The 57,355-nt window shown below is 67.2% G+C and carries 44 protein-coding genes and 10 pseudogenes (2 of these 54 only partly in view); 20 read left to right on the forward strand and 34 right to left on the reverse strand.

The features are described from left to right. Positions 1-545, reverse strand: partial view of a GntR family transcriptional regulator gene (locus G205_RS02770; protein WP_009356631.1) — the 5' portion only. It extends 154 nt beyond the left edge of the window; 545 of the gene's 699 nt are visible here — the first part of the coding sequence; the start codon lies at positions 543-545; the stop codon falls past the left edge of the window. A gap of 266 nt (positions 546-811) precedes the next feature. Here G205_RS02770 and G205_RS02775 point away from each other — a divergent pair, with 266 nt between their 5' ends. Further along, the gene (locus G205_RS02775; RefSeq protein WP_235046752.1) at positions 812-2,005 is read left to right on the forward strand and encodes an MFS transporter; all 1,194 of its coding nucleotides are present in this window, start codon (positions 812-814) and stop codon (positions 2,003-2,005) included. An 11-nt stretch (positions 2,006-2,016) separates the two neighbouring features. Then, the gene (locus G205_RS23380) at positions 2,017-2,142 is read left to right on the forward strand and encodes a hypothetical protein (protein ID WP_268743656.1); all 126 of its coding nucleotides are present in this window, start codon (positions 2,017-2,019) and stop codon (positions 2,140-2,142) included. Positions 2,143-2,261: 119 nt separating this feature from the next. Here the strand turns inward: G205_RS23380 and pta are convergent. Continuing rightward, positions 2,262-4,363, reverse strand: a pseudogene (pta, locus tag G205_RS02780) (phosphate acetyltransferase). Positions 4,364-4,529: 166 nt separating this feature from the next. Between pta and G205_RS02785 the strand changes: the two are divergent. From G205_RS02785 to G205_RS02805, 5 genes and pseudogenes are all read left to right on the forward strand, one after another. Next, the gene (locus G205_RS02785) at positions 4,530-4,997 is read left to right on the forward strand and encodes a hotdog fold thioesterase (protein WP_009356632.1); all 468 of its coding nucleotides are present in this window, start codon (positions 4,530-4,532) and stop codon (positions 4,995-4,997) included. A 6-nt stretch (positions 4,998-5,003) separates the two neighbouring features. Then, positions 5,004-6,364 (forward strand): annotated as a pseudogene (gene paaK, locus G205_RS02790) (phenylacetate--CoA ligase PaaK). Positions 6,365-6,439: 75 nt separating this feature from the next. Beyond that, the gene (locus G205_RS02795; RefSeq protein ID WP_009356633.1) at positions 6,440-7,072 is read left to right on the forward strand and encodes a TetR/AcrR family transcriptional regulator; all 633 of its coding nucleotides are present in this window, start codon (positions 6,440-6,442) and stop codon (positions 7,070-7,072) included. 112 nt (positions 7,073-7,184) lie between these two features. Further along, positions 7,185-8,318, forward strand: a complete 1,134-nt coding sequence (locus tag G205_RS02800) for a S1C family serine protease (protein WP_009356634.1) — start codon at positions 7,185-7,187, stop codon at positions 8,316-8,318. Between the two features lie 12 nt (positions 8,319-8,330). Then, positions 8,331-8,636, forward strand: coding sequence for a hypothetical protein (locus tag G205_RS02805; protein WP_009356635.1), 306 nt, complete (start codon positions 8,331-8,333; stop codon positions 8,634-8,636). Positions 8,637-8,711: 75 nt separating this feature from the next. Here G205_RS02805 and G205_RS02810 read toward each other — a convergent pair whose 3' ends face one another. Continuing rightward, complete coding sequence (locus tag G205_RS02810) at positions 8,712-9,119, reverse strand: VOC family protein (RefSeq protein ID WP_052014008.1); 408 nt, start codon at positions 9,117-9,119, stop codon at positions 8,712-8,714. Positions 9,120-9,239: 120 nt separating this feature from the next. Then, entirely contained in the window at positions 9,240-11,351 is a 2,112-nt protein-coding gene (paaZ, locus tag G205_RS02815) for a phenylacetic acid degradation bifunctional protein PaaZ (RefSeq protein ID WP_009356637.1), read from the reverse strand. A 118-nt stretch (positions 11,352-11,469) separates the two neighbouring features. On the opposite strand from paaZ, the gene G205_RS02820 reads away from it, so the two are divergent. Together G205_RS02820 and G205_RS02825 are read left to right on the forward strand one after the other, a co-directional pair. Next, a complete protein-coding gene (locus tag G205_RS02820) occupies positions 11,470-11,922 on the forward strand; it encodes a PaaI family thioesterase (RefSeq protein WP_009356638.1) in 453 nt (150 codons plus the stop codon). A 104-nt stretch (positions 11,923-12,026) separates the two neighbouring features. Further along, positions 12,027-12,722 carry a DUF4397 domain-containing protein gene (locus G205_RS02825; protein ID WP_009356639.1) on the forward strand — a complete coding sequence of 232 codons (696 nt, stop codon included), beginning with the start codon at positions 12,027-12,029 and terminating at the stop codon, positions 12,720-12,722. On the opposite strand, the gene G205_RS02830 is transcribed toward G205_RS02825, so the two are convergent. Beyond that, a complete protein-coding gene (locus tag G205_RS02830; protein WP_009356640.1) occupies positions 12,719-14,872 on the reverse strand; it encodes a S1 family peptidase in 2,154 nt (717 codons plus the stop codon). The genes G205_RS02825 and G205_RS02830 overlap by 4 nt on opposite strands. After that, positions 14,869-15,567 (reverse strand): tyrosine-protein phosphatase, encoded by a 699-nt coding sequence (locus G205_RS02835; RefSeq protein WP_009356641.1) that lies wholly within the window; start codon positions 15,565-15,567, stop codon positions 14,869-14,871. Before G205_RS02835 ends, G205_RS02830 begins: the two co-directional genes overlap by 4 nt. A 174-nt stretch (positions 15,568-15,741) precedes the next feature. On the opposite strand from G205_RS02835, the gene G205_RS02840 reads away from it, so the two are divergent. Beyond that, positions 15,742-16,647, forward strand: coding sequence for an SGNH/GDSL hydrolase family protein (locus G205_RS02840; RefSeq protein WP_009356642.1), 906 nt, complete (start codon positions 15,742-15,744; stop codon positions 16,645-16,647). A 55-nt stretch (positions 16,648-16,702) separates the two neighbouring features. Here the strand turns inward: G205_RS02840 and G205_RS22410 are convergent. The 4 genes and pseudogenes from G205_RS22410 to G205_RS02860 all read right to left on the reverse strand — a co-directional run bounded on the left by G205_RS22410 (position 16,703) and on the right by G205_RS02860 (position 22,602). Beyond that, positions 16,703-17,735: pseudogene (locus G205_RS22410) on the reverse strand (formylglycine-generating enzyme family protein). Between the two features lie 72 nt (positions 17,736-17,807). Further along, positions 17,808-20,432, reverse strand: a complete 2,625-nt coding sequence (locus tag G205_RS20895) for a sulfatase-like hydrolase/transferase (RefSeq protein WP_009356643.1) — start codon at positions 20,430-20,432, stop codon at positions 17,808-17,810. A gap of 1 nt (position 20,433) precedes the next feature. Further along, positions 20,434-21,852 (reverse strand): MFS transporter, encoded by a 1,419-nt coding sequence (locus G205_RS02855; protein ID WP_009356644.1) that lies wholly within the window; start codon positions 21,850-21,852, stop codon positions 20,434-20,436. A gap of 141 nt (positions 21,853-21,993) precedes the next feature. Beyond that, positions 21,994-22,602 carry a GNAT family N-acetyltransferase gene (locus tag G205_RS02860; protein ID WP_009356645.1) on the reverse strand — a complete coding sequence of 203 codons (609 nt, stop codon included), beginning with the start codon at positions 22,600-22,602 and terminating at the stop codon, positions 21,994-21,996. A 74-nt stretch (positions 22,603-22,676) separates the two neighbouring features. On the opposite strand from G205_RS02860, the gene G205_RS02865 reads away from it, so the two are divergent. Then, positions 22,677-22,910 carry a DUF6480 family protein gene (locus tag G205_RS02865; protein WP_009356646.1) on the forward strand — a complete coding sequence of 78 codons (234 nt, stop codon included), beginning with the start codon at positions 22,677-22,679 and terminating at the stop codon, positions 22,908-22,910. 21 nt (positions 22,911-22,931) lie between these two features. Here the strand turns inward: G205_RS02865 and G205_RS02870 are convergent. The 5 genes and pseudogenes from G205_RS02870 to G205_RS02890 form a co-directional block, all read right to left on the reverse strand. Further along, a pseudogene (locus tag G205_RS02870) lies at positions 22,932-23,803 on the reverse strand (3-hydroxyacyl-CoA dehydrogenase family protein). After that, positions 23,800-24,627 carry an enoyl-CoA hydratase/isomerase family protein gene (locus G205_RS02875; protein ID WP_009356647.1) on the reverse strand — a complete coding sequence of 276 codons (828 nt, stop codon included), beginning with the start codon at positions 24,625-24,627 and terminating at the stop codon, positions 23,800-23,802. Before G205_RS02875 ends, G205_RS02870 begins: the two are co-directional and overlap by 4 nt. Next, positions 24,627-25,853 (reverse strand): thiolase family protein, encoded by a 1,227-nt coding sequence (locus tag G205_RS02880; RefSeq protein WP_035751888.1) that lies wholly within the window; start codon positions 25,851-25,853, stop codon positions 24,627-24,629. Before G205_RS02880 ends, G205_RS02875 begins: the two co-directional genes overlap by 1 nt. Positions 25,854-26,037: 184 nt before the next feature. Beyond that, a complete protein-coding gene (locus G205_RS02885; protein WP_009356649.1) occupies positions 26,038-26,724 on the reverse strand; it encodes a pentapeptide repeat-containing protein in 687 nt (228 codons plus the stop codon). Beyond that, positions 26,724-27,182: an SRPBCC family protein gene (locus tag G205_RS02890; RefSeq protein WP_009356650.1), complete on the reverse strand. Its 459-nt coding sequence runs from the start codon at positions 27,180-27,182 to the stop codon at positions 26,724-26,726. Before G205_RS02890 ends, G205_RS02885 begins: the two co-directional genes overlap by 1 nt. Before the next feature lie 131 nt (positions 27,183-27,313). On the opposite strand from G205_RS02890, the gene G205_RS02895 reads away from it, so the two are divergent. Continuing rightward, a complete protein-coding gene (locus tag G205_RS02895; protein WP_009356651.1) occupies positions 27,314-27,490 on the forward strand; it encodes a CsbD family protein in 177 nt (58 codons plus the stop codon). A gap of 106 nt (positions 27,491-27,596) precedes the next feature. On the opposite strand, the pseudogene G205_RS02900 reads toward G205_RS02895, so the two are convergent. The 8 genes and pseudogenes from G205_RS02900 to G205_RS02935 all read right to left on the reverse strand — a co-directional run bounded on the left by G205_RS02900 (position 27,597) and on the right by G205_RS02935 (position 36,516). Further along, a pseudogene (locus G205_RS02900) lies at positions 27,597-28,666 on the reverse strand (DNA polymerase IV). A gap of 123 nt (positions 28,667-28,789) precedes the next feature. Beyond that, positions 28,790-30,250, reverse strand: coding sequence for an amino acid permease (locus G205_RS02905; protein WP_009356653.1), 1,461 nt, complete (start codon positions 30,248-30,250; stop codon positions 28,790-28,792). Between the two features lie 173 nt (positions 30,251-30,423). Then, the gene (locus G205_RS02910; protein ID WP_009356654.1) at positions 30,424-30,753 is read right to left on the reverse strand and encodes a Rieske (2Fe-2S) protein; all 330 of its coding nucleotides are present in this window, start codon (positions 30,751-30,753) and stop codon (positions 30,424-30,426) included. Beyond that, a pseudogene (nirB, locus tag G205_RS02915) lies at positions 30,750-33,184 on the reverse strand (nitrite reductase large subunit NirB). The gene G205_RS02910 and the pseudogene nirB overlap by 4 nt, the downstream one beginning before the upstream one ends. 121 nt (positions 33,185-33,305) lie before the next feature. Continuing rightward, complete coding sequence (locus G205_RS02920) at positions 33,306-33,611, reverse strand: hypothetical protein (protein WP_009356655.1); 306 nt, start codon at positions 33,609-33,611, stop codon at positions 33,306-33,308. Between the two features lie 293 nt (positions 33,612-33,904). Further along, entirely contained in the window at positions 33,905-34,771 is an 867-nt protein-coding gene (locus G205_RS02925; protein WP_009356656.1) for a metal ABC transporter permease, read from the reverse strand. Beyond that, complete coding sequence (locus G205_RS02930) at positions 34,771-35,547, reverse strand: metal ABC transporter ATP-binding protein (protein ID WP_009356657.1); 777 nt, start codon at positions 35,545-35,547, stop codon at positions 34,771-34,773. Before G205_RS02930 ends, G205_RS02925 begins: the two co-directional genes overlap by 1 nt. Next, positions 35,544-36,516: pseudogene (locus G205_RS02935) on the reverse strand (metal ABC transporter substrate-binding protein). The gene G205_RS02930 and the pseudogene G205_RS02935 overlap by 4 nt, the downstream one beginning before the upstream one ends. A 71-nt stretch (positions 36,517-36,587) precedes the next feature. Between G205_RS02935 and G205_RS02940 the strand changes: the two are divergent. The 4 genes and pseudogenes from G205_RS02940 (at position 36,588) to G205_RS02955 (ending at position 40,553) form a co-directional block, all read left to right on the forward strand. Then, positions 36,588-37,352: a CPBP family intramembrane glutamic endopeptidase gene (locus G205_RS02940; protein WP_009356658.1), complete on the forward strand. Its 765-nt coding sequence runs from the start codon at positions 36,588-36,590 to the stop codon at positions 37,350-37,352. A gap of 102 nt (positions 37,353-37,454) precedes the next feature. Further along, positions 37,455-38,407, forward strand: a pseudogene (locus tag G205_RS02945) (1,4-dihydroxy-2-naphthoyl-CoA synthase). Between the two features lie 14 nt (positions 38,408-38,421). Next, a complete protein-coding gene (locus tag G205_RS02950; protein WP_009356661.1) occupies positions 38,422-39,597 on the forward strand; it encodes an AMP-binding protein in 1,176 nt (391 codons plus the stop codon). Positions 39,598-39,672: 75 nt separating this feature from the next. Then, positions 39,673-40,553 (forward strand): annotated as a pseudogene (locus G205_RS02955) (1,4-dihydroxy-2-naphthoate polyprenyltransferase). On the opposite strand, the gene G205_RS02960 reads toward G205_RS02955, so the two are convergent. Continuing rightward, the gene (locus G205_RS02960; protein WP_009356662.1) at positions 40,550-40,870 is read right to left on the reverse strand and encodes a DUF4229 domain-containing protein; all 321 of its coding nucleotides are present in this window, start codon (positions 40,868-40,870) and stop codon (positions 40,550-40,552) included. The pseudogene G205_RS02955 and the gene G205_RS02960 sit on opposite strands and share 4 nt — an antisense overlap. Positions 40,871-40,931: 61 nt before the next feature. On the opposite strand from G205_RS02960, the gene G205_RS02965 reads away from it, so the two are divergent. Both G205_RS02965 and G205_RS22425 read left to right on the forward strand, forming a co-directional pair. Further along, complete coding sequence (locus G205_RS02965; protein ID WP_009356663.1) at positions 40,932-41,321, forward strand: PLD nuclease N-terminal domain-containing protein; 390 nt, start codon at positions 40,932-40,934, stop codon at positions 41,319-41,321. Positions 41,322-41,326: 5 nt separating this feature from the next. Beyond that, positions 41,327-42,112 (forward strand): hypothetical protein, encoded by a 786-nt coding sequence (locus G205_RS22425; RefSeq protein ID WP_235046755.1) that lies wholly within the window; start codon positions 41,327-41,329, stop codon positions 42,110-42,112. On the opposite strand, the gene G205_RS02975 is transcribed toward G205_RS22425, so the two are convergent. From G205_RS02975 to G205_RS03020, 10 genes and pseudogenes are all read right to left on the reverse strand, one after another. Next, the gene (locus G205_RS02975; protein WP_009356665.1) at positions 42,039-43,538 is read right to left on the reverse strand and encodes a dynamin family protein; all 1,500 of its coding nucleotides are present in this window, start codon (positions 43,536-43,538) and stop codon (positions 42,039-42,041) included. The two genes, G205_RS22425 and G205_RS02975, sit on opposite strands and share 74 nt — an antisense overlap. Beyond that, positions 43,535-45,420, reverse strand: a pseudogene (locus G205_RS02980) (dynamin family protein). The gene G205_RS02975 and the pseudogene G205_RS02980 overlap by 4 nt, the downstream one beginning before the upstream one ends. A gap of 118 nt (positions 45,421-45,538) precedes the next feature. After that, positions 45,539-46,726, reverse strand: a complete 1,188-nt coding sequence (locus G205_RS02985; RefSeq protein ID WP_009356667.1) for an IniB N-terminal domain-containing protein — start codon at positions 46,724-46,726, stop codon at positions 45,539-45,541. A gap of 164 nt (positions 46,727-46,890) precedes the next feature. Continuing rightward, complete coding sequence (locus tag G205_RS02990) at positions 46,891-48,960, reverse strand: LuxR C-terminal-related transcriptional regulator (protein ID WP_009356668.1); 2,070 nt, start codon at positions 48,958-48,960, stop codon at positions 46,891-46,893. 1 nt (position 48,961) lies between these two features. After that, positions 48,962-51,001 carry an Hsp70 family protein gene (locus G205_RS02995; protein ID WP_009356669.1) on the reverse strand — a complete coding sequence of 680 codons (2,040 nt, stop codon included), beginning with the start codon at positions 50,999-51,001 and terminating at the stop codon, positions 48,962-48,964. A gap of 153 nt (positions 51,002-51,154) precedes the next feature. Beyond that, positions 51,155-52,252, reverse strand: coding sequence for a c-type cytochrome biogenesis protein CcsB (ccsB, locus tag G205_RS03000; protein ID WP_009356670.1), 1,098 nt, complete (start codon positions 52,250-52,252; stop codon positions 51,155-51,157). Beyond that, entirely contained in the window at positions 52,252-53,973 is a 1,722-nt protein-coding gene (resB, locus tag G205_RS03005) for a cytochrome c biogenesis protein ResB (RefSeq protein ID WP_009356671.1), read from the reverse strand. The genes ccsB and resB overlap by 1 nt, the downstream gene beginning before the upstream one ends. Beyond that, the gene (locus G205_RS03010; protein ID WP_009356672.1) at positions 53,973-54,728 is read right to left on the reverse strand and encodes a cytochrome c biogenesis CcdA family protein; all 756 of its coding nucleotides are present in this window, start codon (positions 54,726-54,728) and stop codon (positions 53,973-53,975) included. Before G205_RS03010 ends, resB begins: the two co-directional genes overlap by 1 nt. A 7-nt stretch (positions 54,729-54,735) precedes the next feature. Next, positions 54,736-55,377, reverse strand: a complete 642-nt coding sequence (locus G205_RS03015) for a TlpA family protein disulfide reductase (protein ID WP_009356673.1) — start codon at positions 55,375-55,377, stop codon at positions 54,736-54,738. Between the two features lie 2 nt (positions 55,378-55,379). Continuing rightward, positions 55,380-56,060 (reverse strand): histidine phosphatase family protein, encoded by a 681-nt coding sequence (locus G205_RS03020; protein ID WP_035751897.1) that lies wholly within the window; start codon positions 56,058-56,060, stop codon positions 55,380-55,382. 215 nt (positions 56,061-56,275) lie between these two features. Between G205_RS03020 and G205_RS03025 the strand changes: the two genes are divergently transcribed. Further along, positions 56,276-56,824: a YceI family protein gene (locus G205_RS03025; protein ID WP_009356675.1), complete on the forward strand. Its 549-nt coding sequence runs from the start codon at positions 56,276-56,278 to the stop codon at positions 56,822-56,824. A gap of 172 nt (positions 56,825-56,996) precedes the next feature. After that, on the forward strand, positions 56,997-57,355 hold the 5' portion of the coding sequence (locus G205_RS03030; protein ID WP_009356676.1) for a hypothetical protein. The gene runs 109 nt beyond the window's last position; 359 of the gene's 468 nt are visible here — the first part of the coding sequence; the start codon lies at positions 56,997-56,999; its stop codon lies off the right edge, out of view.

Consider the following 57,355-nt stretch of genomic DNA (forward strand, 5'->3'; position numbering starts at 1 on the left):
ACGGCCGTGTGTTCGGCTACCGTGATGGCGCCGTCCACATCGGCGGGGTACAGGCGGAAGGTGTGCAGGTGGCAATGGGTCTGGGCGAAGGCATGCCGGACCACGGGATTTCCGGACGCGGCGAGGATGGTGTCATGGAACCGGGTGTCATGGGCCACCAGGTCCTGGCGCAGGTCCCCGCTGGATTCCATGACATCCCGGAAAGCCTCAAGCTCCTTCTTCAGGGCAGGAGCCGGATTGGCCAGCCTGTCCACCGCAGCAGCCCGGGCCGCCCAGGGCTCGACGAGGAGTCGGAACTCAAACAGCGAGCGCAATTCGGGCAGATCCAGCAGGGGCGTGGTGCTGTATCCCCGCCCGGGGTTGTAGACCACCAGGTTGTCGCCCTCCAGTCGCTGCAGGACCTCGCGGACCGGAGTCTGGGACACTCCCAGGCTGCGCGCCACGGCGTCGATGTTGATGCGCGCCCCCGGGGCGAGGTCGCCTTCCAGGATGGAGGCCCGCATGGCCGAGTAGACGTCGGAGACGGCAGCCTTGCCGCGGGGCATGTCGGACGCTGGACGTGGGGGCACGCAATTACCTCTTGAATTCGCTGTGGACTTGGCACCCGGACGGGCGGGAGCCACTTGGGGAATCATAAGCCACGCGCCGGGGCGGACCGGCGCGAAGAACAAATTCCCATCAGGACTTGATCCCCATCACAATTTCTATATGATTAACCAGATTCCTATACGATTTCGCTGAGCAGATCGGCACCCTCCCCATCCCCCTGTGCGTAATGCACCGAAGCCATGTATACGTCGAAGGAGACCGCATGACTACGCTCGGAAGTAAATCGTCCATCAACACCTCCACACCCCCCTCCCGCCTGATGACCCGGAAGCGCTGGGCCATCATCTGGCTTGCCTTCGTGGGCCTCAGCATCAACTACCTGGATCGCTCCAGCCTCAGCGTCGCCCTGCCTTTCATGGGCGAGGACTTCGAACTCACCGCCACCCAGCAGGGCCTGATCTTCGCCGCGTTCTTCTGGGCCTACGACTTCTGCCAGCTTGCTGCCGGCTGGTACGTGGACAAGGTGGGACCGCGCCGGTCCTTCTCGCTGGCCGCGCTGTGGTGGTCCGTCTTCACCATGGTGACCGCCGCCGCCTCCAACTTCTGGTCCCTCTTCGCCGCCCGTTTCCTGCTGGGCGTGGGCGAAAGCCCCGCCCCCAGCACTGCAGCGAAGGTAGTTGCCACCTGGTTCCCCGTCCGCGAACGCGCCTTCGCCACCAGCATCTGGGACTCGGGCTCACGCGTGGGTGCCGTCATTGCCCTGCCAATCGTCACCCTCATCGTTGCCTTCACCTCATGGCACGCGGTGTTCATCATCATCGGCCTTGCGGGAATCATCTGGGCCGCGGTGTGGTGGAAGGTCTACCGCAGCCCGGAGGAGCACCCGGGCGCAAACGCTGCCGAGGTCAGCTACATCCAGGAAGGCGGCGCCCGCGGTGCGGCCAGCGATGACGAAGGTGCAGCCAAGCTCCCGTGGCGCTCCCTGTTCAAGTACCGCACTATCCTGAGCATGATGTTCGGCTTCTTCTGCCTGAACAGCGCCATCTACTTCTTCATCACGTTCTTCCCGAGCTACCTGGTGAAGGAACGCGGCTTCGACCTCCTCAAGCTGGGCTTCTTTGGCGCCATTCCTGGCATTTGCGCTGTCCTGTTCGGCTGGCTGGGCGGCTACCTGGCAGACCGTGCCGTCCGGGCCGGAGCCCCGGTCAGCAAGGTCCGCAAGATCGCCATCGCCGGAGGCTCGCCGGCGGCTCGGTCATCATGTTCGCCGCCCTGGTGCCGGAGGCCTGGATGGCCCTGGCACTGCTGTCCCTCGCCTACTCCAGCCTCACCGTCGCCGCCACCGGCATCTGGTCGCTGCCGGCCGACGTCGCGCCAAGCTCGCGCCACGTCGGTTCCATCGGCGGGCTGCAAAACTTTGCGTCCAACCTCGCCGGCATCTTCACCCCGATCCTGATCGGCGTCCTGGTGGACCAGACCGGATCCTTCGTGGCACCGCTGGCAGTGATCGGCTTCGTCTCGCTGATTGGTGCAGCGAACTACCTGTTCGTCATCGGCAAGATCGAGCCCCTGAAGGTCAAGGCCGAGGCCTAGCCCCTCACTCAGACTGCGACGGCGGCACCCACCCGGGTGCCGCCGTCGTCCGTCATCGCGGGGTCACTGCACGCCCAATCCAGGGGCCGGAAGAGGCCGAAAGTGACCCCGCGTTGCTGTCAATGGCTGTTGCTGACGGGGTCCTGGGCAAGCGGCGCCTGCGCCTGGATGGCGGTGATGGCCACCGTGTTCACGATGTCCTCCACGGTGCAGCCGCGGGAGAGGTCGTTGACCGGCTTCCGCAGCCCCTGCAGGACCGGCCCGACGGCGACGGCCCCGGAGCTCTGCTGCACCGCCTTGTACGTGTTGTTGCCGGTGTTGAGGTCCGGGAAAATGAACACGGTAGCCTGCCCGGCCACGGAGGAGCCAGGCATCTTGGACTCGGCGATCGAGGCGTCCACGGCGGCGTCGTACTGGATGGGCCCCTCGACGGCGAGGTCCGGCCTGCGCTGGCGCACCAGTTCGGTGGCCTGCCGCACCTCGTCCACCGCCTCGCCGGAGCCCGATCCGCCGGTGGAGTAGGAGAGCATCGCCACCCGGGGCTCCACCCCGAACTGCGCCGCGGTTTCCGCCGAGGCCAGCGCTATGTCCGCCAGCTGCTCCACGTTGGGGTCCGGGTTCACGGCACAGTCGCCGTACACCAGCACGCGGTCCGGCATGAGCATCAGGAACACCGAGGACACGATCTTCACACCGGGGCGCGTCTTCACGAACTCCAGCGCCGGCCGGATGGTGTGTGCCGTGGTGTGCGCCGCGCCGGACACCATGCCGTCCACCACGCCCAGCTGGACCATCATGGTGCCGAAGTAGCTCACGTCCTGCATGATCTCCAGGGCCTTGGCAAGGTCCACGCCCTTATGCGCACGGAGCTCGGCGTACTTTTCGGCGAACTTCTGGCGCAGGTCCGAGGTTGCCGGGTCCACCACGCTGATCCCTGAAAGGTCGATGCCCCGGGCCGCGGCCAGCTCACGGACGTCCGACTCCGGGCCCAGGACGGTCAGGTCGCAGACGTCGCGGCGGTGCAGGATCTCGGCGGCGCGCAGGATCCGCACATCCGTGCCCTCCGGCAGCACCACGTGCCGGCGCTGCGAACGGGCCCGCTCGATGAGGTCATGCAGGAACCGCAGCGGGGTCATCCGTTCAGGCCGCGGCAGGTGCAGGCGCTCCACCAGTTCGGTCTCGTCCACCCGGCGCGACCACAGGCCCACGGCCGAGGCCACCTTGCGCCGGTGCCCGGACCAGATCTCGCTCCGGACCTCAGAGACCCGCTTCGCGGTGGTGTAGGTGTCCTCCCGGGAGGCGAACACCGGGAAGGGCGCCTGCGCCAGGAGCGGATAGATGTTGGCATCCGGTGCCAGGCCGCCGGTGAGGATCAACGCGGATGCCACCGGGAATTCTGGCGAGAAGGACGAAGCCAGGCATGCCACCATCACGTCCGCCCGGTCCCCCGGCACGATCACCAGGGCGCCTCATCCAGGACGTTGAGGAAGTTGCCCACGTTCATGGCCGCCACCTTGATGTCCTTAACGTCACGCTCCATGTCCGGGCGGCCGGCGATCTGGCGCACTCCGAGCGCCGTGGCCACTTCGCCGGTGGTGGGCCGCGCGATCTGCTCCAGCTCTGGCAGGACGTACACGGGACGGCCGGACGCGCCCACCTTCACCTCCGCGGCAATGGCGTCCACCAGGTCCGGGTCCGCGCGGTTCACCAGGATGGCCAGCAGCGCGCACTTTTCCGCGGACAGCTCCTTCCGGGCAACCTCGACGGCGGCCGCCGCCTCCGCCACGGTCCGCCCCTTGGCGCCCACCACGGCCACCACCGGGGCGGCAAGGTTGTTGGCCAGGCGGGCGTTGAGGTCGAACTCGACGGCGGCGTCCTGGCCTGTGAGGTCCGTTCCCTCCACGATCACCACGTCGCAGTGCCGCGAGATGTCGGCGAAGATCTCCACGCACCGTGAGTCGATCTCCTCGCGGTTGCCCTCAGCCAGCAGGCTGCGGACTTCCTGGAACGTCAGGCCGCCGCGGCAGCGCTCGTCCTCCAGCGCGAACCGGGACTTCATCAGGGCCACCATGGGATCGTCCGCGGCGGAAGGGCCGGTGACCACGGGCTTGAAGAAACCGATCCTGTCCGCGTGCCGGTGCAGGGTGTCCGCCAGGCCCAGGGCCACGAGGGACTTGCCCGATCCTGGAGTGGTTGCGCTGACGTAGATGCCTTTGGCCATGGTCCGCCCTTTGCTGGTCTGCTTCTGCCGGTCCCTCCATCCTTGCACCTCGCGGCCACGCACAGGGCACCCCGGCCCGCCGTCGTCCGCTCCCGCCCTTGACACCGGACCCCCTCATGGGATTACCTAATGAACATTCGGTAAATAAAGCTGGAGGCAATGACGCATGGCTGAAACAACACTTTCCGGGCCACCCCACCCCATCCTGGAAAACGACTATGCCTCCGAGTGGATGGGCATCGAGGTCCTCTCGCTCAGCGACGGCCACGCCACCATCCGGATGACCCTCCGGCAGGAAATGCTCAACGGCTTCGGCATGGCCCACGGCGGAATGATCTTCGCCTTCGGTGACACCGCCTTCGCGCTCGCCTGCAACCCGATCAACCCGGCGCCCGGCGAGGAGAACACCATTACCGTGGCCTCCGGCGTGGACATCAATTTCCTCAAGCCCGCGTTCCGCGGCCAGGTGCTGACCGCCGTCGCGGACCGCCGTTCCAGCGCCGGCCGCAGCGGCCTGTACGACATCCAGATCTTCGCCGCCGACGCGGACCAGCCCGAATCCCCCACCTCCGGCACCCCCGGCGAGCTCGTTGCAGAGTTCCGCGGACGCAGCCGCACCATCCCCAAGAAGTAGGAAACAATGACCCTGCATGCCCCCGAAACGCCCGCCGCAGCAACCGCCCAGCCGGCGGATGCCGTCCTTGACCGCGAGGAAACCATCTCCCGCGATGAACTTGAGGCCCTCCAGCTCAGCCGCCTGCAGCATACCGTCGCCTACGCCTACGAGCGGGTACCGCTCTACAAGCGCAAGTTCGACGACGCCGGAATCCACCCGTCAGACCTCCGTGAACTCGCCGACCTGGGCAACTTCCCCTTCACCACCAAGGAGGACCTGCGCCAGGAGTACCCGTTCGGGATGTTCGCCGTGCCGCAGCACGAGGTGGCCCGCGTGCACGCCAGCTCCGGTACCACCGGCCGGCCCACCGTGGTGGGCTACACCAAGCAGGACCTGGCCGACTGGGCCAAGCTGGTGGCCCGCTGCTTCCGCGCCTCCGGCATCCGCCCCGGCATGAAGGTCCACAACGCCTACGGCTACGGCCTGTTCACCGGCGGCCTGGGCGCGCACGCCGGCGCCGAGGCGCTGGGCTGCACCGTCATCCCCATGTCCGGCGGCCAGACCGAACGGCAGATCCAGCTCATCCAGGACTTCAAGCCGGACGCCATCCTCTGCACCCCCACCTACCTGCTGACCATCGCCGACGCATGGCGCACATGGGCATCGACCCCACCTCCACGTCCCTGAAGTACGCCGTGCTCGGCGCCGAGCCGTGGACCCAGGAGATGCGGCACGAACTCGAAGTCACCATGGACATCAAGGCCTGCGACATCTACGGCCTGTCCGAAGTGATGGGCCCGGGCGTGGCCGGCGAGGCCGTGGAGACCCAGGACGGAAGCCACATCTGGGAGGACCACTTCCGCCCGGAGATCATCGACCCCTTTAATCCCGTCCCCGGCAAGGAGAACGTGCTGGGCGACGGCGAGCACGGCGAACTGGTCTTCACCTCGCTCACCAAGGAGGCGCTGCCCATCATCCGGTACCGCACGAAGGACCTCACCCGCCTCCTGCCCGGCACCGCCCGCCCCGCGCACCGCCGGATGGGACGCATCACCGGCCGCAGCGACGACATGATCATCCTCCGCGGCGTGAACCTCTTCCCGTCCCAGATCGAAGAGATCGCGCTGCGCATCCCCGAGCTCAGCCCGCACTTCCAGCTCGAGCTCACCCGGCCCGAGGGGCAGCGGATGGACCAGCTGACCGTGAAGATCGAGCGGCGGGACAACGTCACCACCGAGCAGAGTACGACGGCGGCACGCACCTTGAAGGAGCAGATCAAGATCCACGTGGGTTCTTCCTGCACGGTGGCCGTAGTGGAGCCGGGCTCGCTGGAGCGGTCCAACGGCAAGCTCCGCCGCATCTACGACCTGCGCCCGAAGGGATAGCAACACTGGCGGTGCCGGGCCGGCCGGCCCGTGGCCTGCCCGGACCAACCGACCGTTCGTGAGAAACTAGCACCTATGCCCAGCCAGACAACCAGCACCGCCGACACCTCCAGCCCCGCCGGCACCAAACGCGGCCGGCCCGGCTACGACCAGCAGTCAGTGCTGCGCATCGCCGTGGATGTCTTCAACCGGCACGGCTACGACGCGACCTCCATGGGCATCCTGGCCGAGAACCTGGGCATCTCGAAGTCGGCTATCTACCACCACGTGCCGTCCAAGGGCGACCTCCTCAAGCTCGCCCTGGACCACGCCCTGGGCGGACTGGAGTCGATCCTCGAGGAGCCGGAAGCGACATCCGGCGCGGCCGACGCGCGGCTGGAATTCGTCCTGCGCCAGACCGTGGCCGTACTGGTGGACCGGCTGCCGTTCGTGACGCTGCTGCTGCGCCTGCGCGGCAACACCGAGATTGAGCGGGACGCGCTGGAACGGCGGCGCACCTTCGACCACAAGGTGGCGGCCCTTATTTCAGCGGCCCGGGACGAAGGCTCGCTCCGCACCGACATCGACCCCCGGACCGTCACCCGCCTCCTGTTCGGCATGATTAACTCCATCGTGGAGTGGTACAAGCCCGGCGGTTCGCTGTCGCCGGAGCGCCTGGCCGACGACGTCATCACCATGGCGTTCGACGGGCTGCACGGCCACTCCTAGCCGGCCTCGCACTCCTCCCGCAGTGAGGACGGGGAAATACTAAGCGTGCTTGGTATTTCCGTTGCTCCCCGGCTACGGTGGTAGAAAGCCGCCGTCCGCAGGGAGGTAGTCAATGAGCCCGGCCATCCATCCGGAGCCCCGCCACCGGGGCCCGGGCACTCCAGGGCGTCCCGGCCCGCTCAGGACCGCCGCCGCCGCACTCGCCCTGAGTGCCGCCGTCGTGCTTTCCGCCTGCACAGGAGGCTCGCCTCCTCCCCCGGCGCCAACCGCCGACTCCGTGAACACTCCGGCGGCCAGCCCGGCCGGTTCCGCGCCCGCTCCCGCCGGGGCGGACGCGGCGGGCGGCATCCCGCAGCTCGTCGAGAATTTGGCGCCGTCGGTGGTGACTATCTTCACCGAGGGCGGACTGGGCAGCGGCGTGGTGTACTCCGAGGACGGCCTGGTCCTGACCAACGAGCACGTGATCCGCGGCAATACGAGGGTTGAGGTGGCCTTCGCGGACGGCCAGCGGGTGGAGGGCACCGTCCGGGCCACGGACCCCGTCACAGACTTGGCGCTGGTCCAGGCGGACCGCACGGGCCTGCCCAAGCCGGTGTACCAGACCACGCTGCCCAAGGTGGGCGAGGGCGCCGTAGTGCTCGGCTCTCCGCTCGGCTTCGAGAACACCGCCACCGCCGGCATCATCTCCGGGCTCCACCGCTCGATTCCCGGGTCCGCGTCCAACAGCCTGTCCCTGGTGGACCTGATCCAGACGGATGCCCCCATCAGCCCCGGCAACTCCGGTGGCGCCGTGATCAACATGCGCGGCGAAATCATCGGCATCAGCGAGGCCTACATCCCGCCGTCCGCAGGCGCCGTGGCCCTCGGTTTCGCCATCCCTGCCGCCACCGCCGTGGAAGTGGCCGAGGAACTCCTGGCTGACGGCACCGCCGAACACGCCTACGTGGGCCTCACCCCCGGCGAGCTGACGGCACAGATCGCCGAGCAGCTGGGCATCGAGCAGGTCTCCGGCGTGCTGGTGCTGGCCGTGTCCGAGGACGGCCCGGCCGGACGCGCCGGGATCCGACCCGGGGATGTCCTGGAGTCGATGGAGGGCGTGGAACTGACCGCGCCGGAGAAGCTCCTGTCCGAACTGCGCGGCCGCAATCCGGGCGACACCGTGAATTTCTCCGTCAAGCGCGGCGACGAGACCCGGGACGTCAAGGTGGACCTCGCCGAACGTCCCAGAGATAGCACCACCCGATAGGAAGGAATGGAAATGAGCAACTCCAAAGAAGAACCCGAGGCAGGCTTCATCGTTCCCGACCCCTCGAAGGTCCGTGAGGACATTCCCGGCGACGCCGGCGACGAGGCGAACGTGATCCGCTTCAGCGAGGAGCAGGCGCTCATCGAGGAGCAGTCCCACGGGATCCGCCCGGACACGTACAGCGTTCCCTCCGGCGGCCCCACCATGGAGGAGGCCCGCGGCAACATGGACCTCTCCGACCAGAGCGAAAGCGGGCACGGCACGGGCCGGGAGGACGACAGCAGCGACGACGCCCTGCACGGCGGCGCCGAGTCCTGACGTTTCGGCCGCACATGTAGGGTTCGACAGGCTCAACCACCCGGTGGTTGAGCCTGTCGAAACCCTGCTGTTGTTTTAGAGCTGGTACTCCATCCTGTTGCCCAGGTTCTCGTGGACGCAGAGGATGTTGTGCTCGGTGTCCATGAACCAGGCGCTCTTCTCCGAGCCCGTGGTGCAGATGTGGTTCTCGGTCTTCAGGTTGGGCAGGTCGTAGTCCTGGAACTGCACGCCCATGGACTCCATCTCGCGGACTGTCTGCTCGATGTCCGTGACCTCGAAGCTGAGGGCCGTGTGTTCTGAGTGCTTGCCGTCCCTGACCGGCATCAGCTGCAGCATGGCGCCGCCGTCAATGCCGAGTATTTCGCTTCCATCGTCTGTCATACCGCGGTGCGGGAGTCCAAGTTTCTCGGTGTAGAAACTGTGGGCGCGGGCTGCATCATCGACTGGCAGGATGGTTGTGGCTGATTTCATTCTTAGGGTCATGTGGCCACCTCCTACGGGCAGAATTTTACGCCCCCACCCCAATAAAAGCCCTCGATGCGCTATCACTTATGGTCCCCAAACGGGCTAATTGGGGACCACAAGTGATAGAGCAACCGGGGGTTACTTTTCGACGAGGGTGAGGACGTCGTAGGTGGCCACGATCTCGTCGTTCTGGTTGGTCAGGACAGCGTCCCAGGCCACCTCGCCGTACTCGTCGGTCTCGCGCGGGGTGATCTTCTTGGCGGTGAGGGTGACCCGGATGGAGTCGCCGGCCGCCACCGGGGTGATGAAGCGCAGGTTCTCCAGGCCGTAGTTGGCCAGCACCGGACCCGGGGCGGGCTCCACGAACAGTCCCGCGGCCCAGCTGAGCAGCAGGTAGCCGTGGGCCACGATCCCCGGGAAGAACGGGTTGGCTTCGGCGGCTTCCTGGTTGGTGTGGGCGTAGAAGGTGTCGCCGGTGCTGTTGGCGAAGGCGGTGATGTCCTCCAGGGTGACCTGCCGCAGGTCGGACCGGACGGCGTCGCCGATCCGCAGCGTCTCCAGCCGCTTCCGGAACGGGTGGGTCCCTTCGGTTTCCACCGTGAAGTTGCGGTCCGCCCCGGCATGCCAGATGCCGGTGACCGCGGTCAGCATGTTCGGTGAGCCCTGGATGGCGGTACGCTGCATGTGGTGCATTACCGACCGGATGCCGCCCAGTTCCTCGCCGCCGCCGGCACGGCCGGGTCCGCCGTGGACCAGGTGCGGCACTGGAGAGCCGTGGCCGGTGGACGACCGTGCGTCCTCGCGGTTGAGCATCAGCACGCGGCCGTGGTGCGCGGCGATGCCGGTCACCAGTTCCCGCGCCACGGCGGGATCATTGGTGCAGACAGTGGCCACCAGGGAGCCGCTGCCCCGGGCGGCGAGGCGGACGGCGTCGGCCAGGTCCTTGTAGCCGATCACCGACGAAACGGGGCCGAAGGCCTCCAGGGAGTGCAGCGCCTCCGCGTCCGCATCGTTCCAGCTGAGCACGACGGGAGACATGAAGGCGCCTTCCTCCACCACCGCGGAGGTGCCGTCGGCGGTGGTGACCGACGGCGAATCCAGCGTTCCGTACGCAAGCTCGCCGCCGGCGTCGAGCATGGCCTGCACGGCCGCACGCACGTCCTGAAGCTGCTCCACGGAGGCCAGGGCACCCATAGTGACGCCCTTGCCCCGCGGATCGCCGAGCACCACGCGCTCCTGGACCCGCTTGCCGATGGCGGACACAACGGCGGGCACCAGCGCCTCCGGGACGATGGTCCGGCGGATGGCCGTGCACTTCTGGCCCGCCTTGACGGTCATCTCGGTGACCACGGACTTCACGAAGGCATCGAATTCCGGGGTGCCCTCGACGGCGTCGGGCCCGAGGATGGCCGCGTTCAGGGAGTCGGTCTCGGACGTGAAGCGGACCCCGCCCTGGACCACCTTCGGGTGGGACTTCAGGGACAGGGCGGTGGAGGCCGAGCCAGTGAAGGAGACGTAGTCGCGGTAATCCAGCACGTCCAGCAGGCCGCGGACCGAGCCGGAGATCAGCTGCAGCGAGCCCTTGGGCAGGATGTTGGATTCCACAATGGCCTTGACCACCGCTGCGGCAACATAGCCGGTGGGGGTGGCGGGCTTGACGATGGTGGGAACCCCGGCGATGAAAGCGGGGGCGAACTTTTCGAGCATGCCCCAGACGGGGAAGTTGAAGGCGTTGATCTGGACCGCGACGCCGGGAATGCGGGTGTAGATGTGCTCGCCGGCGAAGGAGCCGTCCTTGGAGAGCACCTCCATGGGCCCGTCCACCACCACCTGTGAGTTGGGCAGCTCGCGCCGGCCCTTGGAGCCGAAGGTGAAGAGGACGCCGATGCCGCCGTCGATGTCCACCATGGAGTCGATCTTGGTGGCGCCGGTCTGGAAGGAGAAGTTGTAGAAGTGCTCGCGCCGGGCGTGCAGGTACTGCGCGAGCTCCTTGAGCTTCAGGGCGCGCTGGTGGAAGGTGAGCTTGCCCAGTTCCTCCTGGCCGGTGCTGCGGCCGTAGTCCACCACGGCCTGCAGGTCCAGCCCCTCGGTGCTCACCTTGGCCAGGACCTCCCCGGTGCTCGCATCACGGACGGGGACTGCGGAGGCCGAGGTGCCGGCGTCGGGGGTCCACCAGGCATCCTGGATGAAGCTGGGCACTGTCTCCACGGTGTCAACCGTGGCCTGGGGAGCTGTGGCTGTGGTGGTCATCGTTGACGGGTCCTTCCAACAAAGGGGCAGAAAGGCGGCCAATGATTACTGACCGTCCGTTCGGTAATATAAGAACCATACATGAATGTGCCGCCCGGCAACACCGAAGGAGACTCCCATGAGCGCCCCCGTTCCGAATTCCGCCGAGATGCAGGACCACTCCCCCACAGAGCACGAGCTGTGGAAGATCACCCTCGGCGAGCTGGACGAGAAGATGGGGGTCAAGATCGTGGAGGAGTCGGTTGAGCGCGTGGTGGCCACCATGCCGGTGGAGGGCAACAGGCAGTCGTTCGGCCTGCTGCATGGCGGCGCTTCGCTGGCCGTGGGCGAGGCGGTGGGCTCCTGGGCCGCCGTGATCCACGCCAGCACGATGGGCAAGACGGCGGTGGGCGTCGACGTGTCCGCCACGCACCACCGGTCCGCCCGGGAAGGGCTGGTCACCATCACGGCCACACCCATCCACCTGGGCGGCACGCTCACCACGCACGAGGTGCTGATCACCAACGAGATCGGCCAGCGGCTCTGCACGCTGCGCATCACCAACCTGCTGATGCGGCGGCACAAGCAGTAGCCAGGAAAAAATCTCCTGCAGTGCATCCAAAGACGGTACTTCCCGGGTATTAAGCGCGTAAGCACAAACAGCCCGGCCACCGGGCATCCTTGAAGGAGTTTGATATGCGCAAAATGGGTTACGCCGCCGGGGCACTTTCCCTGGCCGCCTCGCTGGCCTTCGCCGCCCCCGCCCAGGCCAACGGATGGCACCACGATGACGACGACGCCCTGTTGTCCGTCCTCCATGGTGTTCCCGGCCTGACGGTGGACGTGTGGGTGAACGGGAACCTCACGCTTGATAACTTCACTCCCGGCACCCTGGCCGGGCCACTCGAGCTGCCCGCCGGCGATTACCAGATCGCCGTGACTGCCGCTGACGCCACGTCCGCCGCGAACCCGGTGATCGGACCTGTGGATGTGCAGCTCGACGAGGGCGGCAACTACACGGCCGTGGCCCACCTCAGCGCCGCGGGCACCCCCACGGCCTCGCTGTTCGAAAACAGCACCAAGGGCCTCCGCAATGACCGGAAAGGCAAGCTGACGGTCAGGCACGTGGCCGCGGCTCCCGCCGTCGACGTGCTGGCGAACGGCGAACCCGTCATCCAGGGCCTCACCAACCCCAACGAAGCGGTGCTGAAGCTCAGGGCCGGCACGATTTCAGCTGCGGTAGCCGCGGCAGGAACCACAACCCCGGTGATCGGCCCGGCTGACATCACCGTTGCAGGCGGGACGAACACCATCGTCTACGCCTGGGGAAGCCTCGCCGACGGCACCCTGGCGTTGCCGTTCAGGTGGTCGACGGCGACGGGTCGTAGTTAGGGGACCCGGCGCCGGTTCCGCCTGCGGACCAGGACTGTCAGGAGGATGCCGGCGGCAAGCGCCGCGAACGCCGCGCCTGCCGCCGGCAGGAGTGCGCTGGCGCCGGTGTAGGCGAGCCCGCCGGTGGAACCGGCGGTGTACGGGCCCGATGTATCGGCCAGGCCGGCGGGTGGTGTCCCGACCGGGGAAGGTACGACGGCGGCGCCTCCATCCGAGGGATCCGCCGGCGGGACAGCGGCCGGGTCAGCCGGGGCCGGGCTGGCGGGGACAGATCCGGTAGGCGCGGGGGCAGGCACCGTTGCTGCCGGTTCGGCCGGCACCGGAGGCGCGGGCGGCTCAGCCGGAGCCGGTGGCGCGGGCGGTTCAGCCGGCACCAGAGGCGCGGGCGGTTCAGCCGGAGCCGGAGGCGCGGGCGGTTCAGCCGGGGCACGTCCAAACTCGAAACTGCTGGTGCCGGAAACGCTGAACCCGTTGACCGTCTCGGCCGTGAACTGCAGCTTTCCGCTGCCCCCGGGGGTGCTTTCAGGAGCCGTGAAGCTCCAGTTCCCGGCGTCGTCCACCGGGACCTCGAAGGGATCTCCGCCGTCCAGGGTGATCCGGACTGTTGACCCGGCGGCCACCGCGGAGGCCGGTGCCGCCGGAACAGTGCCTGTGACCTGCTGCCCCGGTTCGAAGGTGCCCCCAGGCGCGGGGCTGGTGACGGCAGGCTTGTTGAGGAAGAGTTCCAGCTGGTAGCCGGGCAGGACAGCCAGGCCCTCGCTGAGGGTCGCGGCGATGGCCATGTTCTGGACGACGTTGCCGTTTCCATCCGGGGTGTCGCCGGCAGCGTGCGTCCCCACGGCGTAGTTGCCGCTGACGTAGGGGCCGCCGGAGTCACCTCCGCTGGACTGCACGGCGTAGGACAGGAAACCGCGGAAGGCCCGCAAGTCGGTCGGGTCCATCGCGTAGGCGTGACCGGGGACTACGAAGATCCCCACCGCGTCGATAGTGCCGCAGGACCAGAATGACGTCCGCCCCGAGCGGCACACCGGCATTCCCAGCACCGGGTCCGCGCTGCCGATGATCTTGACGTCCGGCTCGGGCTGGGAGGGGTCCCCCCAGGTGCTGGCTGCCGGCAGCGGGTCCACATCGGTGCGCAGGGACTCGATGACGGAGATGTCGGTGCCCACATTCCCTGGGTTGGTCAGAGCCGTGCCGCCCGGACCAGTGGGGGTGGCGGGGTCCAGGACCCTCGAGTTGCCCGGACCGCCGTACTGGCTGAAGCCAAAGTCGCCCAGCGGGCCGGCTGGCTCACCGAGGAACTGCAGGGTGGCGGTCCTTGCCGCACCGTCGGACGCGCAGTGTCCGGCGGAGAGGACAGCAGGCAGGCCTGCTGGGTTGAAGGCGGAGAAGCCCGTGGAGCAGATCCAGCCGGTGTCGGCAATGTAGCCGACACCCCCGGGAACGTCGGCTTCGGGAGCAAGGGAGGCACCGCCGTCGAGCTCCACGTTGGCATACTTGGCTACGAACTCGGCGGGCGACACCTTTCCACTACCGGCCGAAACGGATGCCATGCCGGTCTTCGCGGTGGACTCGGGCGTGTTGACGCCGCCGCTCCGGATCACGAATTTTCCGCCGGACGCCAGCACAGCCTGCAGCCCTTCCGGGCCGACCTCGCGCACGTAGGCCTGGAAAAGCTGTTCGGTGCTGACCGCCAGTTCCGCCCCTTCGCTTGGGGCAGTGGAAGCACCAGGATCCGCAAGCCGGGCCTCCGGTACTGGCGCCTCCAGCACCAGTTCCGGGACTGACGCCGCGAGCCCCGCCACTTGTGCCAGCAGCTCCGCGCCGGACCCGGTCACCACGATCCGGCCGTCTTCCAGCCTGATGCCCTGATAGCCCGGGACGTCGCGGAGCTGAACGGCGGCAGCAGCAGCCCGGGAACCAAGCTCACCGGCCGCGGCGAACTGCTCCTGCGTGAGTCCGAGGTCGCGCTGCACCGCTTCGGCGAGCGCCGCCTCTGAAAGGCCCTTTCCGCCGTCGGATATTTCGACGCTGGGGGCATCAGCGGCCTGGTCCCCGGCCCAGGCGGGGGCGGCGGCGTATGCGGAGGACGCCAGCATCCCGGCGACGGCGCCAAGGGACAGGAACCGGCGCAGATGGACCGGCCTCATCGGGCCACCCCCGCCCCGCACAGGGACAGCACGGCGTCGAGTTCGCCGGTGCTGAGACCGTGCCGGAGAAGGTAGCCCCGGGTGTCCAGGGCGCGGACGAACTCCACCACGGCGGCACCGCGCCGCTCGAGCAGCGGCGCCAGTTCGGCGTCGTCCAGGTAGCATTCCCGGTCATGCGGCGGACCGTGGGTCCGGTAGCGCTCATTGATGCCGCGGGCGGCGCGGCGGTAGCCCTCGGCGATGTCCTGGTCGGAGTCACCTGCCAGGTCCTGGACCATGGCGGCCACCATGCCGCTGCGGTCCCGTCCGGCGGCGCAGTGCAGGATCACGTCGCCGCGGTCCGCCCCCGCGGCGAGCGCCCGAAAGACGCCCACCAGTTTCTCCGGGAAGATGCGGGCGTTGTCCGCGTAGAAGGCGGGATCGTTCAGGTAGGGGCCGCAGATTTCGGTGAAGCGGGGGTGGCCTGGCTCCTCGGTGGGTGCCGAGAGGACTGCCATGCCGTGCCACGCGGCGTCGGACACCACAGGATCGGTGTCCCGCCGGCGCGCCTCCGCGGCATTGCGAACGTCGACGACGGTGCGGATGCCGTCGTCGAACGCCTGCTGCCAGCCGGCTTCCGTCAGCCATTCGCGGCGTCCCATCCGGTAAACGCCGCCGGCCACGTGCCACGCGTTGACGGCACCATCCCAGTCCATGGACCTGCCCGTTTTCGTCACCCGGCCAGCTAATCACACCAGTCACAGGAGACGCACGTCACGATTGGGGGAGATTTGGGGGAATTGCGGGGCCGGACCCTAATGACGGCTGCCCCCGCCAGGCGTAACGTACACCTACACGCTTGTGCCTTAGGCTGTTCAAAGGAGAACGCAATGGGAATTGCACCAGTACGACGGCGTCAATCAGCTTTTGCGGCCGGCCTTGCCACCCTGGCCATGGCCCTGGGCTTCACGGCCATCCCCGCTGACGCTGCGCCCCCGCCTAACGTCGATTATGTTGCGCTCGGCGATTCATATACCGCCGGCATTGGAGCCGGACCCTACGACGACACCGAGACGTGCATCCGGACTTCGGGCGGCTACGTGGACCTAACGGCGAAGACTGGCCGCGTCAACCTGCTCGTTAACGCCGCTTGTAGCGGTGCCGAGCTTACTGGGGGGCCAACGAGCGTAGCCTCCCAGCTCAGCGATCCAGCAACCTTGGCCGCGCTAGCGGAAGCGGAGCTGGTGAGCATCACCGCAGGTGCAAACGATCTGGGATTTGCACAAATCATCGGGATCTGCGCAACACTCAGCCCAACGGATTGCCGCAACGCCGTCAACGCGGCGACTTCAGAGGAAAGCCTCTTTGCGCTCACTTTGGCGCTGGCTGAGACATATCAGGCAATCCAGGCAGCCGCGCCGGATGCGACGATCATCGTCCTCGGTTACCCGCTGCTCTTCGATACAACCGACCCGCCTGTTGCCCTCCCCATCCCTCTAACGAGTCAGGAACTAATCAACCTCGGAACCCTGGCTATCAACGGTGCCATCGAAGACGCCGTGGACCTCGCGAACGATGAGTACGACACGAACGCCGTCTATGTTGATGTGACAAAGCGCTTTGCCGGACACGAGGTTAATTCCACGGATCCCTGGATCTTCTTCGGAACGTATCTCGATTCAAGTGGTAGGCCGCAACTGGACCCCCGCAGCTTCCATCCCAACCTCGAAGGGCACCGCGCCTACGCGTCAGCCTTGCTGGCTTCAGTAAAGCTGGGTCAACTGGTCCGGCAGTAGCCAAGACCTCATCCCCGCCGGGCGAGCCTATGCCCCTGCCCGGCGGGGATCGACGTCATTCACCGGTGTGCGCCGCCCCGGACGTCCTGCCCACGGTGCGGAACCCCGCGTTGCCCATTGACGAGTCCGGCGTGTTCGAGGACCGGGCAGAGTTCCTGTACCGGTTGCAGTAGGAGTCGTGGCACAGGTACGAGCCTCCCCGCATGACCCGGACCTGGCCGCTGTCCGGTCCGCGCGGGTCGATGGCAGGAGAAATGCGGTAGTAGCCGGGGCTCCACCAGTCGGCACACCATTCCCAGACATTCCCGATGGTCTGCCAGAGCCCATAAGCGTTCGGTTCAAAGCTGCGCACGGGTGCTGTGGTGAGGAATCCATCCTGGCAGGTGTTCTCGGCCGGAAACGGCCCCTGCCAGATGTTCATCCGCCAGGATTCGCCGGCCCGCGGCTTGGTGGTGGGCATCGGGAAAGACGCGTCACCGTGCGGGTCATCTCCCAGGGGAACCTTGCACCATCGAGCCCGCCACGCGATGCAGCCTCCCACTGCGCTTCCGTCGGAAGAGCCCGGCCAGCCCACTGGCAGTACGCCACCGCGTCATTCCAGCTGACATGGACCACCGGGTGGTCCCCGAGCCCGTCGATACCGGAGTGGCGTCCCCCCGGATGTCGCCAGTCCGCACCCTTCACGCCCCGCCACCAGGCGTCCCGGGCGGAGAGCCCATAATGTCTTCCTCCGGTGCCGCCACAGCAAGATGGAAGACCGCGGAGAAGCCCCAAGCCTCGGCTTCGGTGCGGTAGCCGGTCGCCTCGACGAACCGCGCAAAGTCGTTGTTCGTCACGCTCGTCGCGTCGATTGAAAATGACTCCAGGGTTACCTGGTGGACGGGCGTTTCGCCGTCGCCCCGGTTCTCGTCCCCTTGCGAGTCCCCCATCCCGAATGTCAGGGCGGGGACAATTGCCTGCTCAATCCGGTGGCGGCCTTGCCCTGCATCGGCCAGGGCAGGCTCCGGCAGGGGTTTGTCCGACATGCCCGTGAACACTGCGCGGCCTGCCGGCGCGCAACACCCGGCACCTGGGTTCTCCTCGTTCATCCTTTTCACTTTCCCACATCGCTCCCGGGCATCACCGGCTGCAGCCGGTGATGCCCGGGTAATTCTGCTGCGTCAGCTGGATGCCCGGATACCGGCGACGTATGCCTCGACCTGCGCGAAGAGTTCTGCATCATACGGCCCCCACACCGGGCGCGGGGTGTCCTCTCCGCGGTACGGTTCGTCCGCGTACCGCTTCTGGTACTCAGCGAGCTTCTGCTCCATATCGCTCTTGATCCCGGCATATGCGGGATCGTCGGCAACGTTGCGCACCTCGGTGGGGTCGTTCCGCAGGTCGTAGAGCTCCCATTCAGGCTCGAACTGCCGTTCCGACGCCCCGGGCACTCCAAGGCCGGCGCCGTAGTAGTAGATGAGCTTGTAATCCCGGGTGCGAATGCCGTAGTGGGCGGGCGCTGCGTGGATGGGATCATCGTGTTCCCAATACCGGTAGTAGGCGGCGTCGGGCCAATCCTCGATGCTCTCCCCGCGCAGCAGCGGCAGAAAACTCCGCCCCTGCGAGGTGGGGAGCTCGTTCGTTGCGTCGATGCCGCAGGCATCCAGGAACGTCGCGGCGAAGTCCACGTTGGTGATGATCGCTTCGCTGCGGCTGCCGGCTTCGATCTGGGCCGGCCAGCGGATGAGCATGGGCATCTGCAGGGATTGGTCGAACATGAGCCGCTTGTCGAACCAGCCGTGGTCCCCGAGGAAGAATCCCTGGTCGGAGGTGTAGACCACCAGCGTGTTCTCTGCGAGCCCCTTGGCCTCCAGGTGGTCGAGCATCCGCCCCACGTTGTCGTCGATTGACTGGATGCACTGAAGGTAGTCGCGCATGTAGATCTGGTATTTCCACCGCATCCGTTCTTCACGGTTTTCCTCGCCCCGCAGGTGCTCCGGCACCTCCATTTTGATGTCGTCGGCACCCATGTCGTCAGCGATGGTCATGTGCACGCCGCGTACGGCCTTGCTCCGTGACTCATAGTCGTCGAAGAAGGTCTCAGGCTCGGGAATCGTCCCGTCAGCGTAGAGGTGCTTGTGTTTCTCGTCAGGCACCCAGGGGCGGTGCGGGGCCTTGTGGTGCACCAGGAGGCAGAACGGCTCATCCTCGCCCCGCTCGTCGATCCAGTCCAGCGACAGATCGGTGACAATGTCGGTCGCGTAGCCCTTTTCGATGGTGCGGCCGGACGGATCAATCATTTCGGGGTCCATATAATCGCCCTGGCCGGGAAAGACCTTCCACGCATCGAAGCCGCGCGGCTCCGAGACTTCCTGCTCACCGAGGTGCCATTTGCCGAACAATGCCGTGCGGTAACCGTTGTTGCGCAGCACATCGATGAACGTTGGAACGCGGTAATCCATCTCCGTCCAGATGGACGACACGCCGTTGACGTGGGAGTAGGTGCCGGTAAGGATCGAAGCCCGTGACGGGGAGCAGATGGAGTTCGTGCAGAAGACGGCGTCCATCCGCATGCCACCCTCGGCGATCCGGTCGAGGTGCGGCGTCTTGTTGACCCTGCTGCCATACGCCGAAATGGCATGGGCGGCATGGTCGTCGGACATGATGAAAATGACGTTGGTGCGTGGCATGGTGCCTGCTTCCTTGCTTTTATTTCTCATCGGCTGCTGTTGCCGGCGCGATGTCTCGGAATTCGTGGACTGCCCGGCGTCGATCACCGGTGGCAGGAGAAGGTGTTCGTGGACGGGGGACGTGCTGGTCTCGCCCATGATCAGGCGTGCGCATTCCCGGCCGGCGCCTTCAAGAGGAAGCCGCGAGTAGACCAGGTTCGGCCAGAGCCCTGTGGTGAGCGTGCCGGCGGCAAGTCCCGCCACCGTATAGCGCGGGTCCCGGCGCTGCGCCACCCGGTATACGGCCTCCACATCCGCGCCCCAGGAGCACAGAAGGGTGGTGTGCCCGGGGTCGGCTCCGTCGGTCCCGAGGGCCTGCTCCACCCGGCCGGCGAGTTCGTGCACGTACGAAGCCTGCTGGTCCGGGTTCTCCTCGAGGCGTTTGAGGTGTTCTGCCGTGATTCCGGTGGAAACCACCCGCAGTGCGACCTCGGGGCGTTGACCCAGCGCCGAGAACACGGCCTGCTCGCGGATCCTCTCCGCACGGGACACCAGATCCGGGCGAAGGTAGTAGACGGTGCGCGTCCCCCTCCGTTCAAGTTCCGCCATGAGCAGTTCGACGCCGGCCCGGTAGTCAAAATCGACCGTCGAGTATGGGCGCTCCTCTCCGAAGGCCCCGCAGTCGAGTGCCACGAAGGGGACGCTGTGCTTGGCAACGAGCTCCGCAAGCTCGCCTGGCACCTCATGGTCGTCGTGGCCCACGAAGATGAGGCCGTCGAGTTGGTAACCCCGGACCGCGGCCACCCACTGTGACGCCGGGCCCTTATGAAGGAGGGCAAGGTGAAGGCCTTGCTCGGTCAGTCCCTCGACGAGCCCCTGCACAATGGCCGCGTACCGCGGCGTGGTGACCGGTTTGTCCAGGAGCACGCCGATGGTACGGCTGGTGCCGGCCTGCAGTGATCGGGCGAGGCCGTTGGGAACGTAGCCGATGTCCCTGGCGATCTGCCGGATTTTCGCCTTCGTGGTGCCGCTCAGGGGAAGGGTGCTCTGCTCATTCAGGGCGTAGGACACCGTTGACACGGACACGCCTGCACGGCGGGCGATGTCCTTGAGCGTTGGTCGGGCTCCGGCAGTCATGCTATTGGCCCCGCCGTGCTTTCAGCTCTTCCACGTTGGCAGCCACCCGTTTGCGGTTGAGCGGGTAGATGAAGAGCAGCAGGAGAGCGGCAACGGCGTAGAGGACGCCGGGCACGAGTGTGGATACGAGGTAGATCCCGTTGATGGTCTCCTCGGTCTGAGTGGGCGAGCCGGCCTGGAAGCCGACCGCCGTCAGTGCCACGCCCGCGAGGCCACCGGCCAGGGCCAGTCCTACCTTGCGCGCCCAGGTGTTGACCGCATAGACGGTGCCGTCGTCACGCTCACCGCTGCGCACCTCCTCGTGATCGATGACATCGCCGATTAGCGCCCAAACGAGCAGCGAGTAGGTACCCATACCGAAACCGGCAAGCACTGTCAGGACGATGAAGACCCATGGCGAGGTGACGTGCGTAAGGGCCAGGAACATGTAAACAGCGGCAGAGAAGAGCATGCCCGTGACGATGATTTCCTTCTTGCCGAAACGGCGGGCGAGCCACGCCGCGACCGGCGCCAGCACAAGGCCTGGCAGGTAGTTCGCCAGTTGGGCAGGACCGGAAAGCGCACCGTTGTTGAAGTAGTTCAGCCACAGGTACGCCGCCATGGACATCGTGAGCAGCGACGCAAGCATGAGGATCAGGTTTCCGGCCATGAGCCCCAGCAGCGCCCTGTTTCCGGCCAGGGAACGCAGGAGTTTCAGGAAGCTGCGCTTTTCCTGCACGGGTACTGCCTGCACGCGTTCACGCACCTGGGTGTAGCAAATGGCATAGAACGCGAGCGCGGCGATGGAGAACCCCACACCTGTCATGAAGAAGGAACCGGGAAGGACCTGCGAAACCCCGTCAACGGTCGCGTAGATCAGAAGTGGGGGAACAAGGGCCACGAACAGGCCCGCGACGTTTGCTCCGAAAGCGCGGAACACTGAGAGGGAAGCCCGCTCCCCCGGGTTCGGACTCATGACGGATGCCAGCGAACCGTAGGAAATGTTGACCATCGTGTAGAAGACGGAACCCCACAGCAGGTAGGTGACAGCAGCGTACGTAAGTTTCAGGCCGTAGTCCCAGTCAGCAATGAAGGGTGCATAAAGGAGCGCACTTACAACGACGAGGGGCAAGGCAGCCCTGCCGATCCAGGCACGGAAGCGGCCGGCAGGCGACGGGCGGTGCCGGTCCAGGAAACGCCCCCAACCCACATCCGTGAAAGCATCGATGAGCCTGGCCGCGAGGAACAGGATGCCGACGTGCGCGGGTTGGAGTCCTGCCACGTTCGTGTAGAACACGAGCAGGTAGGAGGATGCGAGCAGGAAGGTGAAGTCATTCCCAAGGTCGCCGAAAAGGTAGCCGATTTTGTCGCGCCACCCGAAGGGGCGCATCACGGATTGGAATGAAACGGGTGCGGCGGCGGTGCCGATTGATTCGCTCATGAGACTCCTCGTTGAGTGCGGGATAAAAGTACCTTAAGGAGTTCAAACGATTGAAGCCACCCTTCAATCGTTTGAATATTTCACCCTGCCCAAACCCAACAGCTGGGCATCGAAGGACTGCCCCCCCATCAACCTTTGCGGCTACCCCCGCCGGGCGAGCCTGTGCTCCAGCCCGGCGCGGACCATGGGCCATTCGTGCTCAAGGATCGAGAAGACCACGGTGTCCCGCAGGATGCCGTCGCGGGTGCGGGAGTGGTTCCGCAGCACGCCGTCCTGCTTGGCCCCCAGCCGGGCGATCGCCTCGCGCGACTGGTGGTTGAGCCAGTGCGTGCGGAACTCGACGGCCGGGCAGCCGATGGTCTCGAACGCGTGCCGGAGCAGCAGCAGCTTGGAGTCCGGGTTGGTGCCCGTGCCCTGGACTGACGCCGCGTTCCAGGTGGAGCCGATCTCCACCCGGGGCGTGCCGGCGTCGATATTCATATAGGTGGTCATCCCGATGATCCGGCCGGGGCCTCCGGTGGCGGGGTCGATCAGCCGCGTGGTGAACGGCAGCATCGAGCCCTCGTCCTGCAGCGCCAGGCGGCGCTGAATCTCTGCGGCCATTTCATCCGGCGCCGGCACCGAGGTGTACCAGAGCTTCCACAGCTCACCGTCGGCTGCCGCAGCAACCAGGCCGTCGTGGTGCTCCCCGGCCAGCGGCTCCAGGATTACATGGCGGCCGGTCAGGGTAAGGGGTTCTAGGAAAGTCACTGCACCAGCCTAGGCCCCGCCACCGGGGCCGGTTACGCTGGGACAGCACCAGGACGGCGAGCAAGGGAGTTGACGTGTCAGGAACAAATCCGGACCCGGAGGACGACAAGATCACAGGCCTGGAGCCCGGCGGCGGCGTGCCCCCGGGAGAAACCCCGCCCGGTGAAGCCTCCACCGCCGGCCCGCAGGGGCACGACGAGCACGGGACCAGGAAGAGCACACAGTTCCTGTGGATCGCGATCATCGGGATCGTGGTCCTGCTGTCGTTGCTCTACTTCATCGGCTACATCGTCGGGTTCTTCGACTAGGCGGCCGCTTAAGGCGCGGTCCTAGCTGGGCCAGTCGAAGAAGCCCTTGCCTGCCTTACGCCCCAGTTCGCCGCGGGCCACCTTGTCCTTGAGGATCTGCGGCGGCGCGAAGCGCTCCCCCAAAGTCGAGTGCAGGTATTCGGCAATCCCCAGCCGGACATCCAGCCCCACAATGTCGGTGGTCCGAAGCGGCCCGGTGGGGTGTTTGTAGCCAAGGACCATCGCGGCATCGATGTCCTCTGGCGAAGCAACGCCCTCTTCCACCATGCGCATCGCCTCCAGTGCGATCGCGACCCCCAGCCGGGACGATGCGAAGCCAGGGGCGTCATTGACGACGACGGCGGTTTTGCCGAGTGCCTCCACCCACCCCTTCGCCGCCTGCGCGAGTCCGGGTGACGTGCGCTCCCCCAGCACCACTTCAATGAGGGTGGACGCCGGGACCGGTTGAAGAAATGCAGGCCCAGGAAGTTCTCCGGCCGCTTCAGCTCGCCGGCAAGCCCGTTGACGGACAGGGACGAGGTGTTCGAGGCGAGGTACGCGTCGTCGGCCAGCCGCTCCTCGATGCCGCGCAGGGCAGTGACCTTCAGGTCCCAGTCCTCCGGCACGGCCTCCACCACGAGCTGCCGGCCGGTGAAGGCGTCGTAGTCCACGCCCACAGCCAGCCGGGACACCATCTCGTCCAGGTTGGCGTCAGTGGCGCCGCGTTCAATGCTTTTGGCCGCGGCCGCCTCGATCCGCTCGCGGGCTGCCTCGGCGGACGGCTCGTCGCGCTCGATCACCAGCACGTCGGCGCCCTTGACCAGGAAGGCGTGCGCGATCCCGGCGCCCATGCGGCCGCCGCCCAGGACACCGACGTGTGCGGGGAGTCCGGGAGCAAGTTTGGGGTTGGTCATTGGTCCTTCTTTCCGGTTTCGCTGCCCGCTTCCAGGCCGGATTCCCTGCCGGCCTTCCTGGCGGCGTTCCTGTCCAGGAACTTCTGCATCCGCTCGAACTTCGCCTCGGACTCGAACAGGATCCCCTGGGCCAGCTGGTCGATCAGGGGGTGGGCCTCGGCCGGGGCATGGAACACGGACTTGGTGATGCGGACCGCCAGCGGATCCTGCCGCCCGATGCCGTCCGCAAGCTGGTGGGCAGCGTCCAGCAGGCCGTCCGGCTCATGGATTCCGGTGATGAGGTTGACCGCCAGCGCCTCCTCGGCGCCAAGGACCCGGCCGGCCAGCAGGATCTGCTTGGCCACCGGCTCCCCCACCAGCTCTTTAAGCCGCCAGCTGGCGCCGGCAGCGGCGAGGATCCCCAGGCCGGTCTCGGGATTGCCGATCCGCACCGCAGGCGTGCCGATCCGGAAATCGGCTGCGTACGCGAGTTCGGCCCCGCCGCCAAGGCAGTATCCGTCCAGGGCCGCGATCACCGGCATGGGCAGCTTCGCGATCCGGACGAAGATGGTGGAGTTGATGCCCTGCAGGGCGTCGTCCCGCCGGCGCTCCCGCAGCTGTGCGATGTCCGCCCCGGAGGCGAAGACGCCGTCCGTGCCGGCAATGATCAGGATTTTCGGGTTCTGTTCCAGCGCGGTGCAGACGGTGTGCAGTTCGTCCACCATCTGCTGGTCGATGGCGTTCCGCACCTCGGGCCTGTTGAGCAGCACCACTACCCGGTCACTGCGTTCCTCCACCAGGAGGGCGTGGAACTTTTCAGCAGCCAGGTCCACGGCGCCCGGCATCAGACTTTCTCCAGCAGCATTGCCGTGCCCTGGCCCACGCCGATGCACATTGTGGCGAGGCCAACCCTCGCATCCTCGCGTTCCATCCGGCCCAGCAGGGTGATCGCAATCCTGGCCCCGCTGGAACCGAGCGGGTGCCCGAGGGCTATCGCGCCGCCGTCGTTGTTGACGATGTCCGGATCGAGGCCCAGCCGGCGGATGCAGGCAAGGGACTGGGTGGCAAAGGCTTCGTTGAGTTCGACGGCGGCAAGGTCGCCGACGCTGAGGCCGCTGCGCTTCAGGACTTTCTGGGTGGCGGGGACCGGGCCGATGCCCATGATCTCCGGCTCGCAGCCGGCCGAGGCGCCGTCGATGATGCGTGCCCGGGGTGTCAGTCCCAGCCGTTCGATGGCGGCCTCCGAGGCCACGATGATCGCGGAGGCGCCGTCGTTGAGGGATGAGGAGTTGCCGGCGGTGACCACCGTGCCGCCGTGTGCCACCGGCTTCAACCCGGCGAGGACATCCATGGTGGTTCCCCGCCGCGGTCCTTCATCGGTGTCCACCACGGTCTCGGATTTACGGGTCTTGACAGTGACGGGGACAATCTCGTCCTTGAACCGGCCGGCTTCAATGGCGGCGAGGGACCGTTCGTGCGAGCGGACGGCGAAGGCGTCGGCGTCCTCGCGGGAGATGCTGTCCACCCTGGCCACCTCTTCCGCGGTTTCCGGCATGGAGTACGTCATCTTGCCGTCGCGGGACAGGGCACCGTGCTGGAAATGCGGGTTCGTGAAGCGCCAGCCGATGGAGGTGTCGAAGATCTGGCCCGGCTTGGCGAAGGCGGCGGTGGGCTTCTCCTGCACCCACGGTGCCCGGCTCATGGATTCCACGCCGCCGGCGATGACGATGTCCGCGGCACCGGCCTTGATCATGTGGCTGGCCTGGATGATGGCACTCAGGCCGGAGGCGCACAGCCTGTTGACTGTGATTCCGGGAATATGGAGGGGCAGCCCCGCCAGCAGCGTGGCCATCCGGGCCACGTTCCGGTTTTCTTCGCCCGCGCCGTTTGCGTTGCCCAGGATGACCTCGTCAATGCTGTCCGGGTCCAGGCCCGCCCGGTGGACGGCTTCCCGGACTACGAGGGCGGCAAGGTCATCGGGGCGGACGGACGAGAGCGCGCCGCCGTATTTGCCCACCGGCGTTCTGACCCCGCCAACAAGGAAAGCCTGCGGACCTGCGGTTGCAGCCATGGAAACACCCTTCATGCGATAAACAGCACTGTCATCGGCATCCGGCATCGCGGAATTCACCACTTACCGACCGTTCGTTCTGTAAATAGTACACGGGAGGGCTGCGGTTGCGTACCTCCGGAGTTTTGTCCACATCTGGCGACTTCAACGGCGCGCAGGTCGCCATGCGTGGACAAAACTTGAGCTAGAGGACAATGATGCCCAGGTGCGCGGCGAGAAGCGGTGCCAGGAGCGCCAGCTGGTAGTCGTCGACGACCAGGCCGGCCACGCTGCCGAGTCCACTGATGCCCCTGAAGTCGGTGCCCCGGAGGTCGAAGTCCTGGAGCCTGGCGCCGGTGACATCGAGGGTGCCGATGGTGCAGTCCTTCAGGGCCACCCGGGCGGCGGTGGCCGAGCCGAGGTCCAGCTCGTTGATGATGCAGCCGGTGATGAGGACGTCCGTGAGTTTTGCGCCCCGCAGGTTGAGGAAGTCCAGCTTGCCGCCGTCGATGCGGACCGACTGCCAGCCGCTTTCGTACAGTTCCGCGGAGCCCAGCCGGGGATTGTGGAGTTCGACGTCGCGCCAGGTGCTCCGCGCCGCCCGGAACACGGGGGCGTACAGCTCGTGCAGGGTGCAGTCGCGGAAGCCGGCGCCGCGCAGCTGCGCGTCGTTGAACGACGCGCCCTGGAACTCGCACTCGGCAAAGTCCGCCCCGGTCAGGTCCAGGCCGTCCGCCACTGCACGACTGTACCGGACGCCGTCGTACTTGCCGCCCCGCACGAACTCCGGCGCAGCCTCGTCGACCAGGTCCGCCAGCACCACCCCCGAAAGCCGGGGCGGAGAAACCGCCTGGCCCGGTTTTTTCCGGGCCGCGGGCCGGGCGTCCGCCACTACAGGGACTCTGCCTTCGCCGCGATCTCCGCCAGGTCCTTGGCGAAGGCCTTGCGCGTGGCCGCCAGGCCCATTTTTCCGAAAAGCGCCATCATGATGCGGCTCGCGGCAGTGGGTTTGGCAACCTCTGCCCCGAACGTGACCGTGAGGTCAGTTCCGCCATCCCGCGGGGCAAGGTTGAAGCGCGTGCTGTAGTCGGCCCCGCCCTGGACGGCCTTCACCGTGGTGCTGCGCGGCGGGTCCACCTGGTCCACCCACATCTCCACGGTTTCCGACCGGCCGAACATCTTGCGGGTTTCCTTCCATCGGGTTCCCTCGCCGTACGGACCGTCCGTGAGGAGCTGGACCGCCTCCACGCCGGACAGCGTTGCCGCCGAGCCGGGGATGTCCGTGATGACGGACCACACCTTCTCCGGAGCGGCCTGGATGTGCTGGGTGAGGGTGGTGGTTTGTTCCATGGTTCCGAGCCTAGCCCCGGGCACTGACAATCAACAGGCACCCGCTCGTGCACGCAGGGCTTGAAATAGTAAGCATGCTTCGTGTTAGGGTGAGGAGGTCAGGTTGATCGGCGAAACGAAAGGAGTCCATCATGGGCCTCGGAGACAAGATCGGTAATGCAGCAGAAGACATGGGCGGCAAGGCCAAGGAAGCTGCGGGCAACGCAACTGACAATGACCGCCTGAGGGCCGAAGGCCAGAAGGACCAGGTCAAGGCTGACGCCAAGAAGGTTGGCGAAAGCGTCAAGGACGAGTTCAAGCGCGACTAGTTCCTTGCTGGCGCAGCCGCAGCGAACGGCGTGCTGCAACAGCCAGAAACGGCGGCGGATCCCCTACGGATCCGCCGCCGTTCTGCTTGTCCGGGAAACCGCATTGTCACCAGCCGCTGCGGGTGGGGGTGTGCCCCTGCCGGGAGTCCCCGGGCATGGTCATCTCGGCCCGCAGCCCGAGCAGCCGGATGGGGCGGTCCGGTTCGATCTTGGCCACCAGGTCCAGCGCCCGGGCGAGCACTTCCGCGGGATCGGAGGTCTCCGGGATCTTCCGGGCATACGTCTTGGTGATGAACGGGGCATAGCGGACCTTGAGCGTCAGCCCGACCACCGGCCGGCCCTCGGCCGCCACGTCCTCGAGGACATGCCCGGCCAGTTCACGGATGGCGGCGTCAACCTGCCCGGGCCCGGTGAGGTCCTGCTGGAAGGTGGTTTCCCGGCTGTGCCCGCGCGCCACCCAGGGCGTATCGTCGACTTCGCGGGCGCCGTCGCCGCGGCCCAGCTGCGCGTACCAGGGGCCCATCTTCGGGCCGAACTCGGGGACCAGATCATCGGGGTTTGATGCGGCCAGTTGGGCGACCGTTTCGATCCCGAGCTTGGCCAGACGGCGCGAGACCTTGGTGCCCACACCCCATAGGTCGATGGTGGGCCGGCTGCCCATGACCTCGAGCCAGTTGTCCTCGGTGAGGCGGAAGATCCCGGCGGGCTTGCCGAAGGTCGTGGCCACCTTGGCGCGGACCAGCGTGTCACCGATGCCCACGCTGCAGTGCAGCCGGGTCTCCGCCAGGACCGCCTGCTGCAGCTGCCGGGCATAGCTGTCCGGGTCCCCGGTGCGCACACCCACAAACGCTTCGTCCCAGCCAGCACCTGGACAGTAGCGTCCGGCTGTGCGCGCAGCACCGCCATGACTTTCCCGGACGCTTCAAGGTAGCCGTCCTGGTCCACGGGCAGGATCACGGCGTCGGGGACTTTCCGGGCGGCAATGCGCAGGGGCATTCCGGATCCGACGCCGTACGCCCTGGCCTCGTAGGACGCCGTGGACACCACCGCCCGTTCAGTGGGATCGCCGCGGCCGCCCACGATGAGCGGCTTGCCCGCCAGCTCCGGCCGGCGGAGCACTTCGACGGCGGCGATGAACTGGTCGAGGTCAACGTGCAGCACCCAAGGTTCTCCCACACGCCACAGTCTGCCCCCGCCCGGCGTTCGGCACCACCATTTCCCGCAGCCCGGCCGGAAAACGCCGACGGCGGGCCCGCCCTCCCCAGGGGCGTCCCGCCGTCGTGCGTTGCTTAGGAACGTCTAGCTGTAGAGCGCGTTCTTGGGCTCGTTGTTCTTGACCTTCTGCCAGCCGAGCCAGAGAAGCACCGCGAAGAACGGGATGGTGGCCAGGGTCCACAGGCCCAGGTAGAACACCTCGCCGGTCTTGCTGGTCATGGTGTCGAAGCCGATCAGCACGGTGATGGCCAGCAGGCCAAGAAGGCCGGCCCAGCTGGTCCACGGCGATCCGGGCATCGGCAGGCTGGAGGTGATGCCCTTGCGGTGGCGGAGCACGATCTGGCTGGCGAAAATGGCACCCCAGGTGAAGATCACGCCGATCGAGGCGGTATTCAGCGCAAGGTCGAACGCGTGCGAGCCGCCCAGCCAGATGTTCAGCAGGATGCCCACCAGGTAGAACGCCGCGATGGCCAGGATGGCTGCGTACGGGACGTGCCGCTTGGACATCCGGGTGAGCCACTGCGGCGCATGCCCGTTGTTGGCCATGGTGCGGAAGACGCGGCCGATCGAGTACAGGCCGGAGTTGCAGGAGGACAGGGCCGCGGTGATGACGATCATGTTCATCACGTCACCCACCCAGCCCAGGCCCATCTGGCCGAAGACCGTCACGAACGGGGAGGTGCCGGCTTTGTACTGGTCCGAGGGAAGCAGCATGGCCAGCAGGGTCACGGAACCGACGTAGAACACCACAATGCGGAGCACGACGGCGCGGATCGCCTTGGGCACTTCGCGTTCCGGGTTCTGCATCTCGCCCGCGGTAATGCCGACCAGCTCGATGCCGTTGTAGGCGAAGATCACGGCGTTCAGGACCAGGACCATCACCAGGGCGCCCTTGGGGAACATGCCGCCTTCGGCAGCGAAGAGGTTGGCCACGGAGGCGTTGCCGTCGCCCACCTGGGCGTTGGTGACCACCATGAAGGTGCCCACCACCAGGAAGATGAGGATGGCGCCTACCTTGAGGCAGGAGGCCCAGAATTCGAATTCGCCGAACGCTTTGACGCTGAGCAGGTTCACTGCCACCAGGAGCGCCAGCGCGGCAATGGCGGAGGCCTCCACCGGGACGTTGGGGAAGAAGAACTGGAAGTAGAGGCCGATGGCGATGAGTTCGGCGATGCCGGTCATGCCCCAGTTGATGAAGTACATCCAGCCGGACAGGAACGCGCCCTTCCTGCCGAACATCTCACCGGCGTAGCTGACGAACGAGCCTGAGGTCTGGCGGTACATAATGAGCTCGCCCAGGGCCCGCATCAGCAGGTAGGCGATGACGCCGGCAATGGCGTAGGAGAAGATCAGGGCCGGGCCGGTGGAGGCGAGGCGGCCGCCGGCGCCCATGAAGAGGCCGACGCCGATGGCGCCGCCCATGGCGATCATGGTGACGTGGCGCCTGCCCAGCGTCTTGCTGTAGCCCTCGGCGCTGAGGGAGGGATCGACGGCGGTGGATGGTGCCGTGCGGTTCTGGAGATCTGTGGGGGTACTTTGAGGCACAACTGTTCCTTGTGGGTTGGGGGTTGGCCGCATCCGGAATACGAAGTAATCCAGCTCACAAATTCGGCGTTCTGCTCCTGCAGCAACTTTTTATGAGCCAAATCCTCGTAAAGCCGAAGCTTCGCGCGGCTTGTCCATCCTACAAGATGCCAGGGGGTGCTACGTGACGTGGGCTACACCGGGTCCGTCTCCAGGACCAGATTCTGCTGCCCGTCCAGGCTGACCCGGTAGCTCTGCAGCGGGTCCATCCCCGTGGTGGAGCAGCCGGTGGCGAGGTCGAAGGCGTGCTGGTGCAGGGGGCACATCACCACCTGCCGGTCGATGGTGCCGTCCGCGATGGGTCCTCCCCGGTGCGGGCAGACGGCCGAAACCGCGCGCACGGAACCGTCCCGCAGGCGGAAGACCGCCACCTGCATCCCGTCGACGCCGAAGGCCCGCCCTTCCCCGACCGGGATCTGGTCCACCGGGCCGAGGTTGTGGCTGCGCGCCTGCGTGCCGCTCATCGGACCGGCACCTGCGGCAGGACCGTCAGCGGCAGCGAGGTCCGGAACTGGCCCGGCGTCTGGGGGTCGTCTCGTTCCCGCCACGGGTCCGCGTAGCCGTCCACGGAAGACTGCATGGCCTCGTCCAGCCTGCTGGCGATCCCCTCCGAGTCCTCGACGACCACGGCCCGCAGGTGCTCGATGCCGACCCGCGGCACGAACGAGTACGTCCGCTCCAGCCAGTTGGCATGCTCGCGGTAGTACTGCATGAACCGGCCGGCCAGGACCATGACCTCGTCCTGGCTGTCCACCGTGGCCAGCAGGTCGCCCTTGCGGATGTGGGCGCCCGCAGCTCCGCCGACGTAGATCTCCCAGCGGCCGCCCTCGACGGCCACCACGCCCACGTCTTTCACCAAGGATTCCGCGCAGTTTCGGGGGCAGCCGGAGACAGCCAGCTTCAGCTTCGCCGGCGACTCCAGCCCCTGAAAGCGGGACTCTATCCTGATGCCCAGGGCCGTGGAATCCCCGGTGCCGTAGCGGCAGAAGTCTTGGCCCACGCAGGTTTTGACGGTGCGGAAGCTCTTGCCGTAGGCGTAGCCGGACGGCATGTCCAGGTCCGTCCATACCTGCGGAAGGTCCTCCTTGCGGATGCCCAGCAGGTCGATCCGCTGCCCGCCCGTGAGCTTGATGAGCGGCACGTTGTGTTTCTCCGCAACGTCGGCGATGCGCCGCAGCTGCTCGACGCTGGTCACGCCGCCCTTCATCTGCGGCACTACGGAGAAGGTTCCGTCGCGCTGGATGTTGGCATGGACCCGGTCGTTGATGAACCGGGCATCACGTTCATCGAGGTACTCGGCGGCCCACATCATCTTCAGCAGCGAGGCCAGGCCCATCTTGGACTTCGCGTCCTCCTGGCCGCCCGGCGCCAGGGCCTGGAACACCTGGGAGACGGACCGCAGCCCCAGCCTTCGGATTTCAGCCATGAGCGCGGCCTTGTCCAGCGGGATGCCGGGAACGTAGTAGTTAGCGGCGGGGTCCTCCTCCACGGCTCCCCCGGCAGCCCATTCCACCACCTGGCCCACCAGCAGCTTGCAGGAGCCGCAGCCCTTGCCGGCGCGCGTGGCTTCCATGCTCCCGCCACCGTGGTGCAGCCGCCCTTCACGGCCTGCACCAGAGCGTCCTTGCTGACGCCGTTGCAGTTGCAGACCTGGGCGCCGCCGTCGAGCTCCTCCACCCCGGTCTCCCCGCCCGGCGTTCCAAGGTCGAACATCAGGCCCAGCCGCTCCTCCGGCAGCGGCAGCCCGCTGCCGTACGCCTGCGCGAGGTAGGCGACCTTGCGGCTGTCGCCCAGGAGCGTGGCACCCACCATCTTGTTGTCCCGGACCACAATCGACTTGAACACCCCGCGGCTGGGCTCGGAGAAGACGATGTGTTCGTCCGTGTCCAGTTCCGGCCCGTGCAGGCCCATCGAGGCCACCTCCACCCCTGCCACCTTCAGCTTGGTGGCCGTCCGGGTCCCCAGGTACGCCGACGACGTATCGGTGCCCGTCACGTGGTTGGCCAGCACCACCGCCTGCTCCCAGAGCGGGGCCACCAGGCCGTACACCTCGCCGCGGTGCTGGACGCATTCCCCCACGGCGTAGATGTCGTCCTCGTCCTGGACCCTTAGGGAATCGTCCACCACGATGGCCCGCTCCACCGGCAGGCCGCTGAGCACCGCCAGGTCCACGTTGGGGCGGATTCCGGCCGCCATCACCACCATGTCGCACTCAAGGTCGGGCCTGTCGCGCAGCCGGACCCCGGTGACCCTGTCGGTTCCCAGCACGGCGGTGGTCCGGCAGCCGGTAAGCACGCCGATGCCCAAGGCCTCCACGCTGCGGCGGAGCACCGCCCCGCCGTCGGGCCCCATCTGGGCGCTCATGAGGTGCCCGCCGGAATGGACCACGTCCACGGACACCCCGTGGCGGCGGAGCCCGGACGCCGCCTCAAGCCCCAGCAGCCCCCCGCCGATCACCACGGCATGCCGGGTATGGCCGGCCCGCGCGTGGGCCAGCATGTTCCGTGTGTCATCGATGGTGCGGAACCCGAAAATGCCCTGTTTGAGGGACCCGGCGGGTGTGTACAACCCGTCCATCGGCGGCAGGTGCGAACGGCTCCCGGTGGCGATTACCAGCGTGTCGTACGGGGTCACCCTGCCGTCGCTGGAGTGCACGTTCTTGGCGAAGCGGTCAATCCTGTCCACCCGGACCCCGGCGTGCAGCGTGATGCCGTTCTCCTGGTACCAGGACAGGGGGTTCAGGAGGATCCCGGCGTCGGTCTCGTCCCCGGACAGGACGTGGCTGAGCATGATGCGGTTGTAGTTCCCGTAGGGCTCGTCCCCGAACATGGTGATGGTGAACATGTCAGCGCCGCCGCGCGCCAGGATCTCCTCCACGGCCCGGGCCCCTGCCATCCCGTTGCCGATGACCACCAGCTGCCGGCGCTGCTTCCGGGCGGACCGCAGGGTCCGGGGGTTGACCAGGACCGTGGCCATCAGTGCTCCACCATGCCCAGGTCCACCACCACGGTTCCGGTCACACCCTCCGGCGCGGCCACGTGCAGTTCGATGGCCGTGCCGCCTTCGATGTCCTCCACCACCCGCAGGGAACGTGGACATCACTCTTCGCGCCGATGGGGAAGTAGCGCATGGGGACGCCGTTGCGCATGAGCACCACTGCGATCAGTTCCGGACTGGAATTGCCGCCGCGGAAGTACAGCGTCTGGTTGACCACGCCATCCGGGACGTAGTGCAGGAGCTCGCTGTGGATGGGCACGGGCTTTTCCATTCCGGCGCCCTGGAAGGAGTAGATGCCCTGCAGGAAGAGATTCTGGGTCAGCACGGGCGGGATCCTTTCGGCAGCACAACAACTGGCACTGCCCATCCTGCGCCGCCGATGTTTCAGCTCGCCGGTTCCGCCGTAAAGATCCCTTTACGCCAACCTCACCGTACCCGGGGTGCCCGCCTCAGGACCGCCAAGTGGTACGACAGCACCGGGCCGCGTGCCGCCGTCGTAAGCCCCATTGACGGTTCCCTGCACACTCGATGGCGGGAAACGTCGAGGGGGCAGGGAACCGTCGAAACGGCGAGGGCAACGGCGGATAGGCGGCGGGCAAGCACCGCAGGACGCGGGAATCACACCGCCAGTGCAGCCGCTTTCCGGCGCCGGGCCTTGGCCAGCCGGGTCCCGATCAGGCCCTGCCGCGGGCTGAAGAGGTAGACGGCGCCGAACACCACGCCCTGGGTCAGCACCACCATGGCCCCGGATGCGGTGTCCAGGTAGTAGCTGATGTAGATGCCCGCCACGGAGCAGAGCGCCGAGATGGTGGGCGCGATGACCAGCATCCGGGAGAACCGGTCCGTCAGCAGGTAGGCCGTGGCTCCGGGGATGATGAGCATGGCCACCACCAGCACCACGCCCACGGTCTGCAGCGCCACCACTGACGTCAGGGCGAGCAGGCCGAGCAGCAGCGCGCCGAGCCGGCGGGGCGAGAGCCCGATGGCATGCGCGTGGGTGGGGTCGAAGGCGTACAGGGTGAGGTCGCGGCGCTTGAGGATGAGGATGGCGAAGGCCACCACGCCGAGCACCAGCACCTGGATGAGGTCCGGGATGCTGACGCCGAGGAGGTTGCCGAAGATGATGTGGTTGAGGTCGGTCTGGCTGGGGGTGACGGAGATCAGCACCAGGCCCAGCGCGAACAGCGAGGAGAAAACAATGCCGATTGCGGCGTCTTCCTTCACCCGGCTGGTGTTGCGGACCACCCCGATCAGGGTGACCGCCACCAGCGCGAACACCAGCGCACCCAGTGCAAACGGCGCACCCACGATGTAGGCGAGCACGACGCCGGGAAGCACCGCGTGCGAGACGGCGTCGCCCATGAGGGACCAGCCGATCAGGACCAGCCAGCAGCTGAGCACGGCGCAGACGACGGCGGCGAGCGCGGTGGTGATGATGGCCCGGACCATGAAGTCGTAGGACAGGGGTTCGAGGAGGAGTTCCATCAGGCGGTCCGTTCCTTCCGTGCATGCACGTCCTGGTCCGGCAGGTCGCGGTTCAGGACGTCCAGGCCGAAAGCCATTGCCAGGTTTTCCGGCTGCAGCACCTGCTCCGGCGGACCGTGCATGAGCACCCGGTGCATCAGCAGCACGGCCTCGTCGCACAGCTGGGGCAGGGCGTGCAGGTCGTGGGTGGAGATCAGGATGGTGCAGCCGTCAGAGGCGAGCTCGCGAAGGAGCCGGGTGATGGTGGCCTCGGAGCGCTTGTCCACGCCGGCGAAGGGTTCGTCCAGGAGCATGGTGGTGGCCCCCTGCGCTATCCCGCGGGCCACGAACGCCCGTTTCTTCTGGCCGCCGGACAGCTGGCCGATCTGGCGCCCGGCGTACTCGCCCAGTTCCACCCGGTCCAATGCCTCGTCGACGGCGGCGCGGTCGGCTTTGGACGCGCGGCGGGTGAAGCCCTGGTGCCCGTACCGTCCCATCATCACCACGTCGCGGACGGACAGCGGGAATTGCCAGTCCACGTCCTCGCTTTGCGGCACGTACCCGATCCCGCCTTCCCGGCGGGCCCGCCCGGGTGACTGCCCGTTGATCCGGACCGTGCCGGCGTCGGGCTTGATCATGCCCATGATCGCCTTGAACAGTGTGGACTTGCCGGAGCCGTTCATGCCCACCAGGCCGCAGATCCGGGCGGGATCCAGGGTGAGGGAGGCGGCATCGAGCGCCAGGACTTCGCCGTAGTGGACGGTGACGTTGTCAACGAGGATGGCGGGCGTGCTCATGACCCGGCTCCGGTGAGGGCCTTGGTGATGACGTCGGCGTCGTGCCTGATGAGGTCCAGGTAAGTGGGCACGGGACCGTCCGCTTCGGAGAGCGAGTCCACGTAGAGGGTGCCGCCGAACTTCGCGCCGGTGGCACCGACCACCTGCTGCATGGGGGCGTCCGAGACGGTGGATTCGCAGAACACCGCGGGAACGTTGTTGGCCTTGACGTACTCGATGGCCCGGGTGATCTGCTGCGGAGTTGCCTGCTGCTCGGCGTTGACGGCCCAGATATAGAGCTCCTTCAGCCCGGCATCGCGGGCCAGGTAGGAGAATGCACCCTCGCAGGTGACCAGGGCGCGCTGCGCTTCCGGCACTCCGGCCAGGCGGGTGGTCATCTGGTCCTGCACGGCCTGGAGTTCGGCCTTGTAGGCATCACCGTTGGCTTTGAAGGCCTCGGCGTTGTCCGGGTCCAGCTCCGAGAAGGCCTTCACCATGTTGTCCACGTAGACCTGGACGTTCAACGGCGACATCCACGCATGCGGGTTCGGCTTGCTTGGTAGGCGTCCTCGCTGATGTTCATCGGTTCCACGCCCTCGCTGACCACGGCGTGCGGTACGTCCAATCCCTCCACGAACTGGGCGAACCACGCTTCCAGGTTCAGCCCGTTGTCCAGGATGAGGTCGGCTTTGGACGCTTTCCGGATGTCCCCCGGCGTCGGCTCGTAGCGTGGATCTCGGCGCCCGCCTTGGTGATGGATTCCACGGTGAGCTTGTCCCCCGCAACGTTCCGGGCGACGTCGGCCAGCACGGTGAAGGTGGTCAGGACCACCTTCTTGCCGTCGTCGCCGTTGCCGGCGGCGCCGCCTCCGCAGGCGGTGAGCAGGAGGGAAAGCACGACGGCGGCAAGCGCCGCGGCGCGGAGGCGGGTCCGCTGCGGGGCGCTGGTCCGGGCGGCTACTTTGGCGCACCGAAACGTAGATTTAGGCATACCGAATATTTTACGCGAAGCAGGTTTCGGCGGGCAACGCAGCCTCCCCTTCCCCGGACTAGGCTGAAACCATGGCTACCGCCCACCGCACACCACCCGCCCCGCAGCCCCAGCTCTACCGGTTCACTCCGCTGGACTTCACCACGCTGGCCATGTACGTGGCCATCGCGGGGTTCTTTGCCGTGGCCGGTGAACTCCTGGCGCCCTTCCTGCGGCAGGTGGCCCCCAGCCCGGCTGCGGCGTCATACGCGGTGAACCTGCTGTTTTACGGTTCTGTAGGGATCCTCGCGCTGCTCGCTGCCCGGAAGGTGGTGGCCCGGGACCTGCTGGTGCTCGGCACCCGGCCCTGGTTCACGCTGCTGATGATCCCGGCAGCGGTGATCGCCATGATGATCCTGACGGCCATCGTGGTGGCGGCCGGCGGCGACGTGCAGACCTCGGCGAACCAGGCAGGGCTGCAGGAGCTCATGCAGCAGGTGCCGGCCTGGCTCATGGTGCCGGTCATCGTGGTGGCCGGACCGTTCGTGGAGGAGTACATCTTCCGCCACCTGCTGATCGGCAAGCTCAGCAGGCGCGTCAACATCTGGATCTGCTGTGCGCTGTCCGTAGTCCTGTTCGCCGCGCTGCACATCGTGGGGCAGGAGGCCATCACCCTGACGGCGCTGCTGCCCTACCTGGCGATGGGCGCCACCCTGGTGTTCGTCTACGTCTGGACCGGGAAGAACCTGATGTTCTCCTACTTCGTCCACGCCGCCAAGAACCTGCTGGCCGTCGTCTTCATCTACGCCATCCCGCCGGAACTGTACGAACAGCTCCAGCAGGGCGTTCCGGCCTAAGCGCCGGTACGGGCCGCCAGGACCGCGCTCCTGGCACCCCATTGCGGACCCGGCGGGCAACCGGGTTCTGCATCGGCCAAGCCTGATTACTAGACTTGGACGGTGAGCAACCAGATCCCCTCCCCGGTGTCCGACGTCTTCGATCCCACCCGCTGGCGCGTGGTGTCCGGTTTTGAGGACTTCCAGGACATGACCTACCACCGCCAGGTGGAGCGGGATTCCGACGGCGGCTGGGTGCGTGACCTGCCCACGGTCCGGATCGCTTTCAACCGGCCCGAGGTCCGCAACGCGTTCCGGCCCGGCACCGTCGATGAGCTCTACCGGGCCATGGACCACGCACGGATGACCCCGGACGTGGCCACCGTGCTGCTCACCGGCAACGGCCCCTCCCCCAAGGACGGCGGCCACTCGTTCTGCTCCGGCGGGGACCAGCGGATCAGGGGCCGGGACGGTTATAGATACGCCGACGGCGAGACCCAGGAAACCATCGACCCCGCCAGGGCCGGCCGGCTCCACATCCTGGAAGTCCAGCGGCTGATGCGGACCATGCCCAAGGTGGTCATCGCCGTCGTCAACGGCTGGGCTGCCGGCGGCGGGCACTCGCTGCACGTGGTGGCTGACCTCACCATCGCGTCGCGCCAGCACGGCAAGTTCAAGCAGACCGACGCCACCGTGGGAAGCTTCGACGCCGGCTACGGCTCGGCGCTGCTGGCCCGCCAGATCGGGCAGAAGGCCGCCCGGGAGATCTTCTTCCTCGCCCGCGAATATTCCGCTGAGGACATGGTCCGGATGGGCGCCGTGAACGAAGCTGTGGACCACGAACGCCTCGAGGAGGTGGCACTGGAGTACGCCGCGGACATCGCCCGCCAGTCGCCGCAAGCCATCCGGATGCTGAAGTTCGCCTTCAACCTTGCCGACGACGGCCTGGCCGGCCAGCAGGTCTTCGCCGGTGAAGCCACCCGGCTGGCTACATGACGGACGAGGCGGTGGAGGGCAAGGAAGCCTTCCTGCAAAAACGCGACCCCGACTGGTCCTCCTTCCCGCACTACTTCTAAGGCAGGAGCGGCACATGAACGCGCTCAACATTGAGCCGGCCCTGAAGGCCCTCGCGGCCGCCCTCCATGGCGAGGGCCCCGCCGTCGAACTTTCCCTCGCCGGGGACGGCTCCCTGGTGGTGGGCCACATCGAAACGCCCGGCTGCGACGATGCCGTGGCCGTGGTCCGCACCTCCGGATCCACCGGAACGCCCAAGGCCACGGTCCTCACCGTGGAATCCCTTGCCGCATCCTCCATGGCCACGGCACTGGCACTGAAGGGTGAAGGGCAGTGGCTGCTGGCCCTCCCGGTGCAGTACGTGGCAGGCATCCAGGTCCTTGTACGGTCGCTGTTCGCCGGCACCCGCCCGTGGGTCATGGACATGTCCGGCGGGTTCACGCCGGAGGCTTTCACCGCCGCGGCACAGGAACTGACGGACAAAATCCGCTTCACCTCACTGGTCCCCACCCAGCTGCAGCGGCTCCTTGACGACCCGTCAGCCGAAACCCTCGCGGTGCTCCGCCGGTTCAACGCCGTCCTCCTGGGCGGGGCCCCGGCGCCCGACTCGCTGCTGGACGCTGCCCGGGACGCCGGCGTGCGCGTTGTCACCACCTACGGCTCCGCGGAATCCTCCGGCGGCTGCATCTACAACGGCTATCCCCTGGAAGGCGTCTCGGTCCGGGTGGACGGGGACGGCCGGATCCTGCTGGGCGGCGACACCATCGCCGCCGGCTACCTCGAGGCCCCGGACCAGGAGTCCGGCACGTTCTTCGAGGAGGACGGCGTGCGCTGGTACCGCACCAATGACCTCGGCAGCATCGACGACGACGGCCGGCTCACCGTGCTGGGCAGGATGGACGACGTGATCATCACCGGCGGCGTGAAAGTGTCCGCGCTGCACGTGCAGGAGGAACTGGAAAAGTCCGACGGCGTGACGGCCGCGTTCGTGGCCGGCGTCCCTTCCGCAGAGTGGGGCCAGGCCGTGGCCGCGTATGTTGCGCTGGCGGGCGACGCTGCCGCCCCGGGCGCCGCCGGCTCCGCCGCACCGGGGGAACACGCCGTCGTGCTTGAACAGGAATGGCACCGCAGGCTGGGGGTGCTGGCGCCCAAAACGGTCCTGGCCGCCTCCGCCCTGAGGATGCTGCCCAACGGCAAGCCCGACCGGCTGGCCATGACCGCCGAACTCAGCGCCCTGCACCAGGGAAAGTAGAGTGGACCTGCACCAAAGCGGCGAGCGCGTGCTTTCCGCCCCGCCGGTCTCCCGATTCAATACGAGGTACTAAACGTGGCCACAGCCGCACAATGGATCCAAGGCGCGCGACTGCGAACCCTGCCTGCCGCGATAGCGCCGGTACTCATCGGTTCCGCCGCAGCCTACGAGATGGATTCGTTCCTCCTGTTCAACGCCATCCTCGCCGCGCTGGTGGCCCTGCTGCTGCAGGTGGGCGTGAACTTCGCCAACGACTACTCCGACGGCATCCGCGGGACGGACGATGACCGGGTGGGCCCGCTGCGGCTGGTCGGCTCCGGCGCGGCCAAGCCGGAGCACGTCAAGCGCGCCGCGTTCGGGACCTTTGCCGCGGCGATGGTGTTCGGGCTGGTGCTGGTGGTCATCACCCAGAGCTGGTGGCTGATCCTGGTGGGCCTGGGCTGCGTCATGGCTGCCTGGGGCTACACGGGCGGCAAGAACCCCTACGGCTACATGGGCCTGGGCGACGTGTTCGTGTTCGTGTTCTTCGGCCTGGTGGCCACGCTCGGCACCACCTACACCCAGGCGGGGCAGATCAACCTGCCCGCCATCATCGGCGCCATCGGCACCGGCTCATCGCCACCGCCCTGCTGATGGCCAACAACGTCCGGGACATCCCCACTGACATGCAGGTGGGAAAGAAGACCCTGGCCGTGCGGCTGGGCGACAAGCATGCCCGGGAAAGCTACGTGCTGATGCTGGCCGTGGCCATCCTGTTGGTGGTCATCCTGGCTCCGGCGCGGCCATGGATGCTGATTGTGCTGCTGCTGATCCCGGCCTGCCTGATGCCGTCCTGGCTGATGATCAACGGCCGCAAGCGCAAGAGCCTGATCCCGGTGCTGAAGCAGACCGGCCTCATCAACCTCGGCTATAGCCTGCTGTTCTCACTGGGCCTGGTACTCAGCCACGGGTTCTAGCCCTGGCTGCGGGGCTTGTGGTCCTTGGCGTCATTGCTGATGGCAATGTCCGGGTTGGCGTCCAGGAGCGCGTCCTCGGCGTTGGCGTCCTGGACTTCACTGGCCGAACGGAGCGGCTTGGCCTTGCCGGAGAACCGCCGCTGCAGGGCGGCGGCAGCCTCATCACGCTGCTTCTGGAAGAACAGGTAGCTGACGGCGAAGGCGATCAGGGCGGCACAGATCACGGACATCAGGGCACCCAGCTGCAGGAGCGTGAAGAGCACGAACAGCGGTGCGAAGAGGGCGAGTCGGATCAGGGAATATTTCAAAAAGGCCACATTCAAGTTTAGCCGTCTCCCGCCCGGGCTCCCGCGGCCTGCGGGCGATAGACTTGGAGGCATGCTCCTCCGTGTGGCTTTGGCCGTGGCAGTCCTCGTCATCTTCGTGTATGGCCTCGTGGACGTGATCCGCACGGATGGCCGGCTCACGCGTGGAATCTCCAAACCCGCATGGATCGTGGTGATGATCGTCCTTCCCGTCCTGGGCGCCATCCTCTGGCTGCTCATCGGGCGTCCGCGCGGGTCTGCCCCGCAGCAGCAGAACTACCGCCACCCCACCGCCCCGGACGATGATCCCGATTTCCTTCGCAACCTTGAGGTCCGCCGCCGCAACGAGGCCGAGGCTGCCCGGCTGAAGAAGCTCAAGGACGAGCTGGATGCCAAGGCGAAGGACGACGGCGGCAAGGACAAACACGAAACCGACGAACGCGATACCGACGGACGGAAGTAGGACCTATGGCTCGCCAATCTGACGGAGAAGAACGGCCCGGGATCAACACATCCGGGACCGCTTATCCGCCAGAAGGGCCAGCCACTCCACCGTCCGCTGCACCCGCCGGCCAGCCCCCGGCACCGCCTCCCACTCCCCATGCGCCGCCGCCGCGGCCGGGGCTGTCCTATTCCGCGCCTGCTCCGATCGCCGTCATCCCGCCGGCCCCGGGCACCATCAGGCATGGCCGCACGCTGTGGCTTGCCAGTTTCCTGGCGGGCCTCGCCGTCCTGGTGGGCTCGTTCCTCACCCGCGACGGGCACCTGGAACGGCTGCGCGGAGTGGTGGAGCAGATGGCGCCGGGCGGTGACGCCGAGGCCGTCACCACCGCTACCGGGATCGTTTTTTGGGGAAGCGGAGGAGCCCTGCTGCTGGCGATCCTCCTTGAGGCGGCCATGCTGGGCGTGGTGCTGGGCCGGCAGGGCTGGGCCAGGTGGGCCCTGATCCCGCTGCTCGCCGGCCACGCGCTGGTGATGATCGTGGCCGTCGCGTTCCTCGTTCCCGACGGCGACGGCGCCAGCTACGTGCTGCTCCTCTGGGGCGCCGAACTGCTCCTGGCACTGGCCGCTGGTGATGTTCTTCCTGCCCTCGGCGAACGCCTGGCTGAAGTCGAGCCGCGCCGGCTGACCGCCGGCCGCTCAGGCGGACGGCCGCCCGCTCAGGTGGACCGCTGCCCGCTCAGGCGGAGGGCCGGAGCCGCTGGCGCTGCAGGGCCGATGCTTCCGCCAGCACTCCTTCACAGCTGCGGATGACAACCCTGCAGGCCTCCAGCGCGGCACGGTCCGTCAGCGGGTTCTCGGCCACCGAGCGCCACCGGAGCAGGAACCGGCGGGCCTCGTCCGCCAGGTCGTCCGGGCTGGCGTCCTCGCCCAGCCCCAGCCGGACGTGTGGCGCGGCGCCCCACCCCCCGATCAGGCTTTCCGCCTCCGCTGCCAGTTCCGGGCGGAGGGGCACTCCCGTGGTCCGCAGCGTGGCAAGCAGCCGCAGTTCCCGGAATTCGTGGGCATTGGCCTGCAGGCGTTCCAGCGCTGCAGCCAGCTGTCCGGCGTCCGGGCGGGGTGAAGAGCGCAGCAGGGACTCCACCCCCACCAGGGCGGTCCGGGCCTTCAACGCCTCCGCGCGCGCCTGGAACTGCCGGTTGAGCAGCTCCAGCAGCGGATCCAGGCCGCTGCGCCGGGCGAGTTCGTGGGCCAGCGGGGTGGGTTCGTCGAACCCGTTGCGGAGCAGGACCACTGCCAGCCGGATGCCGAACAGGCCGTACCTGGACAGCAGGGACGCCCGGGCCTCCGGTGTCAGGCCGTCCGGTCCGACGGACCTGGCGAACCTGTCGGCAGAGAGCAGCATCTTTTCGCGGTCGGCACGCTCCAGGCCGGCCAGCAGCTGCAGGGCGGCAAAGTCCTGCTGGCGCATGGTGCGGGCGCTCTGGGCAAGGAGGCCGGCCACCGGGACAACGCCCAGGGCCAGCTTCCGCAGGTTGTGGTCCCGCCGGTAGCGCTCGGCGATTTCCCCGGCCGAGAGCAGCGAATCGATGCGCCCTGCGCCTACTTCATCCGCGCGGGACAGGACCGCGAGCGCATTGACGGTGCCGGAGCGGCCTGCCTCGGTGTCGCGGAAGGATTCGAGGAACCGGAGGTCGGAGGCGTGCATGTGGCGCATCAGGTAGATGATGGCGTCCGCTTCCGACGGCGTGTCCCCCGGGGTCAGGAAGCTCGTGGACCGGGCAGACACGTCCTCGGAAAGGGAGGCGATGCCCGGAGTGTCGATCAGGGTCATGCTCCGCAGCGTGGGCGACGGCCACTCCACGTCCAGCCGTTCCACATCCTTAGCCTGCACGTCTCCGAGGACGAACACCAGGCGGCCGTCCACGCGCTTGAGCGGCAGGATGCGGGGTTCCCCATCCCGGGGGTGGAGGGTGATGCGGGGCGTGTGGCCGTACCGGTACCACGTGACGATCCGGGTGCACTCGCCCGTGTCCGTGGGCGCGATTTCCTCGCCGATGATGGCGTTCAGGAGCGTGGACTTGCCCGCCTTCACCATGCCGGCGATGGCTATGCGCAGGGGCTCCGCCAGCCTGCGGGCGTAGTTGTGCAGCGCCCCGGCCGCCACCGGGTCATCATCGTAGACTTTCAGGGCCTCCTGGACCAGGCCGGCAGCTCCGTCGATGGTTGAACCGGTCATACTGCGCCAACAGACGTGAGTTTCTGGACTCCTGCCACTTCGGCGGCCACCACCTCGGCCGCCCGGTGGAGGGCATCCACCTTCTTGAGTTCGGCCTTGATGTCCTGATGCGGACGTCCTTCTCCAGCGCGTAGGTGGTGGCAGCCTTCTGCGCCGCGCTCACGGAATCGGTCAGGGAGCGGTGGTGTTCTTCGGCGATCTCGGTGAAGTGGTCGCGGATGGACCGCTGCACCAGCCGAAGCCGGTCCTTGAGCTGCTTGCCCACCTGGAAGGTGACGTCGTCGATCTGCCGCCTGACCAGCGCCTTCGCTTCGCCCTGCCGTCGCTTGAGCCGCGCTTCCTTGTCCTCCCGGTACGCTTTGCGGCCCAGCAGCAGGCCGGCGCCAACGGAGAGCGGATTGATCAGGGCCATCCCGAAGATGCCGGTCAGGAGGCCGAACATCAGCACGCCGCCGTAGGAGCCGCGCATGCCGATCAGCACTTTTTGCATCGGGTTGATGCGGCCGTCCTCCATGTCCGGCATCGCGTCCACGGGATCCAGGGCATCGCCTGAGTCGGACACACGCATGACCGGCAGCGACACTTCCTCGGCGGCGAAGTGCTCGGCAACCTGTGCTGCCAGCCACTGGGCCCGCTCGCTGGTCCAGACAAAGGTGTCTGAAATGGCGGCGGCGGCGCATTCCTCCAGCCACCTGGAAAACTCGTTCCAGCTCGGCCCCGGGTCCCCCTGGTCGATGGCAGCCTCTGCTTCCCGCTGGATGCGGCGGAGCCGGTCCCTCAGGTCGTATTCCATGTCCGCGATGAGGTCGCTGATGCCGTCATTGAGGGTGATCTGCCAGCGCGCCGAGCGTTTGCGGAGTTCGTCCGCCTCGGTCCTGGCCAGTTCCAGTTCGGCGATCATCCGGGGCGTGCCCTCGGGGTTTTCGAGTGCTTCAAGCTCCGACTGCAGTGAGAGCCGCAGGTTTTCCGTCACGGAGAGCAGGTCCTGGCTGACGGAACGGCGCTGCAGGCGCTGGGCCTTGCCCACAATCTCGTTCCGGAGGTGCGTGATGAGGACGGGAAAGCCGGATTCGGTGTTCAGCTCGCTGTCCTGCAGCCGCGCGGCCTCCAGCCGCAGGTCCGAGGACACTGGAAACAACGGGATATCCGGGGCCACCCTGGCCAGATGGGCCCGGTCCGTTTCCTCCACCCGCCGCCAGTCCGGGTAGAGATCCGTCTTGGACAGGACACCCACAACGCTGGGGGTGATCCGCATCGCCTGGCGGAGGAAGCGCAGCTCAGGTTCGGTGTACTCCTGGGACGCATCGGACACCAGGAGCATGGCATCGGCGGTGGGCAATGCGGTCAGGGTTGTGAGGGTGTGGGAAGAGCCCATCCCGCCGACGCCTGGAGAGTCAATGACGGTGAGTCCGCCGGTCAGGATCTTGCGGGGCAGGCAGACCTCCGCGGCCACGAGCTTCTTGCTGTTTCCCGGGTTGCCCTGCTCGGAGACATACGCCGGCAGGTCTGCGAGCGGGATCGGCTGCCGTTCCATGCTGGCCTCGTCAGCACCGTCGTTGTCGGCCTTGGGTACCAGGATGGAGGCCGATGCAGGGTCGCCGTACCGGACCACGGTGGGGACGGAGGTGGCAATATCATCGTCCACGGGACAAGCGGGGGCATTGACCAGTGCATTGATGAGTTTGCTCTTGCCCTGCTTGAACTCGCCCACAACGATGACGCGGATGCTCGGGTCCTTGAGCCTGCCCAGGGTCTGGTCCAGGCGCTTCCGGAGGTCCGCCCGGTCACCGGTGCCGACCAGTTGGAGGCCGTGCTCCACCAGTTTAATGAGCTGCGCCGCCGTCGCCGGGGTAGTGGGTTTTGCCGGTCCTGCTTCTGCCACAGCGTGTCCTTTTCCTCGAGCCCCGATTTGGAATGTGGGATGGGGTGGGAAGAGCCCGGCAGGTGTTCTGGGTTCACCTGCCGGGCTGCATCCCGCGTTTTTGCTACAGCGTTGCCTCCTAGAGCGTTACGTCGTCTCCTGCCACGTTCACGTCCTCGACGTCGATGTCAGTGTCGATCTCGGTGGTGTTGGTGGTCTCCTCCGAGTAGCTGAGTTCGTTGTCGGCGACAATGATGTTGTCCTCAAGGACCGCAGTCTGCGAGTTGTCCTGGAAGGAGTCCTCGACCTCGACGTCAACATCGGTGGAGTTGTCCTGGAACGAGTCCTCGATATCCACCTCGGTGGTGTTGGTTTCCGTGGTGGAGTTGTCGTTGAAGGAATCCTCCAGCTCCACGTCGATGTCGGTGTTGGTGGAGTGGTCCTCGTTGAAGGAGTCCTCGACCTCTACGCTCTCGTCGTTGAAGGAATCGTCGATGTCAACCGAGTTGTCCGTGGAGTTGTCGGAATTATCGGAGTTGTCGTTGTACGAGTCCTCCGTCGAGTCGTTGTAGGAGTCGTTCGTGGAGTGGTCGGAGTTGTCCGAGTTGTCGTTGAACGAGTCGTCAACATCGACGTCCAGGTCGGTGTTGAAGGAGTCGTCGATGTCCGTCTCCTCGTTGCCGATGTTGACGTCGCCGCCGGCGTGGATCGAGTTGTCCGTGGAGTTGTCGGTCGAGTTGTCCGTGTTGTAGGAATCCTCGATGTTGTTCGAATCCTTCACGTAGGCGTCGTCGCCGGCAGCAACGGCGCGGTCGCCGGAGGCGATGACGGAATCGTTGTCGAACCACTGCTTGACGTCGCCGTCGGCCCAGATGTTCTGGTTGACGGACTGGTCAACAATGTTGTCCCGGTCATCCACGGTTGAGGTGTACGAGTAGTTGTTCACCACGTGGTGCAGCTGCTGGACAGCGTGTGCGTGGTCGTCGCCGCCGTGGTTGCCGCCGCCACCGTGCCCGCCGCCGTGTCCACCGCCACCGCCGTGTCCACCGCCACCGTGGTTGCCGCCGCCGCCGTGGTTGCCGCCGTCGTTGTGGCCGGTCCAGGAGGTGTTTCCGCCGGTGTTGTAATCGCGGTCGAACCGGGAGTTGACCGTAATGGGTGCGTAGTCCAGGACCACCGGCATCGCGGCGTCAACATCTGCCGAGCAAACATGGCCCAGGCCATGGTCTTCCAGGACCTTCTCCGGATCATCCAGGAAGTCCTGCGCGGCCTGGCGGTCGCCGAAGAGGTGCATCAGGAACTGTACGAGGTCGTTTGCGAGTGTCATTTGATGGTCCCCTGGTTTCTCTGAGTTGAGGTTCGCCTGGCGTCGTTGCCGGGCTTGGATCAAACGTAGGGTCCGGGTACAGGACCGGGCATCCGGCTGTTTCCCCCTCCCGGCGGTCCCCCGGCTGGGGAACCGCCGCCGCCCCCGTTAGGGGCATTAGGGGCTTACTCCAGAGGGGGATTCTCCGAGTTCAGGGCAACGCGCAGCCGGGCCAGCAGGTCTGACCGGTTCTCCGCTCCCAGGCGCCGGCGCATGCGGGCAATATGGTGTTCGGCCGTGCGCGGGGAGATGTAGATCGCTTCACCGATCTCCCGGTAGGTCTTGCCCTCGAGCACCAGCCGCGCCACTTCCTTTTCCCGCTCGCTGAGCCCCGTTCCGTCCGGATGCATGCCGTTGCCCGTCTCGGCAGTACCGGTACCGGAGTCGACCGAACCGGGAGCGCCGCCGCCGTTGGAACTGCCCTGCGGGTGAAGGTCGCGGGCGCAGGACAGCAGCCGCACCATGTCCCTGCGGTCGTCCGCCTTCGCGGCGGCGTGCCCGGCCAGCCGGGCACCTTCCCAGGGCATTCCCACCCTGCCCAGGCTCCGGGCCGCCGCCTCGACCTCGGCGGGACTGAACCTGTTGGCCAGCACGGACACCCAGGCCTTGCCAGCGGTGGCCAGCACTGCCGCCAGATGGCTGTGGTTCGCCGCCCGGGCCAATGCTGCCGCGTGGGGGGCCAGGTCCGATGGGCTCTCACTGAGCATGGCCGCCTGGACGGCGGCCCAGTGGAACGGCACTGCCCACAGGGGCGGATCCCCCAGGCGGCCGAGCAGCCGGTTCGCCTCGTCGAAATAATGCACCACCCGGCGGGTTTCCCGGATCCGGGCAGCGGCGATCATCAGTTCGCCCCACGGCAGCAGGCTGTAAAGATCCACGGATGTGTGCAGCATTGCCTCGCGGGCCCGTTCCCAGGCCTTGAGGAGTTCGGGAACGTCGCCGTTGCGGCGTGCGAGGCCAACTTCCAGTGCCGAACACAGGAATTCGTCCCGCGGCACCAGCGGCCAGTGGTTCGTTTTGGAGGCCTCGTTGATGGCGAGCCGGGCGTCCTCGAGTTTGTCCTGCATCATCGCCGACCAGGCCTGCAACAGGAAGAGCCGGGGTTTTGCCGCGTTGCCGCCCTGGCCCGCCGCAGCCGCGGAGCGGCAGACGGTTTCGGCGAGGTGCGGCTCGCCGCTGTGCATGGCCACCAGCGCGGCCAGCGCGGCGGGTGTCTCCGGCATGGGAAGCGCCGCGCCGGCAGCGTTGAGCATGTCCGAGGCATGGATCAGGAGGGGAAGTCCCCGGTGCGGATCAGCCGCCAGGGACTCCAGGAGGCCCTTGCCGGTCTGGGCGAGCGTGGTTGCCAGGAGCGTGGGCGAGGCCGGCGGCGCGTCCGCACGGAACAATGCCTCGGCACCGGCACGGTTGCCGCAGCCGAGCAGTGCGACGGCGGCGAGGGGCGCCGATTGCCCCACCCGGGAGGCTCCCAGCCAGCTGTAGATATCTGCGCCGCGGGCCAGCATCCCGCGCTGCGCCCAGACAGCGGCGGCGACATCGGCCCCACGTCGCACGTCCGGCGGGTCCTCCTCGACCAGGAGGGTGTCGATAATCCGGGTGGCGGTGTCCAGGTCGCCGTCGCCCGCTGCGGCCTGGGCTCGCCTGGCCGCAGTGGCAATCTCGTCGGCCCCTGCCAGCAGCGCTTCACCGTACAGCTGGTATGCCAGTCCTGGATCGTGGTCCAAGGCCTTGTTGGCGGCGTGCTCCAACTCCAGTGCCACCCGGGTATCGGCAAGGCCGCCCCGGGCCAGTTCCCGCGCCACGTCACCCAGCGGCTGCCCGGCAGCGGCGTAGGCGGAGACCAGTTCGCGCTGAAGCGCGTGGACTTTCGCGGTGGGAGCGACCGTCAGCAACGCGTGCTGCGCCGGTCCCACAACAGTGCCATCGGCTGTGAGCAGGCCTGCGGACTCGGCCCGTTGCACCAGGACGTCCAGGCTGTCCACCTCGCCGCCGTCGATCCTGCGCTGCAGGGCGACCGGCAGCGGCCCCGGCAGGGTGAAGCCAACAGACAACGCCAGCAGCAGCTCCCGCACGGCCGCGGTCTCGCCCTTGAGCTGCCTGGCCATTTGTTCCGCGGCGTGGGCCGGCTGTCCCTGGTGGTTCGGCTCCGCAGGAAGGTATGCCGGTTCTTCGACTCCAGTGTGTTCGCCCATCATGCTAGGCCACCGGTTCCGTGCTTGTGGCCGGCTCTGACGGAGCGGGCTCGGAGGGCGGTGGCGGGGCAACTGTTTCAGAAGGCGTCGGCTCGACGGGCACCGGATCCACCGGTGTGGGCTCCGGCGTCGGCTCCACGGGCACCGGATCCACCGGTGTGGGCTCCGGCGTCGGCTCCACGGGCACCGGATCCGGCGGTGTGGGCTCCGGCGTCGGCTCGACAGGCACCGGATCCGGCGTTGGGTCCACGATCACGGGCGGCGGGGTGGTGGTGCCGGGCGCGGTCGGCTCTGTTTTGCCTGGCGCCGGTTCATTCGACCCCGAACCTGTCGTTGGGGTGCCGGTGGGCTCGGTGGTGCCGCCCGGCGTCGTGCTTCCGGTCCCGGAGCCCGTGCCTGCAGCGGCGGCACTGGTGCCGGCCTCGGAGCCCGCGGCGCTTCCAGTGGAGGATGCGCTCTTCTCGGCGGTGGCGCTGGCCGACGGACGGCTGGTGGGTGATGCCTCGACGTCGAGGCCGGCACTTTGCGCGGGTGCCGGCTTCTTTACTCCCGCCTCAATGCCCGCCAGTGGTTCCGCAGCATCGCCGGCGGCCCCCGCCGCTGCTCCGCCGGTTCCGACACCGGCGCCGGACCCGCCGTCGGATTTCGCCTCGGGTGCGGCTTCTGCGCCTGGCTGGAAGACGGATGCCAGACTGTTCAGTCCCTCCGGGCTTTGGGCGGCGGTGGCCGTCAGGACGGTGAGCATGGCGGCGGCGGCCGCGATGGCGGTCAGCCGTACGGTCGGTTTCGGAGCATGCGCCCCGCCATGGTGTACGTGCCCGGGACCGTGGGCGGCAGCGGCACCGGCCGCCGGACCCTTCCGGGACCAGCTGGCTGGCCTGACGGGCATATGGCCGCCTTCGGCGGCAGGATCCGCGGCAGCGGCTTCGGCGTCCTGCTCCGCGGCCGCGGGAGCAGCCTCGGGCTGCGCGAGCACGGCGGACACGGCGGCCCCGAGGCAGATGGAGGATTTGGGATCGGCATCGACGGCGATGGGCCGGTCAAGCTGTTCGGAGATCAGCTGCGCCACGAGCGGGATCCGGGAGGACCCGCCGATCAGCAGGACGGCGGTGAGGTCTGCAGGTTCAAGCTCCAGCTGCGCCAGTGACTGCTCCAGGGCGTCCACGGTATCGCGGACCGGTTCCTCGATCAGGGCCTCGAACTCGGAGCGGACCAGGCGGACCTGCTGCTGGTGGCCGGGCAGGAGCACGGAGATGCTGGCCTCACTGTCCGAGGAGAGGGCTTCCTTGGCTTCCACGCATTCGCGCCGCAGCCGGGCCAGCGCCGCGAGCACGTTGGGATCGTCGGTGTCGAGTCGGGCCAGGGTTTCGCCGGTGTTCGCGGCAACGAAGCGGAACACAGCGGCGTCGAAGTCGGCGCCGCCCAGGTCCTCAATGCCTTCGGGCCGTCCCAGCACCTCGAACCGGTTGCTGCCGGTCTTGCGGAGGACGGCGGTATCGAAGGTCCCGCCGCCGAGGTCGTAGACGGCCACCGTGCTGCCGTCCTCCACCCGCACCTGCGAGGCGTAGTGCAGCGCAGCCGCCTCGGGCTCGGTCAGCAGGGTGACGTTTGGCAGGCCGTGGGCGGCAAGGGCGTCCCGGACCACCGACGTGCGGTGGCTGCCCCAGGCGGCGGGGTGGGTCAGGATGGTTTCCGACGGCGGTTCCCCCTCCCGCTCCGCTGCGCGGTCCGCCACCCAGCGGGCCATGGTGGCGAAGACGTCTTCGGGCGGCAGGGACAAGGTGCCCACGGAGATCGGCACGGAATCGCCGATCCGGCGCTTGAACTCCCGCACCACGCGGCCGGGGGAATCGAGGCCCCGGCGCTCCGCAGCCTCGCCCACCAGGATGGGGCCTTCCTCCGGGTAGTACACCACGGAGGGCACGGCAGAGCCGCGAAGACCCAGCGGAAGGCACTCCGGAACGGGCTTGATCCCCTGCTGGAAACGGACAACGGCGGCTGCCGTGAAACTGGTCCCGACATCAATGGCGAGAACGTAGCTCATGGGGTACCTCAGGCAAACTTGCGTTTCGCCTGCAAACTTCATCACGGGCGAACGTCACCAACGTAGCATCACCGGCGGACCGGGAACACCCCTATTGCTACATCGATTTGTTATTTTCCCGGGCCGCTTCGGGCGTTCCGGAGTATCCCCTGCTCAGAGGCCCGAGTAGGAGTGGAGTCCGTTGAAGAACTGGTTCACGATGGTGAAGTTGAAGATCACGCACAGGTAGCCCACGATCGAGAGCCAGGCTGCCCTGTTGCCGGTCCAGCCGCGGGTGGCCCGGGCGTGCAGGTAGCCCGCATAGACCACCCAGATGACGAAGGTCCAGACTTCCTTGGTATCCCAGCCCCAGAACCGTCCCCAGGCCTTTTCGGCCCAGATTGCACCGAACATCAGCGTGAAGGTCCAGCCGATGAAGGCGATGGCGTTGATCCGGTAGGACAGGTTCTCCAGGCTGAGCGCCGAGGGCACCAGGCGCATGAAGCCGAGCTTGTCAGCCCCGCCTGCAGCCACCGTCTTCTGCCGGTGGGACTGCACCAGCTGCAGGGCGGACATGGCGAAGGTCAGCGTGAACAGCGCGGAGGAGAGCACTGCGATGGAGACGTGGATGATCAGCCAGTAGCTCTGGAGGGCGGGAACCAGGTGCCCCACCGGGGTCCAGTAGGCCACGGAGGCAGCCACCAGCATGATGATGGCCAGGCCCACCACGAAGGTCCCCAGGAACCGGAGGTCCCGCCGGACCAGCACCAGGAGGAACACGGCAATGGCCACGAACGCGCCGGTGGTCAGGAACTCGTACATGTTGCCCCACGGCACGCGCCCGGCGCCGAGCGCACGGGTCACCACGCCCGCGCCGTGGATCAGCGCACCCAGGACGGTCAGGGCCACGGCGACCCGCGCGGGTGCACGGCGCTCCGCTGCGTACTTCATGTCGGCGTCGGCCGTGACCACTCCCCCGGCACCGGCGGCTTTGGCCGTGGACGACGACGGCCGCTCGGCCCGGCCCGCCGGTCCGCCCAGGCGGGCCTCATCAGGGCGGGATCCGGCAGCTGCGGACCCTGCCCCGGCTGCCACCGGGACCTTGGCGGTTTCTTCAGCCTGGGCGGCCTTGAGGTCGATGGCCCGCAGCGCCTTGCTGCTCTTGGCAAGGTCCCAGGCGAAGGCAATGAAGGCAACCGTGTAGGTGCCCGCCGCCAGCAGCATGAAGAGCTCGCTGTACTGGCCCATGGTCTCGTTGATTCCGAACGGCATTACTGGTCCTTTTCGGGCCCGGAGGGGCCTGCTGGGGTGGTTACGGAGGAGGTTTCTGCGGCTGCGTCCCCTGGCAGCCGCCATTCGGTGGAGAACAACTTGCGGAGGGTGGCGGCCTCGGCGGCCAGGCGGTGGTCCTCGCCGCGGGCCAGGAGGCCGTACTCAACCATGGTCCGGCCGTCTTCATGGGTTCCGGTACGGACCCAGGCCCGGCGGCGGTTGACGTACAGGGAGAGGATCAGGCCGGCAACGGCGAGCAGCGCAAAGATCAGGGCGTACAGCTGGCCGGGGTTGTGGTGGATGTCCACGCCGATGTAGCGCTTCACGCCGTCGAAGCTGATGCTGCCTTTGCCGTCGGGCAGGGTGTAGGACGTGCCGGGCGCCAGGGTGATGCCGCCGGCGTCAAGGTTCCGGGCGTTCAGCGGCGTCAGGTCCTCCACGTCCAGCTCGAAGACGTTCTGCGGAGCGCCGTCGTCCAGGCCAAGGTCTCCGAAGTAGGAGTTCAGGGTCAGCTGCGGGTTGAAGAGCTCCGGGTCGCCGCTGAAGGACACGCCCTCGTCCGTGACGAACGCGGTGGGGAGGAAGAAGCCTGCGAAGCCCAGCTGGTCCGGCTTGGCGTCGGGGACCTTGATGACCACGGACGAGTAGTAGTTGTCCCCCTGCAGCTTGGCCACCACGGGCCCCTGCATGGCGATGTTGCCCTCCCCGTCGCGGATGGTCACCACGGGCGCGTAGCCGTTGCCGGTGAGGTAGATGCTGGTGCCGCCCAGGGTGACGGGGTCGTTCACCTTCAGGGTCTCCTGCTTGGCGGGCGCGTCCGGGTTTTCCCTGGTGGTCACGGCGGCGGCGAAGTCGATGGGCTGGCCGAACTTGCCCTGGGACTCCCGGTCGAAAGTGATGTCGAACTTGTCCAGCTGGATGGAGTACGGCTGCAGCTGGCTGGACTGGAAGTTGGTGCCCGGATTGAACTGGTCGTAGCCCACCAGGGTGTTGACGAAGGTGTCGCCCTCCACGAGGATCCGCTGGCCGCTGTAGCCGAACAGTCCTCCAATTGCCACCGAAACCAGCACGCCGATCAGGGAGGTGTGGAAGACGAGGTTGCCCACTTCCTTCAGGAAGCCGCGTTCGGCACCCAAAGACGGCCGCGCGCCGTCGTCGTCCCTCACTTCAACGCGGTAGCCGCGCTTGCGCAGCAGCCCGGCGGCACCATGGATGGCGTCCGACGCCGGGATCCCCGCGGCGGCGGGAATGACCAGTGTGCCGTACTCGGGCAGGCGGGAGAGGCGCTTGGGGGTGCGCGGCGGCTGGGAGCGCATTGCCTTGTAGTGGGCGATGGCGCGGGGCACCACGCAGCCGATGAGGGAGATGAACAGCAGCAGGTAGATGGCCGAGAACCATGCCGAGGAATACACGTCATAGAGCTGCAGGGAGTCCAGCAGCTTGCCGTAATCCGGGTTGTCCTTGATGTACTGGGTCACCACGGCCGGGTTGGCCGGGCGCTGCGGGAAGAGCGAGCCCGGGACCGCGGCCACGGCCAGGAGCAGCAGCAGGAACAGGGCCGTCCGCATGCTGGTCAGCTGGGTCCACGCCCAGCGCAGCATTTCCTTGGGGCCCAGGGCAGGCAGCGCGGCGACGGCCTTGGCCTCCAGCACTTTGCCGCCGGGCTCGTTGCCGCCGGCCTCGGCTGGGGACTTCTTCTCTACGTTCACACGCTCGCTCATCAGATTGGCAACTTCACGTCGGTTTGGAACCAGTACTGCAGCTCGGTCACCCAGGCTCCCCACACCCCGGTGGCCATCAGCAGGCCCAGGACCACCAGGATGCCGCCGCCGATGCGCTGGATGGCCAGGCGGTGCTTGCGGAAGAACGCCATCACGCCCATCCCGCGGCGCAGGGCAAGGGCGATCAGCAGGAACGGGATGCCAAGCCCCAGGCTGTAGACGAAGGCGAGGAACGCGCCCTTGGCGGCGGAGGAACCGCCGGAGAGGCTCAACAGCTGCACGGCCGAGTAGGTGGGGCCGATGCAGGGCGCCCAGCCCAGCCCGAAGGTCAGGCCCAGCAGTGGCGCGCCCCACAGGCCTGCCGGCGGCTTGGCATGGATCTTCGCATCGCGCTGCAGCCAGCTGAAACCGCCCATGAACACCACGCCCATGACGATCACCAGGAGCCCGAGCAGCTGGGTGATCCAGGCGTTCTGGGAGCCCGTGATGAGGGTTCCCAGCTGGCCGAAGGCACCGCCCAGGAGCACAAAGATCACTGAGAAGCCCAGGACGAACAGCCCGATGCCCACCAGCATGCGGCCGCGCTTCTGCTTCTGCAGGTCCACGCCGCTGAGCCCCGTGACGTAGCCCAGGTAGCCGGGGACCAGGGGCAGGACGCAGGGCGAAAGGAAGGAAACCAGTCCCGCGAGCAGGGCCACGGGAATAGCCAGGAGCAGCGAACCGCTCAGGATGGCTTCGGCGAAGGGACTGTTCACGGGTCCGCTACTCTGCCACGGCTGCGGTGATGAGGGCCTTGAGGGTGCCCTTCTGGATCTCCCCCAGGACGCGGGAGGCCACGCGCCCCTCCTTGTCCAGCACCAGCGTTGTGGGTACGGCCCCCGGCGGGACCAGCCCGGACACGGCGAGCAGGACGCCGCCGTCCTTGTCGTCGAAGCTCGGGTAGGTCAGGTTGAACGTCTTGTCGAACGCCTCGGCGGTGGCCTTCTCGTCGCGGAGGTTGACGCCGAAGAACTGCACGCCCTGGTCCTTGAACTCCTGGTGGAGCTCCTCCAGGATCGGCGCTTCAACCCGGCACGGGGCGCAGGCGGCGAACCAGAAGTTCAGCACGGTCACCTTGCCCTGGAAGTCAGCCGGGGCTACTGCCGTGCCGTTGAAGAGCGTGCCGTTGATCTGGACGGCCGCCTTGCGGTCCGCCGCGGCGAACTCCGTGACGGAACCGTCCCCGGCAACATAGTTCTTGTTGTCCCCGGCCTTCGCCTGCTGCGCCAGCGCGTCCTCCTGGGCGCACCCGGACAGGCCCACGGTCAGCGCGGTCAGCGCCAGGCCGCCGGCAGCGAGGACACTGCGGCGGGAGCTGACGGGTCCTTTGCCTGCCGGGGTGTTCCGGAAATTGCTGTCAGTCACTACTAGGCTCCAGGGGTGCTGGCGGCACCGGGAAGAAGGGACGCCGCTGGTTCGCTGTACTGCACGCGCAGGAGCGTGCCGTCGTCGTCGAACACCAGCGACGTGATGGAAGTCAAAGTGCATTCGCGTTTCCGCGGGTCATGCCACAGCGGCTTGCCCTCGGCGTTGAGGCGGGTTGCCCAGATGGGAAGCTGGTGGCTGACCATGATTGCCTCGGGTCCGGCCGAGCCAAAATTGCCGTCCGCCAGTTCAATGGCGCGAAGGCGGGCATCCTGGACCGCCGCCATCACCCGCGAGGCCTGCTGCTTGTACGGCTCGCCCCACGAGGGGCGCAACGGGTTGACCAGCCGGGGCCAGTGCTTGGGACGGCGCAGCTCGGCCTTGGTGACCTTCATGCCCTCGAAGTAGTTCTCTGCCTCGATGATCCGTTCATCGGTGTGGATCTGCAGGCGCAGCGCCTCGGCCGTGGGGGCTGCGGTTTCCTGGGCCCGGTCAAGCGGCGAAGCGGCAAGGTAGGTGATCCGGGCACCGTTTTCCGCGCGCTGCCGGAAGTGCTCGGCGAGCATGCGGGCCATCTCCCGCCCCAGTTCGGAGAGGTGGAATTCGGGCAGCCTTCCATACAGGACGCCGTCCGGATTATGGACTTCGCCATGGCGGAGCAGATGGACAGTGGCTTGGGGCATGTTTACCAGTTTCTCAAAGATGGCGTGCGATCCGAAATCTTCCACAGGTGCTTTCTACAAAGAGTAGAACTGAAGTTTTTGAAGAAATGTTCCGAGACCGGGAACAAAAGATGCAAATGCATGTTTATACTGGATGCAGCAAGATAGTTGAGGCTTCAACAGATGAAGGTTCAACGCAACCGTTATCCGGCACGCACGAATCAAGGAGCATCACCATGGCACTTCCCGCAGACATCACCACCGGCACCTGGACCCTCGACAACTCCCACAGCGAGATCGGCTTCACTGTCCGCCACGCAGGCATCAGCAAGGTCCGCGGCCAGTTCACCGACGCCGCTGCCACCCTGGAGTTGGCAGAGGATGTGGCCGACTCCAAGATCCAGGCCACCATCAACACCGCCAGCTTCGACTCCGGCGATGCCAACCGCGACGGCCACGTCAAGGGCGAGGATTTCTTCGACGTGGAGAAGTTCCCGGAAATCTCCTTCGTCTCCAACGGCCTGGTGGCCAAGGGCAACAGCTACGAACTGAACGGCGACCTCACCATCAAGGGCGTTACCCGCCCCGTCACCCTGGAGACCGAGTTCAACGGCGTGGCCGTTGACCCGTTCGGCAACACACGCGCCGGCGTTTCCGCCGAGACCACCATCAGCCGCAAGGATTTCGGCCTCACCTGGAACGCCGTCCTGGAAACCGGCGGCGTCCTGGTCAGCGACAAGGTTGCCATCAACCTGGAACTGGCGTTCATCGCTCCCGCAGCGTAAGCAGCCCTTGGAAACCTCCGGCACCGGCATGCAGCCCGGTGCTGGAGGTTTTCCGTCTTAATGGTGTTGGTCGTACCGGACCGCGCAGTGAAACCCTCGCCCGTTGCGCGGGAGCAGTCCCTGCGCACCGGGCCTCGCCGTGACACCGCCGGGCGGGACTACAGTGAACGCCATGAGCAACTCTTCCCGCCTGCCGCAGAACGGCCTGGGCGCGCTGTTTTCTGTTGCCGGCCGGCCCACTGAAATAAAGGTCTCGTTCTGGATCTGGTTCATTGGCGGGATCCTTGCCCTGATGGGCGGACTCCTGGGGATGCTGGCGTCCCTGGTGCTTTTTGCGGCCGCGCCCGCGGCCGCCGCAGCCGTCGTCGCACTGATGCTGCTGGCCGCCGCCGTCGGGGCCGCGCAAATGGTCTTCGCGGTCAAGATGAAGGCCGGCCGCAAGTGGGCGCGGGTGGCCCTGACGGTGCTTGCCGGGATCACCCTGGTCCTTGCCGGAGTTAATACGTCGTCGGGCATGGGGCAAAGTGCCGG

The organism is Arthrobacter nitrophenolicus (assembly GCF_000332815.1).
GTDB lineage: Bacteria > Actinomycetota > Actinomycetes > Actinomycetales > Micrococcaceae > Arthrobacter > Arthrobacter nitrophenolicus.

What these genes read in the sequence shown, in the direction of transcription:
- G205_RS02775 (WP_235046752.1), top strand. Translation starts at nt 812, where the DNA reads ATGACTACGCTCGGAAGTAAATCGTCCATCAACACCTCCACACCCCCC.
- G205_RS02785 (WP_009356632.1), top strand. Translation starts at nt 4,530, where the DNA reads ATGGCTGAAACAACACTTTCCGGGCCACCCCACCCCATCCTGGAAAAC.
- G205_RS02795 (WP_009356633.1), top strand. Translation starts at nt 6,440, where the DNA reads ATGCCCAGCCAGACAACCAGCACCGCCGACACCTCCAGCCCCGCCGGC.
- G205_RS02800 (WP_009356634.1), top strand. Translation starts at nt 7,185, where the DNA reads ATGAGCCCGGCCATCCATCCGGAGCCCCGCCACCGGGGCCCGGGCACT.
- G205_RS02805 (WP_009356635.1), top strand. Translation starts at nt 8,331, where the DNA reads ATGAGCAACTCCAAAGAAGAACCCGAGGCAGGCTTCATCGTTCCCGAC.
- G205_RS02810 (WP_052014008.1), bottom strand. Translation starts at nt 9,119, where the DNA reads ATGACCCTAAGAATGAAATCAGCCACAACCATCCTGCCAGTCGATGAT.
- paaZ (WP_009356637.1), bottom strand. Translation starts at nt 11,351, where the DNA reads ATGACCACCACAGCCACAGCTCCCCAGGCCACGGTTGACACCGTGGAG.
- G205_RS02820 (WP_009356638.1), top strand. Translation starts at nt 11,470, where the DNA reads ATGAGCGCCCCCGTTCCGAATTCCGCCGAGATGCAGGACCACTCCCCC.
- G205_RS02825 (WP_009356639.1), top strand. Translation starts at nt 12,027, where the DNA reads ATGCGCAAAATGGGTTACGCCGCCGGGGCACTTTCCCTGGCCGCCTCG.
- G205_RS02830 (WP_009356640.1), bottom strand. Translation starts at nt 14,872, where the DNA reads ATGAGGCCGGTCCATCTGCGCCGGTTCCTGTCCCTTGGCGCCGTCGCC.
- G205_RS02835 (WP_009356641.1), bottom strand. Translation starts at nt 15,567, where the DNA reads ATGGACTGGGATGGTGCCGTCAACGCGTGGCACGTGGCCGGCGGCGTT.
- G205_RS02840 (WP_009356642.1), top strand. Translation starts at nt 15,742, where the DNA reads ATGGGAATTGCACCAGTACGACGGCGTCAATCAGCTTTTGCGGCCGGC.
- G205_RS20895 (WP_009356643.1), bottom strand. Translation starts at nt 20,432, where the DNA reads ATGACTGCCGGAGCCCGACCAACGCTCAAGGACATCGCCCGCCGTGCA.
- G205_RS02855 (WP_009356644.1), bottom strand. Translation starts at nt 21,852, where the DNA reads ATGAGCGAATCAATCGGCACCGCCGCCGCACCCGTTTCATTCCAATCC.
- G205_RS02875 (WP_009356647.1), bottom strand. Translation starts at nt 24,627, where the DNA reads ATGCCGGGCGCCGTGGACCTGGCTGCTGAAAAGTTCCACGCCCTCCTG.
- G205_RS02880 (WP_035751888.1), bottom strand. Translation starts at nt 25,853, where the DNA reads ATGGCTGCAACCGCAGGTCCGCAGGCTTTCCTTGTTGGCGGGGTCAGA.
- G205_RS02890 (WP_009356650.1), bottom strand. Translation starts at nt 27,182, where the DNA reads ATGGAACAAACCACCACCCTCACCCAGCACATCCAGGCCGCTCCGGAG.
- G205_RS02895 (WP_009356651.1), top strand. Translation starts at nt 27,314, where the DNA reads ATGGGCCTCGGAGACAAGATCGGTAATGCAGCAGAAGACATGGGCGGC.
- G205_RS02910 (WP_009356654.1), bottom strand. Translation starts at nt 30,753, where the DNA reads ATGAGCGGCACGCAGGCGCGCAGCCACAACCTCGGCCCGGTGGACCAG.
- G205_RS02925 (WP_009356656.1), bottom strand. Translation starts at nt 34,771, where the DNA reads ATGGAACTCCTCCTCGAACCCCTGTCCTACGACTTCATGGTCCGGGCC.
- G205_RS02930 (WP_009356657.1), bottom strand. Translation starts at nt 35,547, where the DNA reads ATGAGCACGCCCGCCATCCTCGTTGACAACGTCACCGTCCACTACGGC.
- G205_RS02940 (WP_009356658.1), top strand. Translation starts at nt 36,588, where the DNA reads ATGGCTACCGCCCACCGCACACCACCCGCCCCGCAGCCCCAGCTCTAC.
- G205_RS02950 (WP_009356661.1), top strand. Translation starts at nt 38,422, where the DNA reads ATGAACGCGCTCAACATTGAGCCGGCCCTGAAGGCCCTCGCGGCCGCC.
- G205_RS02965 (WP_009356663.1), top strand. Translation starts at nt 40,932, where the DNA reads ATGCTCCTCCGTGTGGCTTTGGCCGTGGCAGTCCTCGTCATCTTCGTG.
- G205_RS22425 (WP_235046755.1), top strand. Translation starts at nt 41,327, where the DNA reads ATGGCTCGCCAATCTGACGGAGAAGAACGGCCCGGGATCAACACATCC.
- G205_RS02975 (WP_009356665.1), bottom strand. Translation starts at nt 43,538, where the DNA reads ATGACCGGTTCAACCATCGACGGAGCTGCCGGCCTGGTCCAGGAGGCC.
- G205_RS02985 (WP_009356667.1), bottom strand. Translation starts at nt 46,726, where the DNA reads ATGACACTCGCAAACGACCTCGTACAGTTCCTGATGCACCTCTTCGGC.
- G205_RS02990 (WP_009356668.1), bottom strand. Translation starts at nt 48,960, where the DNA reads ATGATGGGCGAACACACTGGAGTCGAAGAACCGGCATACCTTCCTGCG.
- G205_RS02995 (WP_009356669.1), bottom strand. Translation starts at nt 51,001, where the DNA reads ATGAGCTACGTTCTCGCCATTGATGTCGGGACCAGTTTCACGGCAGCC.
- ccsB (WP_009356670.1), bottom strand. Translation starts at nt 52,252, where the DNA reads ATGCCGTTCGGAATCAACGAGACCATGGGCCAGTACAGCGAGCTCTTC.
- resB (WP_009356671.1), bottom strand. Translation starts at nt 53,973, where the DNA reads ATGAGCGAGCGTGTGAACGTAGAGAAGAAGTCCCCAGCCGAGGCCGGC.
- G205_RS03020 (WP_035751897.1), bottom strand. Translation starts at nt 56,060, where the DNA reads ATGCCCCAAGCCACTGTCCATCTGCTCCGCCATGGCGAAGTCCATAAT.
- G205_RS03025 (WP_009356675.1), top strand. Translation starts at nt 56,276, where the DNA reads ATGGCACTTCCCGCAGACATCACCACCGGCACCTGGACCCTCGACAAC.